The organism is Streptomyces sp. NPDC050534 (genome assembly GCF_044457745.1).
GTDB lineage: Bacteria > Actinomycetota > Actinomycetes > Streptomycetales > Streptomycetaceae > Streptomyces.
Genome location: NZ_JBITHF010000003.1, coordinates 539,010 through 596,680 on the forward strand (window position 1 = coordinate 539,010; position 57,671 = coordinate 596,680).

Genomic DNA, 57,671 nt, shown 5'->3' on the forward strand with positions numbered 1-57,671 from the left:
CCCTGCGCGCCGGACGGCGGGGTTGGCCACCGACCTCGGGGTCGACGACGGAGGGTGGTCGGCGGGGTGGATCGGTGCCGAGGGGGCCGCTGCGCGCTGGACGACGGGGTTCGCCGCCGACGCCGAGGTGGACGAAGCGGGCTGGGCGGCGCGGGGAGCCGATTCGGTGGGGCCTGCGGTGCGCTGGACTGCGGGGGTGGCTACCGGCGGTGGCGTCGACGACGCGGGGAGGGCCGCGGTGGAGGGGGCCGCGGTGCGCTGGACGGCGGGGGTGGTTGCCGACGGTGGAGTGGAGGACGCGGGGTGCTCGGCGGGGAGTGCCGGTGTGGGAGGGGCCACCGCGCGTTGCATGGCGGGGTTGGCCGCCGACGGCGGGGTGGACGAAGCGCCTTCGTCGGCAGGAAGTGCCGGGGCCGCGCCGGACGCGGTGCGCTGGACAACCGGGGGCGTCGAGGCCGCGGAGGGGGATGGTGGCGTGCTCGTCGAGCCCGAACGTGCCGGTGAACTCGGGTGGCTAGGCGTGAGGCTGGGGCCGGCCGGCGGGGGCTGCGAGGCTGCGCCTGAGGCTCGCTCTGAGGGCGAACCGGGCTGCGGAGAAGCCGCGCTCGGCTTGATGACCGGCTGAGGCTGAGGTTGCGGGCCGCTGGACGTGGTGGCCCCGGCCGCCGAACTCCGCTGTACAGCACCGGCGTTCGGTGGGACCGACGGGCTCGCGGAGGTGCCAGAAGGGGCGGGTGTCGAGGCGATCGGTGCGCCGAGGCCGGGGCGCCGCTTCGAAGCGGCCGCCGCGCTTCGCTGGACCACCGGCGGTGTCGCGGTGGACAAAGTCGACGCCGGGCGGGGGGCGTTGGCCTGTTGCGGAGTAATCGGCTGAGCGGAGTCGGTCGAGGCAGTGCTCGGAGCGGGACCGTCCGAAGACGCCGACGCCACTTCCGAGGAAGCGGACTGCCGCTGGACATGTACGGGCGCGGTGCTCTCGGATGCGGCGGCGCTGGGAGAAGGCGTCGAGGCGGTGCCCGAAGGTGCCGTACCGCTCGGCGCGACCTGCCTCGCCGGTACGGCCGCGCTCGACGGCACCGTTCCCTGCGCTGCAGGTGAGGCCTTGGCCGCACCGTCACTCTTCCCTGCGGCCGTAGTTCCGCCGCCCGCTCGAACTCCTGCATCATCTACGTCAGTTGAAGCCGACACCGACGCAGCTGCCACCGTCGTCCCGCCCGTGGACGGGGAAACCCGCGGAGTGACCGGCAGCGTCCGCCGCTGCACCGCCGCAGGACCAGTGCGCGCCCTGGTGAGGGACGCCCCCGGTCGAGGCGACGGCGAACCGGCCGGAACAGGTGTCACCCTGACCCCGGCAGCGGGTGCCACCGACACCGCGGGAGCCTCTACCGGCGCCGTGACAGCAGGAACCGGCGCCGAGCCGACCGCCCGCTGCACCGAAGGCGCGCTCGCGCGGGGTGCTGGGGCAGCCGGAGCCGGAGCCGGAGCACCGGACGCCACCGGGATGCCCGCTGCCGGTCCACTCCGCACCACCGGAACTCCCGCCGCCCCGGCCTCCCGAGGCGGCAGCATCCGCAACGGAACCGCCGGCGCACGCTGCACCACCGGCTCAGGGCCCGCCAACGGCAACGCTCCGGAGGGGCATTCGAGACCCGGCACGGGACGCGCCGTCCCACGACCCACCGCATCCCCGAGCAGCGCACTCGACTGCCCGTCCAGGACCGAGTGGGACGCCGTCCCCATGAACGACGGGTTCTGCCACGTCGGCAGTCGCCCGCCGAACGCGGAGTCCGCGACCCCGCCCCGCCCAGGACCCAGCGTCCGCTGGATCGGCGGCAGCGCGGGCCAGGAGGCCGCGACGACCGGACGCGCAGCCGCCGTATCCGACGACGGCGCAGGCGAAGGCGAAGGTGCGGCAGCGCTCTCGCCACCCCTGGAAACGGACTCTCCCCGCCCCCGCAACCGGTCCAGAAAACCCACCGCTCAGCCCTCCGTTCCGGCGGCCCGCGTCACCAAGGACGCGATCTCCTGCGTGAACCGCCGGCGGTCGCTGTGTTCCAGGTCGAGGATCTCGTCCATGCTCCAGTGGAAGTGGTAGGCGACGTACGCGATCTCCTCGTGCAGCCGGTCGGTCGCGTACGTCACGATTCCCCCAGGCGGCTCCCGCCGAGTTCCACCTCGAACGGCTCGGCGCAGTGCGGGCACTGCACGGCGGCGCGGGTGTGGCCCTCCGCGTTGATCTGGCGGTAGAAGTCCTGCAGGAACGCCAGGTCGGAGGCGAACATGTTCTCCACGATCCCGTCGTGGACCATCGGGAGCGTGCCGAGGCGGGTGATGACCCGGCCCAGCAGCACGACCGACAGGTACGCCGGGTTCTCCTGCACGCGCACGTCCCGCAGCGGCACCAGTTCGTCCCGGGCCGTCGACAGGCGCATCACACCGTCCCGGTGGACGGTGCCCGACTCGTCGACGTAGCCGCGCGGCAGCTGGAAGGGGAACTCCGTGCGCAGGGCCTGCTGTTGCGGGACCGGGGCGGGAGCCGCCGGGGCCGGTGTCGCCTCCGGCCCCGGCAGCCCGGCCTCGGACTCCGGCGCGTCCGCGCCGGAGTACGCCACGGCGGCGCCGGCCCTGGCAGCCGTACGCCGCATTACTCGATGACCAGTTCTTCGAACGTGATGGTCACGGTCTCGGTCAGCGCGGCCGCCTCGCCCGCCTTCACCGTGCTCGCGTCGATCTTGCTGCACCAGGCGTTGCGCAGGTGGTAGCGCTTCACCGGGTTGTTCTGGAAGTCCATCATGATGATCGACGCGTTCTTGCGGGCCGTCGTCATCTGGCCGGTGATGGACTGGTTGATCCACTGCGTGAACGACGCCGACTGCGTCATACCGCGGACCACGGTGCAGGTGCCGTTCTTCTTCACGCCCGGCAGGTTCTTGACCACGTTCTGGCCGTTCGGGCTGTTCTGCTGGTACGTGATGACGTCCTGCTCGATGCTCAGGCCGCTGACCTCGGCGAGGTACTCGACCATCACACCGTCGATCTGCAGGCCGAAATTATGTGAGGTGAGGGCGTCACCCGGCTGGAGACTCATGCGTTCGCTGTCCTTCTAAGCGTGTTGAAAACGACGTCGGGGGCGAGCCGGGCGGCCTACTCCTCCAGCTCCCCGTTGCCGCTGGAGAACTGGGCCAGCCGGAAGATCACGAACTCGGCGGGCTTGACCGGGGCGATGCCGATCTCGCAGACGACGCGGCCGACGTCCACCGACTCCGGCGGGTTGGTCTCCTCGTCGCACTTGACGTAGAACGCCTCCTCGGGCCGCTGGCCGAACAGGGCGCCGTTGCGCCACTCGTTGACCAGGAACGCCGAGATGTTGCGCCGGATCCGGGCCCACAGGGCGTGGTCGTTCGGCTCGAACACCACCCACTGGGTGCCGATCAGGATCGACTCCTCCAGGTAGTTGAAGTACCGGCGGATGTTCAGGTAGCGCCACGCCGGGTCCGAGGCCAGCGTCCGCGCGCCCCACACCCTGATGCCCCGGCCGGGGAAGGCGCGGATGCAGTTGACGCCGATCGGGTTGAGCAGGTCCTGCTCACCGCGGGTGATCTGGGTCTCCAGGTCGACCGCGCCGCGTACGACCTCGTTGGCGGGCGCCTTGTGCACGCCGCGCTCGGAGTCGTTGCGGGCCCAGATGCCGGCCACGTGACCGCTCGGCGGGATCAGCCGGGTCTGGCCGCTCGCAGGGTCGAAGCTCTTGATCCAGGGGTAGTACAGGGCCGCGTACTTGGAGTCGTAGCCGGCCGTCTCCTGCCGCCACACGCGGATCTGACGGGCGTTCAGGCTCGGTGGCGGGTCGATGACCGCGACGCGGTCGCCCATCAGCTCGCAGTGCGCGATCAGACCGAGCTGGACGGCCTTGACGGACTCCAGGTCGATCGCGCCGCGCTGGTAGGCGGCCATCAGGTCGGGCACCGAGACCATGGAGATCTCGTCGACGGCCTCCAGGCCGCCGAAGCCGGTGCGGTCGGCGGAGTCGCCGAGGTACTGGGCCGGGCCGGGGTGCGAGCCCTGGGCCACCTTGTCCGGTACGGCCGGTGCGGGCGCCGGAGCGACCAGTGTCACCGTCTGGTTGTCGGGGCGTACCAGCTGCGCGGCCGGCGCGGCCTCGGTCACGGTGATGAGCTTCGAGCGCTCCTTCACCTGCGTGACGACGTAGTTGCGGCCGCCCTTCTTGGCGGTCACGTCGAAGGTCTCGACGGCCTTGTCGCCGTCCTTGACGATCAGCTTGAACCGCTCGGCCGGGCCCTCGCCCTCCGGGTCGGCGACCTCGACGCTCAGTGAGCCGTTGCCGCCGGAGGCGATCGACGCCACCTTGAACGTGCCGAGCTGCGTGGGCTCGGCGGCGGGCAGTTCGCGCCTGGCGGCGGAGCCGGTCACGGCGGCGGGCGCGGCGGCGCCGGCGGCGGCGTCCTCGGCGGAGCCGCCCACACGGACGACGTACGCGGCGCTGCCACCGTTCTGGAAGAAGCCGTAGACGGAGTGCGCCAGGTAGTACCCGTCGGTGAACTCACCGAAGCTCGCCACGTACTGGGTCCAGTTGGTCACCAGCGTCGGCTCGTTCAGCGGGCCGGTCGGGGCGAGGCCCACGAAGGCCGCGACCGACGTGCCCACACCCTCGATGGGGCGCGAGCCGCTGGCCACCTCCTCGACGTAGACGCCGGGCGACAGGTAGGACGGCATGCTCTGCTCTCCTCGGGGTACGAGACAGGAACGCCCACCAGGCTCACGCGCGCGCAACGCAGGGGAAACGGCCTGCGGTGCCGGAGTGGGGGCAATGTCGTTGCCCCCAAGGGCAGTTCGCTCGGCCGTACCCCGCGGGCCTGCCCCCATGTCTGCCCCTGAGGACCTTCTCCCGCCCGGGACGCCTCGATAACGCTGGACAGTCAGCCGTCCAGGACGAGGGGAGCGTCGTGCGCGCACAGGGGACACGGGGCCGCGAGGGCAACGACGAGCAGCGGTCCCGCGCCGTCCCGGCGCCGGGTACGACCGCGCAGGGCCTGTTGAACCTGCAGCGCCTGGCCGGCAACGCGGCGGTGACCCAGGCCATCGCCGAGGAGCGGCACGAGCACGACGCGGGCTGCGGGCACACGCCCTCCGTGCAGCGCCGCGCCCTCGTGCACGACGTGCTGCGCTCTCCCGGGCAGTCCATGGACTCCTCGCTGCGCACGGAGATGGAGGCCCGCTTCGGCGGCGCCGACTTCAGCGGCGTGCGCGTGCACACGGGCGCCCAGGCCCGGGAATCCGCCGTGCAGTTGCAGGCGAAGGCGTACACCTCCGGTCCCAACGTGGTCGTCGGCGACACGATGACCAAGGAGGACTGGGCCCACGAACTCACCCACTACCAGGACCAGATGGAAGGCCCGGTCCCCGGCACCGACAACGGCTCCGGCGTGCGGGTCTCCAACGAGAACGACTCGGGCGAGCGCCACGCGGTGGACAACGCCCGCCGGGTGATGAACGGTCCGGCACCGGCCGTGCAGCGCATGCCCGCACCGGCCGCCCCCGCCCCCGCGCGGACCGGCGTCGTGCAGCGGGTCACCAAACTCGCCGTGCAGCAGGGGCCGTCCTGCTGGCTCTACGTCCTGGAGGCCATCGCCGAGCATCACGGGCTGCCCATCCAGGCGCTCTCCGTCGCCATGCGGGCCTACCCGACTACGGAGGCGCGCGACGAGCGGCTGAAGGAGGAGCGCGGCAAGGGCAACAGGATCGAGGGCCGTCAGCTCGCGGTCAAGATGATGGCCGAGTCCCTGCAAGGCATGGTGCAACGGCTCGACAACTGGCGAGCGCACCACCAGACCGACACGGACATCACCCGCGACGAGGTCGCCGCCTTCGCCCGCCGCTCCATCGGCGGGGACGCCTCGCTCGACAAGCTGGAGTTCCAGGACGGCCGGGCGCAGTTCGACTCCATCCGCGAGGTCTACGACAAGGCCCACGACCGCGCCGAGCTGCTGCTGCACAAGGTCGGTGCGGCGGGCGACGAGGTCAGCAAGCTCCTCGACACCGCCCCCGTCCAGATCGACGCGAACCAGAGCCTGGACGACGTACGCCTGACCATCGAGAACCAGAGCCTGCCCAGCTACGCGGGCATCAGGCGGCGGTTCAAGCTGGCCAGGGGCGACGAGGGCCCGGTGGTCGACTTCACCGGGCGGCCGGCGAGTTCGATGGAGAGCACGGTCCACGCCGTCCTCATCGACTCCTACGACCGGTCGAGCCGCGTCGTGACCTACAAGGACCCCAACTACGGGGACATCGAACTCAAGGTCACCCTGGCGCAGTTCAGGCAGATGGCCGGCAACAGCCAGCAGAACATGACGATGCGGCCCTACTCCACCGGGCCCCGCGCCAAGCCGGGACTCGACGATCTCAAGGACTGACGGCACCACTCTGCCCGGCCGGTCACGGAGTGTGCCCCAAAGCCTCCTGACCGGCACCGTTCCGACCCCTAGCGTGACGACGTGAGCCTGTGGACTTCCCTGGAACCCGCCTCCGCCACCGTGGACCCGGGTGGCAGCACCCGTGTCCGGCTGCGGCTGCGCAATACCGGCGACATCGTGGACGAGTACCGCTTCGAACCAGTGGGCCCCATCGCCCCCTGGACGACGGTGGAGCCGCAGACCCTGCGGCTGTATCCGGGGACGACCGGGACGGTGGAGCTGACCTTCTCACCGCCGCGCACCCCTGACGCCACCGCCGGTCCCAATCCGTACGCGGTGCGGATCACACCTACCGAGCACCCCGAGGCGACGACCGTCCCCGAGGGCAACCTCACCATCACCCCCTTCACGGAGGTGCGGGCCGAGCTGGTGCCGCCCACCGTGAAGGGGCGGTTCCGGGGACGGCCGAAGCTCGCCGTCGACAACCTGGGCAACACCAAGCTCACCGCCTCGGTCAGCGGCAACGACAACGGCGATCAGCTGTCGTACGAGATCTTCCCGAGCAATGTGCAGATCGAGCCGGGCCGCGCGGCGTTCGTGAAGACCACGCTCAAGCCGCGCCGCATCATCTGGTTCGGGCCGAAGGAGCAACGGCCGTACACGCTGAACGTGCTGCGCTCGGGCGTCAACCCCCTGCCCGTGGAGGGGACTTACGTCCAGCGCGGCTTCCTGCCCCGCTGGCTCGCCACCTTCTTCGGCATCTTCATCGGGCTGGCGATCACCTTCGTGATGCTGTGGATCGCCTACAAGCCCGGCGTGAGCAGCGGCGCCACCGAGAAGACCGCCGAAGCCGGCGCCACCCTCGCCCCCAGCCCCTCGGCGAGCGCGTCACCGGCCCTGCCGCCCGCCCCGGCGCCGACCACCACGCCGTCGCCCGCCGGTGACGGTGGCGCGGGCGGCTCAGGCGGCGGCGGGGGTGGCGGCGGCAAGCCCTCGGCCACGGCGAAGCCCAAGGCGGACACCGCGGCGACCGCCGTGAACCGCCTGGCCGCCAGCGACCCCGGCGGCCGGCACGTCTGCTACCGCGCCTTCGTCCAGGGCGAGGGCTGGCAGAAGCCGGTGTGCGACGGCACCGTCGGCGGCACGGTCGGACAGGCCAGGGCGATCAAGGCCCTCAACGTGGCGGTCTACGGCGTCCAGGGCTCCGCCGGCAGCGCCATGGTGCACGACGACCAGTCGACCAACGGCCAGGGCAGGTGGCTGCCGAACTGGACCGCCATCAAGGCGGACGGCAAGGACAACTACATCGGCAGCACCAAGAACGACGCCCCGTTCCTGGTGACCTTCGTCTGGAACGTCGGCTCCGGTCAGGCCTGCAACGTGGTCAAGGTCCGTGACCAGGACTGGCGCGACCAGTCCTGCAACAACGCCCGCCCCGACCTCAACACCGCCGGCGCCTTCGACAACTCGCGCTGGATCGAAGCCATCAAGCTGACGGTGTGACCGTATGACTCTCTGGACCTCCCTGGAACCCGCCTCCGCGACGGTGGATCCGGGTGGCAGCACCCGCGTGCGGCTGCGGTTGCGCAACACCGGTGACGTCGTGGACGAGTACCGCTTCGAGCCGGTCGGGCCCGTCGCGCCGTGGACCACCGTGGAACCGCAGACCCTGCGGCTGTACCCGGGCACCACCGGGACGGTGGACCTGACGTTCGCCCCGCCCCGCACCCCCGACGCCGCGGCCGGTCCCAATCCGTACGCGATCCGCATCACGCCGACCGAGCACCCGGAAGCCACGACCGTCCCGGAGGGAAACCTCACCATCACCCCCTTCACTGAGGTGCGGGCCGAGTTGGTGCCGCCCACCGTCAAGGGACGTTTTCGAGGACGGCCGAGGCTCGCCGTGGACAACCTGGGCAACACCAAGCTCACCGCCTCGATCGGCGGCAACGACAACGGCGATCAGCTGTCGTACGAGATCGTCCCGAGCAATGTGCAGATCGAGCCGGGCCGCGCCGCCTTCGTGAAGACCACGCTCAAGCCGCGCCGCATCATCTGGTTCGGCGGCAAGGAACAGCGGCCGTACACGCTGAATGTCGTGCGCTCGGGCGCCAACCCGCTCCCCGTGGAGGGCACTTACATCCAGCGTGGCCTTCTGCCTCGCTGGCTCGCCACCTTCTTCGGCGTCGTCACGGCTCTCGCGATCACGTTCGTGATGCTGTGGATCGCCTACAAGCCCGCGGTGAGCACGGGCGCCACCGAGAAGCCCGTCGAGGCGGGCAACACGCTGGCGCCCACCCCGACGCCCACCCCGGTGCTGTCCGCCGCCCCGGCCCCTTCCCCGACTCCCACGGCCGACAACGGCGGTGGCGACACCGGCACCGGAGGATCGGGAGGCAGCGGTGGTGGGGGCGGCGCCCCGTCCCGGCCCAAGAAGAAGACGCCCAAGCCCGTCGTGCCCGCGACCGACGTCCTGCTGCGCAACACCACCACGAAGAAGTGCGCGGACGTCCCGGGCTACGACAAGGGCAAGTCCGACGGTCCGGTGCGCGAGTACACCTGCGACGGCACCAGCGGCGACAACCAGCTGTGGAACCTCGAGGTGAAGTACCCCAAGGGCGGTCCCGGCGGCCGTCCCCTCTTCCAGATCCGCAACGTGAAGGACCAGCTGTGCATGGATCTGCCCAACTACGGGGCGGAGCCGGTCCGTTCGCCGATCACGGAATACCCGTGCAACGGCACGACCGCCGACAACCAGCTGTGGTGGATCCAGAAGCAGCAGAGCGGCGCCTACTGGATCCGCAACTTCGCGAGCGACAACAAGTGCCTGGACGTGGCCGGTTACAGCACCGGCGGCAACGACACCGACCTCACCCTGTTCGACTGCTCCAACACCGACGACCAGGAGTGGCTCGTCGTGCACCCCTCGGAAGGCTGACGTGACCGGTCTGTGGACCTCCCTGGAACCCGCCTCCGCGACGGTGGATCCGGGTGGCAGCACCCGCGTGCGGCTGCGGTTGCGCAACACCGGTGACGTCGTGGACGAGTACCGCTTCGAGCCGGTCGGGCCCATCGCGCCGTGGACCACCGTGGAACCGCAGACCCTGCGGCTGTACCCGGGCACCACCGGGACGGTGGAGCTGACGTTCGCCCCGCCGCGCACCCCCGACGCCGCGGCCGGTCCCAATCCGTATGCGATCCGCATCACGCCGACCGAGCATCCGGAAGCCACGACCGTCCCGGAGGGAAACCTGACGATCACCCCCTTCACTGAGGTGCGGGCCGAGTTGGTGCCGCCGACCGTGAAGGGGCGGTTCCGGGGGCGACCTCGACTCGCCGTGGACAACCTGGGCAACACCAAGCTCACGGCGTCGGTCAGCGGCAACGACAACGGCGATCAGCTGTCGTACGAGATCTTCCCGAGCAATGTGCAGATCGAGCCGGGCCGCGCGGCGTTCGTGAAGACCACGCTCAAGCCGCGCCGCATCATCTGGTTCGGCGGCAAGGAACAGCGGCCGTACACGCTGAATGTCGTGCGCTCGGGCGCCAACCCGCTCCCCGTGGAGGGCACTTACATCCAGCGTGGCCTTCTGCCCCGCTGGCTCGCCACCTTCTTCGGCGTCGTCACGGCTCTCGCGATCACGTTCGTGATGTTGTGGATCGCCTACAAGCCCGCGGTGAGCACGGGCGCCACCGAGAAGCCCGTCGAGGCGGGCAACACGCTGGCGCCCACCCCGACGCCCACACCGGCCCTCACACCCGCCGCACCGGAACCGTCCACCCCGGTGCCGGGCGGCGACGAGAAGGGCGGCACGTCCGGCGGCTCGGGGGGTTCGGGTGGCGGCTCGGGGTCCTCGTCCTCCGGAGGCGGCGGGGAGAAGAGCGGCGGCGGACCGAAGCCCACCCCGAAGAAGTCCGCCGCGCCCGCGCCGGGCCGGCTCATCATCGGGCAGGCGTCCGACCGTTGCATCGACGTCACCGACGCCCAGAACGGCGTGGGCAAGGACGGCAAGCAGCTCCAGATCTGGGACTGCGCCGGCTCGGCCAACCAGAAGTGGGACTTCCGCGGCGACGGCACCGTGCGCTCGCTCGGCATGTGCATGGACGTCGCCTGGGGCTCCAAGGACGACGGGGCGCACATCCAGCTGGCCCGGTGCAGCGGCAACCCCGCCCAGCAGTTCGTGCTGAGCCAGCAGGGCGACCTGGTGAACCCGCAGGCCGACAAGTGCGTGGACGTCGTGGACAACAAGACCGGCAACGGCGCCAAGCTCCAGCTGTGGACCTGCGCCGGTACGCCCAACCAGAAGTGGCGGGTCGAGGGCTAGGGCCGGCAGCCCGGAAGCGACCGGGCAGCGCAGGAGCTACCAGGAACCCTCGCCCGGCACCAGCCGTCCCGCCTTGCGGTACTCGCGGCGGGCGCCCTCCAGGAGGTCGGCCCCGGTCACGAGGTCGTCCCGTCCGGCGGCGAGATACGCGGCGGTCACCACGGCGCTGCGGATCGAGCCGCCGGCGAGCTCGAAGTCGTCGGTCACCGTGTCGAGTTGGACGTCCTCCACGCACGGAACGTGGGACAGGCTGTGCCGCCACAACGCCAGCCGCTGCTCGCGGTCCGGGAACGGGAAGTCCACCACCAGGTCGAGGCGCCGGGTGAACGCCTCGTCGATGTTGGCCCGCAGGTTGGTGGTGAGCAGCGCGATCCCGTCGAAGGACTCCAGCCGCTGGAGCAGATAGGCGCTCTCCATGTTGGCGTAGCGGTCGTGCGAGTCCTTCACCTCGGACCGCTTGCCGAAGACGGCGTCGGCCTCGTCGAAGAGGAGCACGGCGTCGGTCCGGTCGGCCTCGGTGAAGATGCGCTCGAGGTTCTTCTCGGTCTCGCCGACGTACTTGTCGACCACCGAGGACAGCTGAACCACATAGAGATCCAGGCCCAGTTCGGCCGCCACGACCTCCGCGGACAGGGTCTTTCCGGTACCCGACTCGCCCGCGAACAGCCCGAGCACGCCCCGGCCACGTCCGCCGCCCGCGCTGAGCCGCCAGTCGCCGAGCACGCGGTCGCGGTGGCGGGCGCGCAGGGCGAGTTCGCGCAGCTGGGTGAGCGGGCGGTCGGGCAGGACCAGGTCGGTCCAGCCGACGGCCGGGCGGATCCGGCGGGCGTGCTGTTCGAGGCCCGAGGCGGACTGCTGACGGGCGGCGAGGCGCAGATGGGCGGGGGAGAGCGGGGTGCCGTCGAACCGGGCCAGGCTCCGGGCCGCGAGCGCGGCGCGGGCGATGCGGTCGCCGGGCAGGTGGTACGGGGCGACGGTGGCGGCCAGGTCGAAGCCCGGCTCCTCGCCCAGCGCCGCCGACCAGGCGCGCAGCGCGCCCGCGTGCTGCGGGGGCACGTCCAGCGCGAGGGGGTCCTCGTCGCACCACTGGGGGTCGTACGGGCGCGGGCCGGCGATCAGCACGGGCACGTCCGTCGCCGCCGACAATTGCCGTATCAGCGAAGCCGGTTGATCGGGCAGGCCCGTCACCACGACGACGAGACCGCCCAGCCGGGCCTCCCGCAGCAGGTCGGACACGCGGTCCTCGGGGCCGGAGAAGCGCAGCGCCGGGACACCCGCGAGGTCCAGCGCCGCGGCCGCGCAGGCGACTCCGTCGCCCTCGCGGCGCTCGCGGAGGTAGGCGGTGAGCGGGGGGCCGGCGGTGAGGCGGGCGGCCAGCCGGTGCACGAGACGGCCGAACTCGTCGTCCACGGACGGCTCTTGAACGTCCGGCTCTTGAACGTCGTACGACTGCGGCTGCGCGGTCAGCGGGTGCAGGTGCCCTGCGAGCGCGGCATCCGGGGTGTCGTCGCCGAGCAGGTGGGCCACGAGCCGGTCCGGAACACGCAACGAGCGGCTCGGGAAGGGCCGTTCGGGCTCCTCCACGGTCAGCAGCCCGAGCCCGGACAGCGGAGCCGTGGGGAGGAGCCGGGCCCGTGCGCTCGGCGAGTGGAGCGGGGCGCCGAGCAGGTCGAGGGCGAGCGAGACGGTGGCCCGGCGACGGCTGACGTCGTCGTTGAGGTAGCCGTACAGCGGCTCGAAGGTGCGGTCCAGGTCCGGGGCGACGGCGATGAGCAGCAGCGCGGCGTCCAGCTCGGTCAGGCCCAGACGCGCTGACAACTCGGCCAGCCGGTCGTCCGGTTGCCCGGCCACGGCGACCGGAGCGGGGCGCACCGGCTCCACCGGCCGCAGCAGATGCCGTACCGCGTCCTCCGACAGGTACAGCCCGCGCAGCGGATCACCGGCGGTCGGATCGTCGGCGGACCGCTGCTCCACGAGCAGCGCGACGCGCTCCCGCAGGGCGTGCAGCCGGGCGACGAGGGCGGTGGCGGGGTCGGAGTCCGTCGTCTCGTACGGCGTCGCCGATGTCTGCGTGGTCACGTGACCGGTCCCGTCCCGCGCTCGCGCCGGGTGATGCGGCGGGCGTTCCTGGCCGCGGCCACCTGCGCGGGTCGGTGGGCGCGTTCCTCCGTGACCGCCGCGCTGTCGTCCATGGTGCGGACACGGACCGCGGCGCCCTCGGTGACCGGCGGGCCGGCGTCGTACTCGGGGTAGGCCGGGAAGGGCGCGGTGATCACCAGGTCGAGGGACGGCTTGAGCTCGCCGCCGAGGGCGGACCAGATCTCCGCCATGGAACGGGCCTCCGTCTGGATGCCGGCCACCGACACCGGCACCGTCAGACCCAACTCGCCGAGTGCGCCCGGCAGTTCCGAGGGGGCCAGCAGCTCGCGCGGGATCAGGGTGGCCAGTACGGCGGACAGCAGACGGTGTTCGTCCTGGGGCTGCTTCGTCCACGCCGTCAGCAGGTACGACAGCCGGAACCAGCGCGGCGGCTGGCGCCGCTTGACCACCACGTCCCGCTCGTCGTGCACCGGGACATGCCCGCGCTGACGGCGGTTGACGTCCTCACGGATGTCGTACAAGTAGGCGTTGATGGTGGGGGAGTTGCGCCGGGCGGCCCAGTCGCGGGTCGGGGCGTCGAAGGCGACGTCGATGCCGGAGCCCGCCAGCGCACCGCCGCCGAGGAGGCTCTTGAGGACCTCGTCCACCTCGTGGATCACCGTGTTGCTCCCGCCCCGCGGTGCCGGTCACCGCACGAAACATGCCGCCGTACTCGATCCTGCCTGCGCCCGTGCCGTCCGCGCAGGCACGCAAGGGACGGCTCAGGGGCGGGATCAGCTGCCCAAGGGGGCGGTGCGAACTGCCCTTTCGATCAGATGTAGCCTTCCCGAAGGGCATACGCGACCGCGTGCGCCCGGTTGCGAAGGTGCAGTCGGGTGGTCAGCCCGTGGATCACGTTCTTGACCGTGCGTTCGGAGTAGGACAGCTTGCCGGCGATCTCTCCGGTGTCGAGGCCCTCGGCGACCAGACGCAGCACGTCCACCTCGCGCGGGGTCAGCCCCGAGGACGGCACGCCGGTCCGCCCCGAGGCGCCCCGGTGCAGCGCACCCACCTGGCTGATCAGCCGGCCCAGCAGGTCGGCGGGCAGATCCCCGTCGCCGCGAGCGGCCGCGAGCACGGCCTGCACCAGTCGGGTCGCGGTCGCCTCGTGCCGCCACACGATGGCGCCGACGCCGCACTCGATGACCTCGAGCAGTTCGCTCTCCCTGAGCGAGCTCACCACCAGCACCGCCCGCGCCCCCTCGCTGCGCACCAGACGGCGCAGCCGGGTCAGGGCGGCCTCGTCCAGTACGTCGTCGACGAGCAGCGCGACCGTGCCGGGGCCCGAGGCGCTCTCCTCCCGGAGTTCGACCTCCGGGTACCGGCGCAGCTGGCCGATCGCGCCCTCGCGCAGGATCGGGTCCATTGCGTGCACCGCCACGGGTATCCGTTCCGGCACCTCGGCCGTCCCGGAACGTCCGGTCCGCGATGAGCTGAGCAAGCGTTTCCCCCATGTCCACGTGCCGGCCACCTCGGTGGGGTCGGCGGCCAGCGTGCTCTCGTCACACTCGTGTGGCGGGTGGGGCGGCAGCAATCGTGGAGCACCACGAGCAGCACCACGAGATCGGCGGTACGGCTACCACGACGGTGCCGCGGCCTCCGGTTCCCCGACGGCGGATTCCGGCCGTAGTGGGACTTGTCACGCCACCGCCCGGCAGCCGGGTCCGTCCTCGACTGCGGTACACGTCACGTCCGACCAAGGAGGCAGGGATGTCCGAAGCGTCGCCTGAGCGGCCCCGCGAACACCGGGAAGCCGCCGCGCTGTTGGCGGCCGCGGCCGCGCGCGCCCGGGCCGGCGCGGGCGGCGTGGTACTGCTGCGCGGGGCCACCGGCACCGGCCGCACCACGGTCCTGGAGGCCGCCGCGGAGTCCGCCGCCGCGCACGGCATGCGGGTCCTGCGCGCCCGCTGCGCCCCGGGCGACGCCGCGGTGCCCTTCGCGGCCGTACTCCAACTCCTGAGTCGATTACCGGGGTTGGAGCAAGCCGATGAGGTGCTGCACGGCGGTGAGCGCGAGACGGGCGCGGAACTGCGGCAGTTGCTGCGCGGATACGCCGACGAGGCACCTCTCCTGCTCGCCGTGGACGACGTCCACCTCGCCGACGCCCCCTCCTGCCGCTGGCTGGTGGAGACCGCCCGGCACGTGGATCTCCTCGCCATGCCCGTTCTGCTGGCCGTCACCGAACGCAGCCAGTACGACATCGACCCGCCCGCCCCCGGATTCAGCCACACCCTCGCGCCCGCCCTCGTCCACACCCACACCCTCACCCCGCTCACCACGGGTTCGGCGACCGCGCTGGTGCGCGCCGAGTTCCCGCACTCCTCCGGCCCCTGGGTCGCCGACTGCGTACGGGCCGGCGCGGGAAGTCCCCTGCTCCTGCGCGCCCTCCTGGGCGACCTGGGCGGCTCCGCCCCGCGCCAGGCCGTGCCGGAGACGTCCGCCGCCCTGTACCCGGGCGAGTACCCGGCAGCCGTCTCGTGGTGGCTGGACAGCGCCGGCCCCGGCACGGCGGAGGTGGCCCGCGCCCTCGCCGCGCTCGACGAGGGCTGGGAGCGCCGCGGCGCTCTCCACGACCCGACCGCCGAGCATCTCGGCGCACTGCTCGCCGAGTTGGCGGGCGCCGACCCCGCCCGGGTGGCGGGCTGGCTCACCGCCATGACCGGCCTCGGCCTGCTGCGGCCCGACCCGGACGGCCGCCCGCGCTACGCCCACCCGCTGCTGCGCGACGCGGTGCTCACCGGCGTGCCCGTGGCCCGGCGGCGTGCCGCGTACCGGGCCGCCGCGAAGGCGATGCTGCACCGCGGCGCACCCACCGAGACCGTGGCCCGGCACCTGCTGCTGTCCGACCCGGCGGACGGCCCGTGGGCGCCGTCGGTCCTCCAGGACGCCGCCTCCCTCGCCCTGCGTGAGGGCCGCAACGACGACGCCGTCGCCTATCTGCGCCGTGCCCTGGACGAACCCCTGCCCGGCGAACGCCGCCAGCGGCTGCTGACCGAGCTGGGCTCCCTGGAGGTCACGGGCCGCAGATCCTCGGCCGGCATCCCGCGCCTCACCGAGGCGCTGCGGCTGCCGGGCACCCCGCAGGACCGGGTGCGCGCCGCGATGGCGCTGGGCACCGCCCTCGCCGGTCGCGGCCGGCCCCGCGCGGCGATCGAGGTGTTGCGCACGGTGGACGAGGAACTCGCCGGCCGCACCGACCCCGGCGACCGCCTCGACCTCGCCGGCACCCTGCAGAGCGCCTCCGCCCTCCTGTCCGACCAGGACCAGACGGTGCGGCAGGAGGTGTACCGCCGGATCTCCGACACCGCCGGGCACGCGCCGGAACTGGTCGGCCCGGCCACCCGCGCCCTGCTCGTGCGCTACGCCGCCTCCGCCGGGCTGACGTCGGCGGACGAGGCCATGCAGCAGGTACGCACGCTGCTGGCCGAGCCGGCCGACGCGCTGACCGAGCCGTTCCTGGTCGGCACGGCCGCCGCGGTCGCCCAGTGGGCCGACGAACTCGACGAGGCCGAACGGCTCGTGGAGCGCGGGCTGGCCGGCCAGCGCCCGGGCCTGCTGCACCCCATGCACCAGGCCCTGCTCAACACCCGCGCCGACATCGCGGCGGCCCGCGGCGAGTACGGGCGGCTCCCCGCCGAACCGCCGCTGCTGCCCGAAACCGGGCCGTCCAACGAGCACGCCCACACCCTGATCGCCCTCGTGGAGAGCGGCCGTACGGCCGAGGCACGGCGCCTCGCCGACGGCTTCGACCTCCACGAGGCGCCCGACAACTGGGAGTTGAACCGGTTCCTGTTCGCACGGGGGGTACAGCGAGCCGCCGACGGCGACCCGGCCGGGGCGCTGCACGACTTCCTGGAGTGCGGCCGCCGCCAGTCGGCCCGCGACGTGGTCAGCCCGGTCGTCACACCCTGGCGCACGGCCGCCGCCGAATGCCGCCTGGCCCTGGGCGACCCGCACCAGGCGCTCGCGCTCGCCGAGGAAGAACTGCGGTTGGCCCGCGTGTGGGGCACGCCCCGTCTGGTGGGCCGCGCCCTGCGCACCCTCGGCACCGTCACGGGCGGCCGCCGCGGTCTCGAACTGGCCGAGGAGTCCGTACGACTGCTGCGGGACGCACCCGCCGTGACCGAACCGGAGCTGGTGGCCGCCCTGATCGCGCAGGGCCGTCAGCTGACCTCGGCGGGCGAGGGCGGGCGGGCCCGGGAGTGCCTGCGCGAGGCGGCCGAACGAGCGGAGCGGCTGGGCACGTTGCGGCTGCGCACGCTCGCCGAGGACGCCCTGCGCGAAGGCGGCGCCCGCCGCCCCGCCCTCGTCCGCACCGGCTCCGGCTCCCTCACCGGCAGCGAACTCCGCATCGCCCAGCTCGCCGCCGACGGCCGCACGAACACCGAGATCGCCGGCCTTCTGCACCTGGCCCGCCGCACCGTGGAGACCCATCTCACCAGCGCATACAAGAAGTTGGGGATACGGCGGCGGGGAGAGCTGCGGGAGGCGCTGGAGGTCGGCTAGTGCTGTGACCGGAAAGGTTTGCCGGAAGGCTCGCGGCGTCCGGTGCGGTGCATCGCAAGGCGGAGCATCGCCCGCGTACTGGATGTACTCGGGTGATGCGACAACGCGGCGAGGTGCCGTGCCGGGCGTCGCGAGCCGGTGAACCTTTCCGGTCACAGCACTAGCTGCCGGGTGGCGGCGGAGGCGGGGCCACGGCCGTCGTGGTGCCGAGGTGGTGGTCGGGGTCCCGGAGTTCGGCGCCCTGCGTGGCCAGCATGCGGCGGACCACCGGCTCCGGCATCCGGATCACCACCGGCCTGCTGAGCGTCGTCTCACGCTCCGCGATGCCGGTAAGGCCGCTGCGCACCCGGTTGGTCACCCGGGCCACCGCCTTCACGTCCAGCGTGAACTGGACCAGGACCGACTTCATCTTCGGCTTGTGCAGCGGCGTCGAGCCCGAGGAGTTCGCCGTGGCGTCGGCCGTGCCGCCCGAGCCGCCCGCGTTGGCCATCAGCTGGTTGAGCCGGAACTCGTCCGCGTTGAGCAGCCCCGCGCCCGCCAGCCCCCGCGCCTGCCTGCCGTGGTCGGCCGAGCTCTGGCCGTCCGTCTGAGTGGGGCGCGGCGCGTCCAGACGGCTCTGGCTCACCGTCTCGAACGTCATCTTGTCGCCGACGCCCAGCACCCGCCCCGCACGCAGCCGGGCGTGCAGCGAAGCGTGCAGGTCCTGTCTCTCCGCACCGGAGGCGTGCACCGGCGGCAGGTCGGCCCCGGCGGAGGTGAGCAGGGGCAGTGAGGCGATCAGCCACTCGGTCGAGATCGCCTCGCCCAGCGCGTACGCGGCGGCCTGCCCCTTGTCGCGGAAACGGTCGCCGCCACCTGCCTGCCGTACGGCGGCAGTCATCAACTCTCTTACCTGCGGTGCGCCTTGGAACCCGTTGACCTGGGCCTCCATCGGCAGCCGCACCCCGGCCGCGCGCCAGGCGCCGAGCCCGGCGGGCGCCGCACCCCGGCCGGCTCTCGGCGCGGCTGCCGGCGTCGGCGCCACCACCCGGTTCAGCGCCGCCAGGTCTTTCTTCAGGACGCGATGCGTCAGCGCGAGGCGCCTGTCGTTCATCAGGGCGAGTCCCAACCGCCGCCCGCCCCGCAACAGTTCCAGGCTCGCCGAGATCGGCATGCGCATCCTCGCCGACGGCGCCGCGCTCGCCTCCGCGACCGTCTTCATGCCGAGCTGGCCCCGGCTCGCGGTGCCGGTGCGCCGCGAGTCGCCGGACGCGTAGCCGAGGCCCGCCGCACCGCCGGTGCTCTTCAACTGGCCCGCCCCGCTTTCGGGTTTGCCCGATCCGGCGAAGACGCCCTCGACCCCGGTCACCGTGCCCTGGTCGTGGGAGGCAGCGCTCTGGGAGACGGCGGAGGTGATGTACTCCATGTCCCGGCCGTCGTTCGCGTCGCCCTCGTACGTGCCCGCCCCCCGGCGGGTGATCTTGAACACCGCCCAGCAGGGCGTGTTGCGGCCGTCGAGCAGTTCGACGGTGACCCCGCCGTCCATCGCGCCGGACAGCAGCCCGGCGGAGCCGTCCCGGTCCAGGACCCGCAGCAGCCGCTGCACGTTGTCGTTGCGGTCCTTGAGCTGCTGCCGGGGCAGCAGGTCGTCGGCGACACCCTGCCCGCCCTGCCGCACGAGGTCCGAGCGCAGCCGGCCGAGCAGCGGGACGAAGTCCGGCAGGTCCTCGATCATGCCGAAGCCGAGAGCCGTGCCCGCACCGAGGGAGGGGGCGGTGGTGGGCGCCGGGGCCGACCGGGACGTGGCGGTCGTGGCGGTCGTGTCCCTGGCGGCGCGTTCCTGGGCCGTCTGCGAGCTCTCCGCCCGGCTCTCGCCCTGCGGCCGCGCCGACGACGTGGCGGCCGCCGCCGTGTCCTCGTCCAGCCCCAACTGCCGCCGGATGCGGGCCGGCAGCTGCGCCTCCGTCAGCCACACGCCCGCCGCGGCCGGCAGGGTCCGGGCGCCCTTGGCCACGTAGGGGCCGCCGCCGGTGACCTTGACCTCCGCGACCATGTTCACCAGCACGTCGCACTGGACCAGGTACAGCGGCGCCTTCTTCGGTGTGTGGGCGTTGCGCTCGACGGTGCCGGACAGCGCGGCCGTCCGGCCGTCCCCCTTGCCGCTCGTACGGAACGTCGACAGGCCCTGACCGGTGCGCCACTCGGGGCCGTTCTCCGACACGGTGGCGCCGAACTGCACCGTACTGGAGGTGCCCTGGCCACTCTGCCCGGCGGACTGGTGGCCGCCCAGCACGAAGGTCTCCGTGCCCGGCCCCGTGCCGCGGTGCAGGAACTTCGGGTTGGCGAGGGCGAGCCGGGTGCCGACCGCGCCGTTGAGAGCCGACAGGCGGCGCGGGTAGCGGAGGTTCTTCACCACCCAGCCCGAGGACGCGGCCTGCCGCAGCGCCCCCTGGATCGCCCGCTCGCCGAACCGCTCCTCCAGCGCCTGCCGCGGCGCGAGCCCCTCCGCCTCCAGCGCGGTGTCCCGGCCAAGACCCTTGTTGCGGGCGGCGGCCCGCGCCAGCAGCTCGTGGGCGAGGGCGCGCACGGGCTCCCCGTCGAGGGTCTCCACCAGCTGCCAGTCCTTGAGCAGGCGCCCGGCGGACGGCCTCGGGGTGAGCGTGGCCAGGTCGCCGATGCCCTCGGCGGCGAAGTCGTGGTCGGGTGCCGCGGGCGCGGCCCGGCGGGCACCGGCCACCGCGTCGAGCCGGTCCTTGCCCTCCTCGTCCAGCGTGAACTCGGTGGGCGTGAGCAGCCGTACGTCCTGTTCCGGCAGGTGCAGCCCGCCCAGCAGGGTGGACCGCGGCGCGTCCTGCCCCGGGGAGCCGAGGGTGAGGCCGCGGGCCGGCTTGCGCTGCCGGGACGTCATGGTGAGGTTCACGTCCAGCCGCAACGGCGCCGAGAAGGCGGCGGCCGACTCGGAGCCGTTGGCCACGATGTCCGAACGGCCGGTGGGCCCGGCCTGGTTGCGCCGGGTGCCGGTGCTGTGCCGCTCGTAGCGGGCCGAGCCGGTCAGGGCACCGGGGACCAGCCGGGCCTGGCCGAGCACCAGACCGCCGATCGAGCGCGAACTGCTGCGCCCGCTCGAGGAGTTGCTCGTGACGCCGGAGTGGGCGCGCACCAGCCAGTCCTTGATGTCGCCCTGGTAGTCGGCGTCGCCCAGCTCGCCCCTGACCCGCAGCTGTACGTCGTGGGAGTGCATGGCGGTCTTGCGGCGCAGCCGGACCGTGATGCCCGTGGACAGCAACTGGTCCTTGTTGACCCGGAGGTTGGTCTCCGACAGGGCGGTCATCAGCTCGCGGTGGTTGCGCCGCTGGGCCTCGGCCTCCTCCCGGCTGGTGTGGGCGCCCGGCGGGGTCGTACCGAAGCCCGGCAGGTAGCCCGCGAGCCGCGGGTCGGTGGCGAACAGCTCGCTGACGGCACGCACCATCGGGCCGGTGTCCAGCCGGCTGAGGACGACGTTCGACCCCTTGCCGCCGTAGGCGAGACGACGCTCCACGTCCACCTCGTCGCCGTTCTCGTCGGTCCGCTTCGGCTTCTTGGCGAATTCCCCGGCCGCCATCCCCTGCGGCAACGGCAGCCCGAGGCTCTGCGCCTCGTCGGCCCGCAGGCTCATCCACACCTTCATCGTGTGCGTGGCGACCCGGCGACCGGGGTTCAGGATCATCTCGGCCGAGCGCGGGCCCGTGCCCTCCGCAGTGAACTGCACCGTCCCGTAGTACAGCGCCTTCTCGCCCCGGACCTCGGCGCCCTGCCGGCTGGAGACGGTCTGCTCCGTCGCACTGAAGCGCGCCTTGCGGGCGGCCGCGACCGGCATCGCCGTGCCGCGTACGACGGCCGCGTTGCCGGCCACGCCGACACCGATCGCGGGACCCGCGCCCGCCGTGACCGCCCGGCCCTTGCCGGCGCTCTCCGTGACCGAGGTCTGGGTCTGCTGATGGGTGCGCAGCTGCGTGTTGCCGGTGCCCCAGGCGGGGGTGAGGCCGGTGAGCGCGGCGTGCAGGCGGTAACTGCCCGCCGTCTTCCCGTCCTTGGACGTCAGGTCCTCGCCGACGACGCCGTCCCGCAGCAGCCGGGGCATGTCCTCCAGGACGGTCGCCGTGGAGGTCGCCTCGTACAGCCGGGCCAGCCCCGGCGCGCCGGGCGCGGTGAGGGAGGGGTGCAGCACGGAGCGGACCGCATCGAACAGGCCGCGGCCGCCCTGGTGCGGGGCGGCGGTGTCGGTCACGGCGAGGGGCGCCAGCGAGTCGGCGAGCGAGACGCGGCGGGGAATGGGGTCGGCGGCGGCGAAGGGAGCCGGCGTGGGCGGCGTCCCGGTGCCGGCCGGCACCAGGTGCTCGGTCGGCACGCGCTGGGTGAGCGAGCCGGAGGCGCGCAGCAGCTCCTCGTGCTCGGCGCCGTGCTTCTTGATCCGTACGAGGTAGCGCACCTTGCGGGCCACCTCGGCCGAGCCCTTGTCGCTGCGCAGCACACGCGGCTCGGCCACGTTGCGCTGGCTGCGGGACTCCCGCGAGGACTGCCAGGGCTGCGCGCTGCCGGTGGCCGCCCCGCCCAGCCACAGCCCCGGCACCACCGGCGCAAGCCCGAAGGCCAGACCGCCCGCGCCCTTGCTCGAGGAGGCGCCGGCCGTGGTGCTCGTGGCGGCGGCGGTGTTGTGCTGGACGTCGACCTTGGTGTCCTTGCCCTCGGCGTCGTCGTCCAGGCCGACCTTGGGAGCGCCGTACGGGTCGGCCGGCGCCTCCTCCAGCAGCTCGTTCGGATGGAAGACGGGCGGCCGGTCGTCGGGCGCCGGGGCGATGGAGACGGTGACGTCCCACCGGTCCTTGCCCTTGGTGCCCACGACCGCGAAGGCACGGCCCTGCCCGAAGAACGTCTCCGGCCGCCCGGCCAGCTCGCCCGCGATGTCGGCGACGGTGCCGCCACCGTGCCCGACGACCGCGGCCACCGCGTTCTTCACGAATTCGTGCCCGGTCAGCCCGTACGCCGTCGACAGCCCGCCCGCCGCCAGATCCATCAGATACGGCGGCAGCACCAGCCCCGGAATCCGCTCGTCGACATCGGGCAACGGCGCGAACGGACGTGCCCCGCCCGCCCGTTGACCACCGCGCCCCAGCGCCTTCGCCGTGGCCGCGTTCCCCGCGGAGTGCCGGAAGGCGAGCAGGGGATGGGCGGGACCCGCGGCGGCGGGCAGCCGGGGCGCCGCCTGCGAGTCCCCACCCCTGCCGTCCCCTGACCGCTTCTGTGTCCGCACGGCATCAACGTAACCAGCGGCGACGCGGCCGGAAGTCCCTCCTTCAACTCCCGCCACTTTTGCCGTCGTTGATCCATCAGGGAGTCAACTCCGGTACACCTGACGGCCATGTGTGGCCCCGGGGGCGGTAGGGGCAGCCGAACCCTGTGAGCTACCTGAGGTAACGCTTCGAACTTGTGGACGCACCACGCCGGTTGGTGCACCGTGGACTCCGCCGTGGTGAGGCGACGACCAGTGGAGGTACGTGCGTGAGCGAGTTACGGGGGTCCGCCTACGCGCGGGAGTTCACCGACCTGCTGCAGAAGCTGAAGAGCCGGGCGGACTGCAGCTATGAGGCCCTGGCCCGCCGGTCGGGGGTGAGCGGTTCCGCCCTGCACCGCTACTGCTCGGGCGCCGGCGTCCCCGGCGACTTCGATCCCGTCGCCCGGTTCGGCAAGGCCTGCGGGGCCGACCCGCGCGAGCTCCTGGAGCTGCACCGGCTGTGGGTGCTGGTCGACGCCGGGCGAAGACGCGGGGCGCCCCGGGCCGAAGGGGCCCAGGGTGCCCTCGCGGCCGAGGAGCCGGCTGACGCCGCGACCAGGGCCGTGGCCGACGTCGAGGTGGCGGAGCCGCCCGCCGGCCCGCCCGGCATCGGCTCCGTGCCGCCATCCGTGCCGTACCGTTCCCGGCTGCGGCACCTGCGCAGGTGGCCGGTCCTCCTCGGGGCCCTGCTCGTCGTCGGCGCGACCGTGGTGGGCGCCGTCCTCCTCACCGGCGGCCGCCCGGCAGGCGCCGACGACTCGCCGAACCGCCCCCTCCTGAGTGCCAAGTGCCGGTTCGTGGCCATGGGACACCAGGACGCCTGCGTCCGTGAGCTCCAACTCCGGCTCAAACAGGCCGGACTCGACCTCGAAGTCGACGGCGCCTTCGGCCCCATCACCCAGATGCGCGTCGTCGTCTTCCAGCTCCTCGCCGGGCTGGAGCCCAACGGATCGGTCGACGACACCACCAAACGCGCCCTCTACTCCGGCCGCGTCAAGGCGCATCCGTGGCCGCCCGCACAGGTCGACCGGCGGGTCCGCGAGGTCTTCACCGAGGACGCGGACCGCGCCAGCGGCATCGCCAAGTGCGCCTCGAACCTGGACCCGCTCTACAGCCTGGGCAACACCAACGGCACCCGTAACTGGGGGGTGTTCCAGCTGTACGACGGCACCCTGCGCGAGCTGGGCGGCACGCCCCGCAAGGCCCTCGACCCGGAGTGGAACATCCAGGCCGCCCACCGCCTGTGGGGCCGCACCCACGACTTCCGCGCCTGGCCGTCGTGCGACAAGGCATACCAGGCGGGAGCGTCGAAGTCGGGCACGCCGAAGAAACCGAAGGGGCGGCCGAAGTCCTGACCGCATCCCATCCACCGTCCCAGGCCGTCACATCGCCGCAGGTGGAAAGGGGTGAGACAGCCCGCTGTCCCGATGCGCCGCAGATCGTTGGCCGCGCTGCCCGGAACTGCCATCGTCCTGTCCGCCGCCCGCCGCGGGCGGCTCGGACGAGACGAAAGGGCGTACGCCGGTGGGCAGTTCACGGCGTTCCGGCAGGTGGCCCCACGGCCGGCCCGGCCGGCGGTCGGTGCTCCTGGGCGGCGCGGCCGTGCTGGGCACGGGGCTCTCGGCGGCGGCCGCGCTCCACGCCGTGCCGGCGCGGGCCGCGGTCCGGCCGCCGATCGCCGGCTGCGACGAGTGGGGTGCCCGGCCGCCCACGCTGCCCGTCACGGTGTACGCCGCGCGCCCGCACAAAGTGATCGTGCACCACACGGCGAGCCCCAACTCGGAGGACGACTCGCAGGCGCACGCCTACGCGCTCGCCCGGTCGATCCAGGACGCGCACCTGGGCCGGGGCTGGATCGACTCCGGCCAGCACTTCACGATCAGCCGGTACGGACAGGTCATGGAGGGCCGCCACCGCAGCCTGGAGACGCTGTTTGGCGGTGCAGCCATGGTCGAGAGCGCGCACACCACCGCACAGAACACGGTCGCCATCGGCATCGAGAACGAGGGAACCTACGACACCGCCCAGCCGCCCTCCGAGCTGTACGCGTCGCTCGTCGAACTGTGCGTCGCCGTCTGCACCCGCTACGGCCTGCGGGCGTACCAGATCTACGGGCACCGGGATTTCACCGACACCGACTGCCCGGGCGACCAGCTCCACGACCGCCTGCCGAGGCTGCGCGCCGACGTGGCCTCCCGTATCGGCGGCAGCCCGGTGGCCCCCGCCTGGCCGACGCTGACCGCCGGCGCCCGCGGCGAGCGGGTGCGCAGCGTGCAGTTCCTGCTGCGGCAGCACGGATCCGCGCTCACCGTTACCGGGACCTACGACACCGCCACCGCGCAGGCCGTCCACTCCTTCCAGGGCGCGGTCAAGGCGCGGGTGGACGGGGTCGCCGGGCAGCAGACCTGGAACCAGCTCGTCGCGCCGCTAGCGCTGGGCGGTTCCGGGGAGGCCGTGCGCGCCGTACAGAGCCAACTGGCCGCGTACGGCTCCGACGTGCGGGTGGACGGTGCCTTCGGGCCCGCGACCCGCTCCGCGGTGGCCTCCTTCCAGGCCGGCGCGTCGCTGCCGTCGGACGGGGTCGTGGACGCCCGCACCTGGGCCGCTCTCGTCACCTGACACTCCATCAATCAACAAAGGAGAAAAGAAACTTGAACACGAAGACCAAGCTCGGCGCCGCCCTGGGCGGAACGGTGCTCGCCGTCGCGCTCGCCACCGGCGGCACTGCCTGGGCCGCGCCCGCCGCGTCGACGGCCGCCGCCTCCCCGGCCGCCGTGACCAAACTGAGCCAGGCGGACGCCGCCAACAGGCTCCGGAACGCGGGGATCACCTGGTCGTCCAGCGGCAACTGCACCAACCGCAACAACGCCCACTGCACGTCCTTCGAGCAGATCAACCTCGCGACCGTGCAGGGCGCCATCACGCTGAAGAACGCCAGCCGCTGCGCGCTCACCATCACCGGAGGCACGGAGACGGGGCACGCCTCCGGGACGTACAGCCACTGGAACGGCTACAAGCTCGACTTCAACCCGACCACGTGCCTGAGCAACTACATCACCGGCACCTTCACCTACATCGGCCCGCGGGCGGGCGACGGCGCCCCGCAGTACCGGGCCGGCTCCGGAAACATCTACGCCCGCGAGAGCAGCCACTGGGACGTCCTCTTCTACTCCTGCGGCTGCTGAGCACCGCGCTCGCGAAGACCGGACCGACGCACCACGACGTCACCCCCCACTCCAACGACCAAGGACGTTCCGCATGTTCGGCAACCGCAGTATCCCCGGCCACCGCGCCGCCACCCGTCCGCGAAGAAGCCCGCGCCGCGCGGCCCTGAGCACGGCCGCCGTCGTTCTGCTGGCCGCGGCAGGTGCCGCGGCCCTGCCCGCCGCGCAGGCTTCCGCGGCGACGTCGGCGCTGTGCTCGACCACGCTCAGCCCGGGCGCGAGCGGGTCGTGCGTGTCCGCGCTGCAGTCCAGGCTCGACCAGCTCGGTGCCCACCTCACGGTGGACGGCTCCTTCGGCCCGGCCACCCGCAACGCCGTCGAGGCGTTCCAGGGCCGTGCCGACCTGGCCGTGGACGGCATCGTGGGCCCGGCCACCCGGGGCCGCCTCGACAGCCCCGGATCGGTGAACCTGAACACCCGGTCCACCGCCCAGATCGAGACGATGATCCGCCAGACCTTCCCCGACAACCTGGAGGACAAGGCGATCCGGGTCGCCCGCTGCGAGTCCGGCCTCAACGAGATAGCCGTCGGCCGCAACACCAACGGCTCGCGCGACTTCGGCGTGTTCCAGTTCAACAACGGCGGCACGCTGGAGTCCTACCTCGGCACCACCTCACGCGCCCTGGACGCCCCCCAGAACATCGCCGCCGCCTACCGCCTCTACCAGGCCCGCGGCTGGCAGCCCTGGACCTGCCGCAACGCCTGACCCGACCGGCCGCCGCCTCGTCCGCACCGGGCTCCCCTCCCTGGACGGCCCACGACCGCGGCCCCGCGCCGCCCGCCGAACCCCGGCGGGCGGCGCTCGTCGTGCCCCGGCGGTGTGGTGAGCCCTCCGGCATCTATGTAAGATTCAATCTACGTAAGATGTCATCTGCCTTTCTTCCTTCGAGGGAGTCCGCCGATGGAGTTCAAAGGCAGAACGGCCGACCTGGAGCTCCTGGGACGGCTGCTCGAGCTGGTGCGTGAGGGCGGGGGGGCCACCCGGGGGCAGGCCGTGATCATGACCGGGCGCCGCCGGGTGGGGAAGTCGCGCCTGGTCCAGGAGTTCTGCGACCGGTCCGCGGCCCCCTATGTGGTCTTCCAGGCGACCAGAGGCCGTAACGCGGTCGCCGAGCGGGCGGATTTCGCCGGGGCGCTCGCGCAGTCCGGCATGCCGGGAGCGGAGCTGGTGGCCGGACTGCAGGCCACGGACTGGAATCAGGCGCTGCGCTCGCTGGCTGTCGCCCTTCCCGACGACGTTCCGAGCATCGCGGTGATCGACGAGGTGCCGTGGCTGGTGGAACAGGACGCCGAGTTCGAAGGGGCCCTGCAGACGGTCTGGGACCGTCATCTGTCGGCCAAGCCGGTGCTCCTGATCCTGGTCGGCAGTGACATGTCGGTGATGGAGGCCCTGCAGTCGTACGGCCGTCCGTTCTTCGGGCGGGCGACGAAGATGACCGTGCAGCCGCTGCACCTCGCGGATGTCCGGGCGATGACAGGGCTGGCCGCGGCGGATGCGGTGGACGCGTTGCTGATCACGGGGGGCTTTCCGGAGATCGTCCAGTCGTGGCGACCCGGAATGAGCCGGAAGGACTTCCTTCGCGAGGCCATGGCGAACCCGCTGGCACCGCTGCTCGTGGCGGGCGAGCTGTCGCTGCTGGGGGAGTTCCCCGAGGCGTCGCACTCACGGGCCGTGCTGGAGGCGGTCGGCACCGGCGAGCGGACCTTCTCCGCCATCGCCGCCCAGGCCGGTGGTGCGGGCGCGCTGCCGTCGGGCACGCTGTCACCGCTGCTGAACAGGCTGCAGGCCAAACGCGTCGTGGCGGCGGACCTGCCGCTGTCAGCGAAGGCCGACACCAAGAACAAGCGTTACCGCATCGCCGATCCGTACCTCCGGTTCTGGCTGGCCTTCCTGCAGCGGGGGATGCCGCTCATCGAACGCGGCCGGGGCGACCTGGCCCTGGAACGCATCGAGCGCTCGTGGACGACCTGGCGCGGACGTGCCGTGGAGCCCGTCGTCCGCGAGTCGCTGCTGCGGCTGCTGCCCGACGAGCGCTGGCCGGAGACCGAGGCGGTCGGCGGCTGGTGGAACCGGCAGAACAACCCCGAGATCGACCTGATCGGCGCCGACCGCGAACCGGTGGCGGGCGCGGTGCACTTCGTCGGTTCCGTCAAGTGGCTGGAGTCCCAGCCCTTCGGCAGGCGGGAGTACGACGCCCTCGCGCGGGACGTGCTCGCGGTGCCCGGCACCGGGCCGGACACCCCGCTGGTCGCGGTCTCGCGCAGCGGGGTGGCCGGCGATCTGCCGCTGGCGGCCCACTGGGGTCCGGAGGATCTGGTCCGTGCCTGGGAGTAGGCCCGGCCAGGGGGACGGTGCCATACCCGTCCGTCAGGCGAGCGTCACCTCCACCGGCAGCTTCTTGATGCCGTTGACGAAGTTGGAGCGGACGCGGGGGACGTCGCCGGTCAGGCGGATGTCGGCGAGGCGTGGGATGAGCTCCTCGAACATGATGCGGATCTCGGTGCGGGCCAGCAGGTTGCCCAGGCACAGGTGCGGGCTGCCCTTACCGAAGGTGACGTGGTCGTTGTTCTCGCGGGCGACGTCGAAGTCGTAGGGGTTGCCGAAGACCTGCTCGTCGCGGTTGCCGGAGGCGTACCACATGACGACCTTGTCGCCCTCCCGGACCTGCTTGCCGCCGAGTTCGGCGTCGCGGGTGGCGGTGCGGCGGAAGTGGTAGACGGGGGAGGCCCAGCGCAGGAACTCCTCGACCGCCGTGGGGATCAGGGACGGGTCGTCCTTGAGGCGGGCCAGCTGCTCGGGGTGCTGGAGCAGGGCCAGCATGGAGTGGGTGATGGTGTGGCGGGTGGTCTCGTTGCCGGCCACCACCAGGAGCAGGAAGTAGTTGTCGAAGTCCTGCGCGGACAGCGGGACCCCGTCGCGCGGCATGGTGTTGACCAGCTTCGAGACCAGGTCCGTGCCCTCGCCGCCGCGGCGCTGCCGCGCCAGCTCGCGGCCGTACTCGAAGACCTCGATCGACGCCGGGGAGCGGAAGGGCAGGTCGCGGTACTTCTCGCTCTCCTCGCTGTGCAGCAGCACGTCCGCGTAGTCGGGGTCGGTGTTGCCGATGATGCGGTTGCCCCAGTCGATGAGCTGCTGGTTGTCCTCCGGCGGCACGTCCAGCAGGCGGGCCAGCACGTTGATGGGGAAGTCCGCGGAGACGTCGGCGACGAAGTCGAAGCTCCCCTTCGCCAGCGCCGCGTCCAGCGTCTTCGCGGTCAGGCCGCGCAGGAAGTCGCCGTAGCTGTTGATGACGCTCGCGCCGAACTGCCGCTGGATCACGCTGCGCAGGGCGCGGTGGCGGACGCCGTCCATCTCCAGGATGGAGGCACGTTTCTTGATCTGGTCCTCGTCGACCTCCTCGAGGTTGACGAACCGCGTCGAGGTGAAGGTCGCCGGGTCGCGGTCGACGGCGGCGATGTCCGCGTGCCGGGTGACCGCCCAGAAGCCGGAGTTGGGCGCCTCCTCGGGCTGCCAGTGCACCGGGTCCTCGTGGCGCAGCGTGTGGAACATCCGCCAGGGCGTGATGCCGTCGGCGAAGTTGTCGAGGTTCGCGAGGTCCACCTGCTCGATCGCCAGCGGCTCGGCGAGGGCGGCGCGCAGTTCGGCGCGGGTGGCGGGAACGGCCGGAACAGTGGGGCTGGTCATGGCGGTTGGTCTCCTGAACGAGGGCGTCGGCGGGCCTACGGGTGCGGCGGGATCACGGGCGCGGCGGGATCACAGGTGGTACGCGTACTCGGTGAACTCCCAGTCCGTGACGTGCCGGCCGAAGCGTGCGAGTTCGTCGCGCTTGTAGGTGAGGAAGGAGGTGGTGAACGCCTTGCCGAGCACCTCGGTCAGGGCGGTGTCCGCCTCCAGCGCGTCGAGCGCGGCGGACAGGGACTGCGGGAGCAGGGCGGCACGGGTGGTGTCGTAGCCGTAGCCCTCCAGCGGGGACGGCGGCTCCTCGCCCGCCCGCACGCCCAGCAGCGCGGCCGCGATCGTGCCCGCGATCAGCAGGAACGGGTTGGCGCTGGCGTCGCCGAGGCGGAGCTCGAGCCGGGCCCCGCTGCCGCGCTCCGGCGGGATGCGGACCATGGCGCTGCGGTTGTCGAGCCCCCAGTCGATCAGCCAGGGCGCGAGCGTGTCGGGGCCGAAGCGCTTGTACGAGTTCACGGTCGGGTTGGCCAGCGCCGCGAGCGCGGGGGCGTGCGCGACGATGCCGGCGACGGCGTGCCGGGCGGTGGCGGACAGGCCGTAGGAGCCCGCCGGGTCGTCGAAGACGTTGCGGCCCTCCTCGTCGTCGCAGGACAGGTGGAGGTGGAAGCCGGAGCCGCCCGCGTCGCCGAAGGGCTTGGCCATGAAGGTGGCCAAGTTGCCTTCCTGGCGCGCGAGTTCCTTCACCGCGGCCTTGAAGCGGAAGGCGCGGTCGGCGGCGTCGAGCGCGGCGGAGTGGGTCAGGTTGATCTCGTACTGGCCGCCGTCGAACTCGTGGTTGCCGGTGACGACGCCGAGCCCCAGGTCACGCAGCTGCCGCAGGGTGCGCAGCAGGTGGTTGCCGGGGTCGGCGCGCAGGCCGGCGGTGTAGACGGCGCCGGTGGTCTCCGGTGAGCGGCGCCAGCCGGTGGGGGTGCCGGCGGCGGGCTCCAGCAGGAAGTACTCCAGCTCGGGGCCGACCACGGGGCGCAGCCCCTGCTCGGCCGCCCGGGCCAGGACGGCGCGCAGCAGGTCGCGGGGCGACTCGGGGGCCGGGGCGCCGGTCGCCGGGTCGGTGACCTCGCCGAGACAGGCGGCGACGCCGGGCTCCCAGGGCAGGACGGCCAGCGTGGACAGGTCGGGGCGCACGGTCACGTCCGGCAGCCCCGCGTCCAGACCGCCCGCGACCGCGGCCACGTCGCCCTGCGGGCTGGTGTGGTAGACGGCGCGGCAGAAGGCGAGGCCGTGGTCGCAGGCCGACGGCAGGTGGTCCAGCAGCACGTCGCGGGCGCGGTCGGTGCCGATCAGGTCGGGGTAGACCACCCGGACGACGTCGACGCCCTCGGCTGCCAGCCGTTCCATGTGCCGGCGGATGTCTGGAGTGTCGGATGCGCTCACCGGTGTCTCCTTGGCGGAAGGGTGGGGGACTCCCAGGCGTACTCCGGACCTGCGGGCACGTCACGGAGTTATTCGTTTGAACCCGAACGGTATGGAGGGAGTTGACGACTCGCAAGGGGGTCGCGGAAAAAACTTATCCATCTGGACAGGTATTGACCAGGGCTCGCCAGGTTCCTATGTTGTTTGAAGCCAAACGAGTCAGGTCGGCGGTTTCCGCGGAATCCGTCCCCTGTGGCCGAGGGGCCCGTCCCACCCGGGTCGGGCCCCCCTTTACCCTCCGGCGCCCCGACGCCCTCACTCTCAGGAGGACCGCCAATGAAGGTCGTCGTCGACATGAACAAATGCCAGGACCACGGCCAGTGCGTCTTCGCGGCCCCCGACGTCTTCTCCATGGACGAGGCCGGCCACCTGGCGTACGTGGCCGACCCGGACGACGCGCTGCGCGACGAGGTCGAAGAGGCCGCGGACGTCTGCCCGCTCCAGGCCATCCGGATCGAGGTCTGACATGAGCGGCCGTATCGTCGTCGCCGGCGCATCGATGGGCGGCCTGCGCGCCGCCGAGCAGCTGCGCGCCGCCGGCTGGACCGGGGCGATCACGGTCGTCGGCGACGAGCCCCACATGCCCTACAACCGGCCTCCGCTGTCCAAGGAGGTCCTGGCCGGCAAGGCGCCCTTCGAGTCGCTCGCCTTCACCCCGAAGCCGGCCGCCGCCGACGTCGAGTGGCTGCTCGGCACGAAGGTCGCCGAAGCCCGCCTCGACGAGCGCACGATCGTCCTCGACGACGGCTCGCGGCTCTCCTACGACGGACTGGTCGTCGCCACCGGCATGCGGCCCCGGCGGCTGCGCTGCCCGGGCCCGCTCACCGGCCGGCACACCGTGCGCACCCTCGCCGACGCGCAGGGCCTGCGCGGCGAGCTGATCCGCCCCGGCGCCCGCGTCGTCGTGGTCGGCGCCGGATTCATCGGCTGCGAGGTCGCGGCCACCGCCGTGGTACTCGGCGTCCGCGAGGTCACCGTCGTCGACCCGCTGCCCCTGCCCATGGTCGGGCCGCTCGGCGAACTCCTCGGCCGCGCCCTGCGAAAGCGGCACGAGGAGCGCGGGGTGCGCTTCCGGCTCGGGGCGTCGGTCGCCGGGTTCGAGGGCGCGGACCGCGTCACCGGCGTCGTCCTCGGCGACGGCACGGTGCTCCCCGCCGACGTGGTCGTGGAGTCGGTCGGCTCCGTCGCCAACACCGAGTGGCTCCGGGGCAACGGCCTCGACCTCACCGACGGCGTGCTCACCTGCGAGCAACTGCGCGTCGGCGGACGGCCCGAGATCGTCGCGGTCGGCGACGTCGCCCGCTTCCCCAACGCCCGCTACGACGGCGTACCCCGCCGCGTCGAGCACTGGTCGATCCCCACGGACACGGCCAAGCACGCCGCGAAGGCGCTCGTCGCCCATCTCACCGGTGAGGAAAGGGAGTTGGCACCCTTCGCGCCGCTGCCCACCTTCTGGAGCGACCAGCACGAGTTCCGGCTCCAGTCCTTCGGGGCGCCGGTCCTCGGCAAGGACGACGTGCGCGTCCTGGACGGCGACCCCGACGGGGACTTCCTCGTCGGCTACCACACCGGCGGCCGGCTCGTCGGCGTCGTCGCGCTCGGCGGCCAGGCGACCGCCATGGGGGCGGCCCGCTACCGCGCCCAGCTCCTGAAGCAGCCCGCCCTCACCGCGTCCCTCACCGCGTAAGGAACTCATCGTCATGTCTGCTGTCCGTGGTTACTTCCCTCCCAAGACGGCGACGGGCGCCTCGTCGCTGATCCCGTCCCCGCCGTGGCGCTACTCGGGCGACCTGCTCACCGTCGAGTACCGCACCGACCCCGCGCGGGTGCGCGAACTGCTGCCCGAGCCACTGGAGCTGGCCGAAGAGGACCCGGGCGCGGTCGCGCTGATCTGGGCCGACTGGCAGTCCTGCTCCGCCTCCGGCGACGAGCTCCTCGACCCGGTGCTCGCCCAGTACAAGGAGGCCTTCGCGGTCGTCCGCTGCACGTACAGGGGGCAGACCTACACCCGCTGCGTGTACATCTGGGTCGACAAGGACTTCGCGATCGCACGCGGGCTGCACCAGGGCTATCCGAAGAAGCTCGGCTCCATCCACCAGACGCGTCCGCACCCCTACGGGCCCGCTCCGCGGATCGAGGCCGGCGCCCGTTTCGGCGCGACCCTCGCCGCCGCCGACCGTCGCCTCGCCCAGGCTGTGGTGACCCTGCGGGAGCCGTCGCGGACCAACGGCTTCGTCAACGGCCACCCCATGGCCCACCACCGCTGGCTGCCCTCGATCGAGAAGGGCAAGGGGCTGGCGCTGGACGAGCTGATCGAGTCCGGGGCTGCTGCTTTCGAGGGCGGGCAGCCGTGGGTCGGCGACGCGGAGCTGGAGCTGTTCGAGGCGCCCACCGAGGAGCTGGCGCGGCTGGAGATCCGTGAGCCGATCGCCGCGTACTACCGGCAGGTCGGGGTGGTGTGGGACGGCGGCCGGCTGCTGGAGTCCAACACCTCGGCAGCCGAGTAACTCCCTTACACAGCAACGGACCTGGAGACCGGACATGACCGAGCACACCCTCACGGTGGCCGGTGTCGCCGTCGACACCCGGCACTGGATCGGCGGCGAGCGTGTCGCCTCCGCGGGCACATTCACCGACGTCTCGCCCATCGACGGCAGCGTGATCGGTGAGATCGCCCGCGGGACCGGGACGGAGGCCGCGGCCGCCGTCGCCGCCGCGAAGGCCGCCTTCCCAGGCTGGGCCGCCACCCCACGCGCCGAGCGCGCCCGCCTGCTGCACGCGATCGCCGACGGCGTCGAGAAGCGCATCGAGGAGCTCGCCGTCGTCGAGACCACCGACAACGGCGCCCTGCTGCGCTCGCACCGCCGGGGCGTCATGCCGCGCGTCGCGCACAACTTCCGCTTCTTCGCCGACTGGTTGCTCACGCTGGAGCACGAGGACTTCGACACCCGTCCATCAGGCGGCTCCGCCGCCGGGCGCGGGCACACCAACCACGTCAGCTGGGACCCGGCAGGACCCAGCGTGCTGATCACCCCGTGGAACGCCCCGCTGATGCTGTCCACCTGGAAGGTCGCCCCGGCCCTCGCGGCCGGCAACACCGTGGTCCTCAAGCCCGCCGAGTGGACCCCGCTGACCGCCTCGCTGCTCGCGGACATCGCCGCCGAGGCCGGACTGCCCGCCGGCGTGCTCAACGTCGTCCAGGGCTACGGCTCCGAGATCGGCGACGCCCTCACCTCGCACCCGGACGTGCGCCGCATCAGCTTCACGGGATCGGTCCCCACGGCCCAGCGGATCAGCGCATCGGCGGCCGCCAACCTCACCCCGCTCAGCCTCGAACTCGGCGGCAAGTCCCCGCTGCTGGTCTTCGCCGACGCCGACCTGGACCTCGCCGTCGACCTCGCGGTGGAGCAGTACGACAACGCCGGACAGGTGTGCCTCGCCGCCACCCGCATCCTGGTCGAGGAGCCGATCGCCGAGGAGTTCACCCGGCGCTTCGCCGCCAAGGCGTCCGCCATCGTGCAGGGCGACCCCCGCGACGAGGCCACCGACATCGGCCCCAACATCCACCCCCGCCAGCTGGAGAAGATCGACGGCTTCGTGCAGCGGGCGCTCGCGGCCGGCGCCCGCGCGGTGATCGGCGGGCACCGCAAGGACGGCCAGTACTACGCGCCGACCCTGCTCACCGACGTCGCGCAGGACAGCGAGATCGTCCAGGAGGAGGTCTTCGGCCCCGTCCTGACCCTGCAGACCTTCCGCACCGAGGACGAGGCCGTACGGCTCGCCAACGACACCCGCTTCGGGCTCGCCGCCACCGTCGCCACCGGCGACAAGCAGCGCGCCGGGCGCGTCACCGCACAGCTGGTCGCCGGCACCGTCTGGGTCAACTGCTTCTTCGTACGCGACCTCCAGGCGCCCTTCGGCGGCTCCCGCCACTCCGGCGTCGGGCGCGAGGGCGGCACCTGGAGCTTCGACTTCTACTGCGACCTGAAGAACACCGTCACCGCCCCGAAGGGATGGAAGGACCATGGGTGAGATCGTCGGGGCGGGCCTGCTCGCCCACGTCCCCACCATCGTGCTGCCCGAGGCCGACCGGCTGGAGCTGAACGAGGGCCAGGAGATCACCCTCGTCACCGGCCTTGAGCAGCTGCGCAAGGAGGTCTTCGAGCGGGACGACTACGACACCGTCGTGGTCCTGGACTCCCACTGGGCGACCACCGTCGAGTTCGTCGTCACCGCACAGCGGCGCCGGGCCGGGCTCTTCACCTCCGAGGAGCTGCCGCGCGGCATGTGCCGGATGCCGTACGACTTCCCGGGCGATCCCGAACTCGCGCGGAACATCGAGAAGTTCGCGGACAAGCACGGCACCTGGATCACCGCGATCGAGGACGACCACCTGCCGATCTACTACGCCACCATCAACCTCTGGAAGTTCCTCGGCGAGGGCCTTCCAGACAAGCGGTGGGTGACCATCGGCGTCTGCCAGACCGGCGACATGGAGGACCATCTGCGGCTCGGGCGGGCGCTCGCCGACGGCATCGCCGCCACCCCCGGCCGCCGCGTCCTGCTCATCGCCTCCGGCGCCCTCTCGCACACCTTCTGGCCGCTGCGCGAACTGCGCGACCACGAGTCCAGCGACACCGCCCACATCTTCACGCCCGAGGCGCGCGAGGCCGACCGCGAGCGGATCGCCTGGTTCAAGGAGGGCCGCCACGACAAGGTCCTCGACACCATGGACGAGTTCTGGAAGTACAGGCCCGAGGCGAAATTCTTCCACTACCTGATGATGGCCGGCGCCCTCGGCGAGCAGGCCTGCACCGCCCGCGCCCGGCAGTACGGCGAGTACGAGAACTCCATCGGCACCGGCCAGGTCCACCTGTGGTTCGACCGCCCGGCCGACGGCTGGACCGGCGCCGGACTGCCCACGCCCACCGCACCGCGCACCCCGCACAGCCGCATTTAGGAGTCCGGAACATGCCCGAATACCGCCGCATCCTGCTCGACGGCGCCGCCGTCCAGGTCACCGTCGACGGGGACGAACTCGTCGCCGGGGACGGCCGCCGCGTCAAGACCGAGGAGGCGCAGCACCTGCCGCCGGTCGTGCCCTCCAAGGTGATCGCCGTCCACCTCAACCACCGCAGCCGCGTGGACGAGTTCCGGATCGACCTGCCGGACACCCCGACCTACTTCCACAAGCCGACCTCGGCCCTCAACTCCCACCAGGGCGCCGTCGTGCGCCCCGAGGGCTGCAAGTGGCTCAACTACGAGGGCGAGGTCGCCATCGTCATCGGCAGGACCGCGCGGAACATCTCCCCGGCCGAGGCGGGGGAGTACATCGCGGGCTACACCGTCGCCAACGACTACGGCCTGCACGACTTCCGCGACACCGACGCCGGCTCCATGCTCCGCGTGAAGGGCTCCGACACCCTCTGCCCGCTCGGCCCGGGCCTGGTCACCGACTGGGACTTCCACGGCAAGAGCCTGCGCACGTACGTCAACGGCGAGGTGGTGCAGGACGGTTCGACCGACGAGATGAAGTGGGACATGCACTACCTCGTCGCCGACATCGCCCGCACCATCACCCTCTACCCCGGCGACGTGCTGCTTTCCGGTACGCCGGCCAACTCCCGCCCGGTGCGGCCCGGCGACGTCGTCGAGGTCGAGGTCGAGGGCCTGGGCAGGCTGACGAACCACATCGTCACCGGCCCCACAGCCATCCGCACGGACGTCGGCGCGCAGCCCACCGAGTCCGAGGAGGTGCTGTCCACCGCGCTCGGCGGCGACTGGGAGTTCCGCGGCATCCGCCCGCCCAAGCGGTGATGCCGGCTCCGGGACGGCTCCGCACCGGACCCGCGGCCGGCCCGCCCGGCGGGAGGGTCCACGCCGGTAGGGTCGCTCGCATGACCGACTCCGCCGACGCACCCAAGAGCCGGAAGCCGCGCAAGCGCCTGCACTACGGCGAGGGCCGCGAGGCCCTGCTGAAGGCGGCGGTGCGCGTGGTGGCGCGCGGCGGCCTGCGCAGGCTCACCTACCGGGCGGTCGCGGAGGAGGCCGGTGTCACCCACGGTCTCGTCGTCCACCACTTCGGCTCCCGCGACGCGCTCATCGAGGCGACCCTCGAGCACACGATCCGCACCTCGCTGAGCACCAGCGCCCTCGAACCGGGCACCGGCAAGGTCGCGGACTTCGCTGCCGGGGTGCCCGAGATGGTCACGGCGGATCCGGACCTCCAGGCGTTCCAGTACGAGCTGCTGCTGGAGTCGCGCCGCCGTCCCGAGCTGCTGCCGCCGCTGCGCGAGCTGTACGACGAGTACTTCGACGCCACGCAGCGGGAGCTGAGCCGCATGCTGCCGGCGGGCGCCGACAAGGGGCTGGCCCGGCTGGTCTTCGCCGCGCTCGACGGCCTCGTCCTGCACCAGCTCGTCCTCGGCGAGCCCGAGGTCACCGTCGCCGCGCTGGACGAACTGCGCTCCCTGCTGCGCAAGCTCGACGCCAACGGCGACTGACCTGCGTCCCCGCACGGCCCCGGACCTTCCGCGTCCGGGGCCGTCGCCCGTTCCGGCGCACGTTTCGACACGGAAAAATCACCGCCTGCCCCCCTTGTCATCTGGATAGTTCCGGCCCACTATGGGGCAACTCGTTTGGCTCTAAACAATCCCCTTTCCCTCCCCAGGCAGGTGATCCGTGTGGACAGTCAAACCGTCCCGAGGAGTCAGACGACACAGGACGACTCCACGGCAGGCCGGCTCAAACCCAACTCCCTCGGGGTGCTGGGCATCCTCTTCTTCGTCCTGTCCGCGCAGGCGCCGCTGACCGGCATCGCCGGGGCCGTGCCCATCGCCGTCGCCATCGGCAACGGCGCCGGAGTGCCCGCCGCGTACGTCGTGGCCGGCCTCGTCGTCCTGCTGTTCTCCGTCGGCTTCGTCGCCATGGGCCGCCATGTCGTGGACGCCGGCGCGTTCTACACGTACATCGGCAAGGGCCTTGGCCGGCCCGTCGGCTCCGGCAGCGCCGGTGTCGCCCTCTTCGCCTACTGCGCGATCCAGGCCGCGATGTACGGGCTCTACGGCAACATCGTCAGCGGCCTGGTCCAGCACTACGCGCACGTGCACATCGCGTGGTGGGTCTTCGTCCTGGCCACCATGGCGATCGTGCAGTTCCTCGGCGCGGCCGGGATCGAGATGGGCGCCAAGGTGCTGGCCGTGTTCGTGCTGGCCGAGTTCAGCATCCTGTTCGTCTTCTCCCTGGTCACCTTCTTCAAGGGCGGCGGCCCCCAGGGCCTGGACTTCTCCGGCAGCTTCTCGCCCGGCGCGGCGCTCCAGGGCGCTCCCGGAGTGGCGCTGATGTTCGCCGTGGCGTCCATGTTCGGCTTCGAGGCGACCGCCATCTACGGCGAGGAGGCGCGCGAGCCCCGCAGGACGGTGCCCCGGGCCACGTATCTCTCCGTCGTCGCCATCAGCCTCTTCTTCGCCTTCACCTCGTGGATGCTGGTCTCCGCCCACGGCGCCTCCCACGCCACCGCCGACGCCGGCAAGGCGCTGGCGGGCGGCGACGCCTCGGGCTGGGTCTTCGCGCCGATCACCGCGCTGTTCGGCGGCTGGGCGGGCGACGTCCTGCCGGTCCTCCTCGCGACCTCCCTCTTCGCCGGCATCCTCGCCTTCCACAACTCCGCCAACCGCTACCTGTTCTCCCTCGGCCGCGACGGGCTGCTGCCCCGCGGGCTCTGCAAGCTCAACAAGCGCCACTCCCCGTGGACGGCCGGTGTCGTGCAGACCGTGGTCGCCGTCCTGCTGGTCATGCCCTTCGCCCTGCTGGGCAAGGACCCGGTGCTGACCCTGTTCTCCTGGTTCAGCGGCGTTGCCGTACTGGCGATCATGCTCCTGTACTTCCTGACCTCGGTCTCGGTGGTCGTCTTCTTCCGCCGCGAACGCCTGGACACCCGCCCCTGGAACACCCTGATCGCCCCCGTCCTCGGCGCCCTGGGCATCGCCGGCGCGATCTGGCTGATCCTCGCCAACTTCACCACCCTCATCGGCGGCAGCTCGGCCACCGCGACCTGGCTGGGCCTGGCGGTCCCGGCGGTCCTGATCCTGGGCGTGGCCGCCGACCGCGTCACCCGCGACAGGCCGGCGACCGAGGCCGTCCCGGCCGCCGAGGCGGCCTGAGCACGCGGCTCCCGCCCCGCAACGCCCCGGGGGGTGCACCGATGTACCGGTGCACCCCCCCCCGAACCGTCAGCCCTCCGCCCCCGCCACCTGCTCAAGGAACGCGTCGACCAGCCGGTAGGCGTTCTCCCCGGCCACCGTCTCCAGCTCCCGCGTACGGGCGAGCAGCGCAGCCGGGTCCACCCCGTTCTCCAGGCACTGCTCCGTGCCCCCGTTCTCGAGATACAGCCCCACCGTCGCCGCGGTGATCTCCGGATGGAACTGCACCCCCAGACTGCGCCCGACCCGGAACGCCTGCGGGCACACCGCGTTGCGGGCCAGTTCCTTCGCGCCGGGCGGCAGGATGCAGCGGTCGTAGTGCCACTGGAACCAGGGACCGGGACCGATCAGCGAGGGATCGTCGGTGTCGACCTCGGCCCAGCCGATCTCCGCACTCGGCGACGCCTCGACCGAACCGCCGAGCGCGGTGGTCAGCGCCTGGGCGCCGAAGCAGACGCCGAGGACCGGGACGCCGAGGTGGTGGGCCTTGCGCAGCAGGGCCAGTTCGCCGGGCAGCCACGGGCCGACGGCCCTCTCGTCGTACACCGACCAGGGCGCGCCGAGCGAGACGACCAGGTCCCAGCGGTCGGCCGCGGGGAAGTCGAAGGTCACGTCCGGAGCGTGGTGGCGGTCCTCGGGCACGACGGTCACGACGGTGAGGTCGTAGCCGCGTTCCACGAGCCGGGCCCCGACCGGACCGGGGTCGGTCACGTGGTCGTGCTGGATGACGAGTGCGCGCACGGGCGGGCTCCTTCCCGGGGTTCGCGGACGGCCGCAGCGGTCCGTGAACTCTTGTGATGGCTGCCCTCGCATCATATCGTTTGGGATCAAATAAATGAGAGCGATCGACGACTGCCGGAGGACCCCATGCTGGACATCACCCACGAGGAGTGGCTGCGCCGAGCCAAGGCACTGGAGCTGTCCGGCGTGCATCACATCGACGGCGCCGACGAGGGCGGCGGAGGTGCGGCCTTCGCCGCCGTCTCGCCCCGCGACAGCCAGGTGCTGACCCAGGTCGCCGACGGAGGCGCGGCAGAGATCGACGCGGCCGTCGCCGCCGCCCGCCGCGCCTTCGACTCCGGACCCTGGCCCCGCCTCGCCCCCGCCGACCGCGGCCGCCTCCTGCTGCGCGTCGCCGACCTGCTCGAAGAGCGGCGCGCCGAGCTCGCGTTGACGATCAGCCTGGAGATGGGCAAGCCGGTCACGGACGCGTACGCCATCGAACTGCGAGCCGTCATCAACACGTTCCGCTGGTACGGCCAGCTCGCCGACAAGCTGACCGACGAGTCGCCGCACACCGCCCCGGACGCCCTCGCGCTGGTCACCCGGGAGCCGGCGGGCGTCGTCGGCGCGGTCGTACCGTGGAACTTCCCTCTGACGCTGGCCGGTTGGAAGGTCGCCCCCGCCCTCGCCGCGGGCTGCACCGTCGTCCTGAAGCCCTCGGAGAACTCCCCGCTGTCCGCCCTGCTGCTCGGCCGGATCGCCACCGAGGCAGGGCTGCCGCCGGGCGTGCTCAACGTGGTGAACGGCGACGGCCCGGTGGCCGGCCGCGCCCTCGGTCTCCACCCCGGCGTGGACGTCCTGGCCTTCACCGGCTCCACCGCCGTCGGCCGGCACTTCCTGCACTACGCGGCCGACTCCAACCTCAAGCGGGTCTGGCTCGAACTCGGCGGCAAGTCGCCCAACATCATCCTCCCGGACGCCCCGGACCTGGAGAAGGCCGCCGCCACCGCCGCCTGGGGCATCTTCTTCAACCAGGGCGAGATGTGCACCGCCCCCTCCCGGCTGCTCGTGCACTCCTCGGTCGCCGACCGCGTCACCGACGCGATCGTGGCGCGGGCCGGGGAGCTGCGGGTCGGCGACCCGCTCGACCCGGCGACCGAGATGGGCGCCATGGCCGGCGAACGCCACCTGGAACGCGTCCTGGGCCACATCGGCACCGGCGTCGAACAGGGCGCACGGCTGCGCGCCGGCGGCGGGCGCACGGACACCGGAACCGGCGGCAGCTTCCTCCAGCCCACCGTCTTCGACCGGGTGGACCCGGGCATGCGGCTGGCCCGCGAGGAGATCTTCGGCCCGGTGCTGTCCGTCCTCGCCTTCGACGACCTGGAGGAGGCGGTACGGCTGGCCAACGCCACCGACTACGGACTCGCCGCCGGCCTGTGGACCTCCGACCTGTCCACCGCCCACCGGGTCTCCCGCGCCCTGAAGGCCGGCACGGTCTGGGTCAACTGCTACGAGGAGGGCGACCTGACCGTCCCCTTCGGCGGCATGAAGCATTCCGGCAACGGCCGCGACAAGTCCGCCCACGCCATCGAGAAGTACACCGAACTGAAGACCACCTGGATCCAGCTGTGAGCCGTACGAGCACGTCCGCGCGCCCCCTGATCGCAATCCCCGCCCGCTTCGCCGCCACCACCTCCGCGCTGCGCTACGCCGCCGAGGTCAACGCCCGCGCCCTGATCGAGGCCGTCTGGCGGGCCGGCGGAGAACCGGCGAGCATCCACCCCGCCCCCGGCGACGTGGCCGGCCGGCTCGCCCGTTTCGACGGCGTGCTGCTCCCCGGCGGCGGCGACCTCGCCCCGCACCGCTACGGCGCCACCGACACCCACGACAGCGTCTACGACGTAGACGACGTCCAGGACGACTTCGACCTCGAACTCGCCCGTCACACACTGCACCTGGGCCTGCCCCTGCTGGCGGTCTGCCGCGGCCTCCAGGTCGTCGACGTCGCCCTCGGCGGCACCCTGGAGCAGGACATGGGCGGCCCGGAGGGCGAGCACCGGCACGTCGTGCACCCGGTGGCGATCCAGCACGGCACCCTGCTGGCACAGGCGACGGGGCAGGAGAAGGTGGAGGCGTCCTGCTACCACCACCAGCGGATCAGCCGCACAGGCGCCGGACTCACGGTCACCGCACGCGCCGCCGACGGCACCGTGGAGGGCCTCGAACTGCCGGGCTCCGCCGGGTGGTTCACCGCCGTCCAGTGGCACCCGGAGGACACCGCCCACGAGGACCCCGCCCAGCAGGGCCTCTTCGACGCGCTGGTACGGGCCGCCGGCGACCGGGGCTGACCCCGGCCCCTCTCAGCTCTCAGCCCTGCGCGCGGCGCCCGCTGCGGCGCGGGGCGGGCGGCGCCCCGTCGAGGAGGGCGAGCCGGCGCTCCTCGCCCTCCTCCTCGACCTGGAGCACCACCTGCCGCAGCCCCTGCGCGATGCCGCGGCACTCCTCGTCGCTGAGCCGCGAGGCGACGAACGCCTCCTCCTCGTTGAACGCGGGGAAGAGCCGCCGCATCAGCTCCTCGCCCTCGTCGGTGAGGCTGAGCAGCACCAGCCTGCCGTCGGTGGGGTGACCGGCCCGCCGCACGAGGCCGCGCTTCTCCAGGGTGCGCGCGACCCCGGTGAGCGTGCCCTTGGAGATCCCCGCCTCCTCCGCCACGTGCCGGGTCTCCGACTCGCCCCAGACCCAGACCACCCACAGCACGACGAACGCCGTCCAGGTCAGGTCCGCACCGCGCAGCACGGAGTTCTCCAGGTGCTGGCGGACCGCGGACGCGGCACGGTAGATGTTCGCGACGACGGCCATCTGCTCATGACGGATGGAAAAACCGCCGAGCTTGGCCTCCGCCAGCTTCTCGGCTTGCGTGATGGATCGTTGGCCGGGCACGGGCACACTCCTCGGTGTCGTTCGGATCCAAATTGTACGGAACCGTGGATTTCCGTGACGACAGCGGGCCGGAGCGGTTCCGGGTGGTACCCGGGCTCAGCAGCCCTCCTGAAGCCGCCCCGCCACGTACTCCTTCCGCAGCACGTTCTTGCGGATCTTGCCCGAGCCGGTCAGCGGGAAGGCCTCGACGAAGACCCAGGACCGGGGGGTCTTGTGCGGGGCGAGATGGGCGCGGACGTGGTCGAAGAGCTCCTTGTCGGCCGCTGTGCGGCCCGGGGCGAGGCGGATGAAAGCGGCGACGCGTTCGCCCCAGACCGGGTCGGGCACGCCCACGACGGCGACCTCGGCGACGGCGGGGTGCTCGGTCAGGACCTGCTCGATCTCGCGCGGGTAGATGTTCTCGCCACCGCGGATGATCATGTCCTTCAGGCGGCCGTCGATACGGCAGTAGCCGCGCTCGTCCATCGAGGCGAGGTCGCCGGTGTGCAGCCAGCCGTCCGTGTCGACGGCGGCGGCGGTCTCGGCCGGGGCGTCGAGGTAGCCGGTCATGACGTGGTAGCCGCGGGTGCACAGCTCGCCGGTGACACCCGGCGCCACGACCGTGCCCGCCGCGTCCACGATCTTCACCTCGGTCAGCGGCAGCGGCCTGCCGACCGTGTGGGCGCGGTCCTCGGGGGTGTCGTCGAGCCGGGTGATGGTGATGCCCGGGGACGCCTCGGTCTGGGCGTAGATGACGCACATCGGCACTCCGAAGGCGTCCTCGACCCGGCGGACCAGCTCGGGCGGGACGGAGGCGCCGCCGGAGAGCATGTAGCGCAGGGAGGAGAGATCGGTGCGGGGGAGCGCCGGGTGTTCGAGCATGGCGAGGAGCATCGTCGGCACCCCGCCCATGACCGCGCAGCGCTCGGACTCGGTGAGTTCGAGCATCAGGCCCGGGTCGAAGTGCGGGGGCAGGACCTGGGTGCCGAGGCTGCTGATCGCGGCGAGGGTGGCCAGCACGCAGCCCGCCGTGTGGAACAGCGGCATCGGGTTGAGCTGGGCCTCGCCCGGCCGCAGTCCGAAGGTGCGGACGTAGGCCAGGCGCGCGTTGTTGGTGATGCCGCGGTGGTGCAGGACCACGCCCTTGGGCAGGCCGGTCGTGCCCGAGGTGTACTGGATCTGGGCCGGTGACAGCGGGCCGGCCGCGGGCAGTTCACGGTCGCCGGAGCCCTCGGCGCAGAACTCCGCCCAGTCCTCGAACAGCACGCTCGTGTGCAGGCCGGGCAGGTCCGTGCGGATGTCGGCCAGGGTCCGCGCCATAAGATTGCCGCGGTACTCGCGGAGCAGGAAGACGCCGGCCGCCCGGGAGTGGCCGAGCACGTGCCGCAACTCCGCCGCGCGCAGTGCCGGGTTCACCGTGACGAGCGTGATGTCCGCGAGCGCGGCGGCGAGTTCGAGGATCACCCACTCCGGGATGTTGTTCGCCCACACCGCGACCCGCTCTCCCGGCGAGAAGCGACCGAGCAGGGCGCGGGCCGCGCGCTCGGCCTCGGCGAGCAGTTCGGCGTACGTCCACCGGCGCCGCTCGGCGGGATCGGCCACCCCCTCGACCAGGGCGACCGTGTCCGGTGCGCGCCGGGCGGCGCCGCGCAGCAGCGATCCGACGGTGTCGTCCAGCAGTTCCTCGTCGCCGGGCTCGCCCGGCCAGTACGACGTCGACACCATGTCAGCCCCCCGGGGTCCCGCGTGCCGTGGTCGGTCGGCCACGGCGTCAGTATCCAGGACCCGGGCCCGCGGCCCAGTCCCCGTGGGCTGAAGGTCAGTTGCCGGCGGCGGACGGTCCGAGGGAGCGTGCGGTGACCTTCGCCAGGTGGCGCGTGAACACCTCGCGGGCCTCAGGGGTGAGCGTGCGCAGCGCGACCAGTGCGGTGATCACCACGTCGCAGAGCTCCCCCTGGACGTCCTCCCACGTGTGCGTGACCCCCTTGCGCGGGTTCTGCCCCGTCGCCCCGATCACCGCCTGCGCGACCTCACCGACCTCCTCCGACAGCTTGAGCACGCGCAGGAGGAGACCCTCGTCGCCGCCGTGGGCGCGGTTGGCGTCCAGCCACTCCCACAGTTCGTCGATGGCGGGCCAGATGCCGGGAGAAGGAGGAGAAGGAGGAGAAGGAGGAGAAGGAGGAGGAGAAGAAGAAGAAGGAGGAGAAGAAGGAGAAGAAGGAGAAGGGGGCTGATCGGTCATGCGCCCAGCCTGCCCACCCGCCTCACTCCTGCTCGTCCCGCTTCCCCTTCTGCAGCCTTCTGTTCCGGGCGCCCACGACCAGAGCGGTGGCGGCGGCCGTCGCGCCGAGGGCGGCCGGGACCATCCAGCCGCGGTCCACGACATGGCCGAGGGCGTGATCGAGGGAGAGGCGGCCGGGACCCGTGACCGCGAGGCCGGTGGCGGCGAGGGCCAGGGAAGCGGCGTACTCGTAGCCGCCCTCCATGGCGAAGAAGCCGTTGGGGGCGTGCACCGCCGACGCGCCCACCATCGCGCCGGCCGCCGCCGCGCCCGCCGCCGGGGTCGCGAGGCCCACCGCCAGCAGCGCGCCGCCGCCGGTCTCCGCGAGTCCCGCCGCCGTCGCGCTCGCCCGGCCCGGCGCATAGCCGACGGACTCCATGTACTGTCCGGTCCCCTCCAGCCCGTGCCCGCCGAACCAGCCGAACAGCTTCTGCGCGCCGTGCGCCACCAGCACGCCGCCGGTACTCAGCCGGAGCAGCAGCAGCCCCAGATCACGCCGGTCGTAACAGCTCATGGTTTCTCCCGGAACAGGCAGCAGGAACAGTTCCCTCCGCGTTCTCCACCGTCGCATCTCCGACACCCCCGCACCTGCCCGCGCGCCGCCGTTCGGGTGGCGGCCCAGAGCGTGCGGTGTGAGTCTGACTGGCATGACGATTCAGCCAGCCAAACTCAGCGATCCGGTCGTCCGCGCCTTCGTCACAGCCGTCAACGCCCACGACCGCGACGGCTTCCTGTCCCTCCTCTCGGAGGACGCGACCATGTCGGACGACGGCTCCGACCGCGAACTCACCGAGTGGATCGACCGGGAGATCTTCTCCTCCAACGGTCACCTGGACGTCGACAACGAGTCCCAGGGCGGGCGCGCCCTCCTCGCCCACTACCGCAACGACACCTGGGGTGAGATGCGCACCCGGTGGAGCTTCACGGTCGGCGACGACGGCCGGATCTCCCGCTTCGAGACCGGGCAGGCGTAGCTATTTTTTCAGAAGCGTCCCTACGAGGGCTTGTCCTGGTGTGCGCTCCAACTCCTAGCGTCTGTGGGCATGGAGACGAACAGAACCCTCGGACGCAGCGGTATCGACGTCAGCCCGCTCGGCTTCGGCTGCTGGGCGATCGGCGGTGAGTGGTCCGACCGGGACGGGCAGCCTCTCGGCTGGGGCAAGGTCGACGACGAGGAGTCCGTGCGGGCGATCCACCGCGCCCTGGACCTCGGCGTGACCTTCTTCGACACCGCCGACACCTACGGCGCCGGGCACAGCGAGCGCGTGCTGGGCCGGGCGCTCGGCAAGCGGCGCGCGGACGTCGTCGTCGCCACCAAGTGGGGCAACGTCTTCGACGAGGAGACCCGCACCCTGACCGGCAGCGATGACACCCCGGGCTACGCCCGCCGCGCGCTGACCGCGTCGCTGCGGCGGCTGGGCACGGACCACGTCGACCTCTACCAGCTGCACCTGTCCGACGCCGATCCCGCGCGGGCCGCCGAACTCCGGGACCAGTGCGAGGAGTTCGTACGGGAGGGGCTCATCCGCGCCTACGCGTGGAGCACCGACGACCCCGCCCGCGCCGCCGTGTTCGCGCAAGGGGAGCACTGCGCCGCCGTGCAGCACGCGCTGAACGTGCTGGACGACGCGCCCGGCATGCTCGCGCTGTGCGAGGAGCGGGGACTGGCGAGCATCAACCGCAGCCCGCTGGCCATGGGTTTGCTGGCGGGCAAGCGCCAAGGGGCCCTGGAGGCGGGCGACATCCGCAGCAGGCCGCCGGCGTGGCTGCAGGGCTTCAGCGAGGGCTCCGGAGCGGACGCGGACTGGGTCGCCCGGATCGACGCGCTCCGGGAGATCCTCACCAGCGGCGGCCGTACGCTCGCCCAGGGCGCCCTGGCCTGGCTGTGGGCCCGCAGCCCGCGCACCGTGCCGATCCCGGGCTTCCGCTCGGTCGACCAGGCCGAACAGAACGCGGGTGCGATCGCGAAGGGACCGCTCACCGCCGGGCAGTTGGCCGAGGTCGACCGGATACTCGGCAGGTGAGCGGTCCGCCGGGGCGCGGTCAGCGGACGGCGTGACCGTCGTACTGCTCGGTCAGCGTCAGCCGCCCCGCCTCGATGGTCGCCAGGCGCGGGGCGCGGCGGGCGATGGACGAGTCGTGGGTGACCATGACGAAGGTCAGCCGGTACTCGTGCCACAGGCCCTCCAGCAGGCCCATGATGTCGTCCCGGGTGCCCTCGTCGAGGTTGCCGGTGGGCTCGTCGGCGAGCAGCACCTTCGGCTTCTTGACCAGCGCGCGGGCGATCGCGACGCGCTGCTGCTGGCCGCCGGAGAGCTCGGAGGGCGCGTGACCGAGGCGCTCGCCGAGACCGACGGAGCGCAGGGCCTCGGCCGCGCGCTCCCGGCGCTCGGCCGGCTTCACCCCGAGGGGGACGAGCGCCGTCTCGACGTTCTCCTGGGCGGTCAGCGTCGGGATGAGGTTGAACGACTGGAAGATGATGCCGATCTTCTCGGCACGCAGCCGGGTCAGCTTCGCCTCGCCGATGCGGGCGAGGTCCACCCCGTCCAGCTCGACGGCGCCCTCGGTCGGCCGGTCCAGACCGCCGATCATCTGCAGCAGGGTGGACTTGCCGCCACCCGTGGGGCCCTGGATGACGAGCTGGTCGCCGTCCTCGATGGTGAGGTCGACGCCGTGCAGCGCCTCCACCGTCTCCTTGCCGCGCGTGTAGCGCTTGGTGACGCCGGTGAGTCTGTACATGGGTTTCTCCGTGAGGGAAGCAGGCGTGAGGGAAGCAGGGGTGGGGGCGCCGCGTCCCGGGGGGAGTGGAGGCGGCGCCCCGGATCGGGGGCGGGTGTTACGAGACGCTGCGCAGCGCGTCCGCCGGGCGCATGCGGGAGGCGCGCCAGCCGCCCATCGCGCCGGCGATCAGACCGCCGGTGACCGCCAGGGCCACCGCGAGCGCGATGGTGGTGAAGGAGACCGGGGCGGTCAGGGCGATCTGCATGGTGCCGGAGGCGGACTGCCCGCCGGGACCGCCGCCCGGGCCGCTGCCACCGGGACCGCCCATGCCGCCACCGCCGCCGGTGCTGCCGAGCTGCGCGGTCAGCTTCGGGCTGATCGCGGTGACCGCGTAGGCGGCCGCGAGGCCCAGCGCGATGCCGAGGGCGCCGCCGATCAGGCCGTTGACCATGGACTCGCCGACGACCTGCCGGGTCACCTTGCGGCTCGGCCAGCCGAGCGCCTTCAGGGTGCCGAACTCGCGCACCCGCCGGGAGACGGCGGAGGAGGTGAGCAGCGCGGCCACCAGGAAGGCGGCGGCCAGCACCGCGATCGACAGCCACTTGCCCACGCCGGCCGCCAGGTTCGAGGCCGTCGACAGCGAGCCGGAGACCGTGGAGGCGAGGTCGGCGGAGGTGGTGACCGTCGTACCGGAGATGTTCTTCTGGATCGTCTTCTTGACGGCGGCGATCTGCTTCGAGTCGGTGGCCTTGACGTAGATCGTGGTGACCTTGTTCTTCGAGCCGGCCAGGGTCTGCGCCTGCTTCAGCGGCAGGAACACGTCGGTGGTGGACTCGCTGCTGTCGGGCGTCGCGATGCCGATGACCGTGTACGTGGTGCCGGAGACCTTGAAGGTCGAACCGACCTTGTACTTCTTCGACTTGGCGTACGACGAGCTGACCACCGCGACCTTGGCGTTCGTCTGCGCGGCCGTGAACGTCCTGCCCGAGGTGATCTTCGACGTGGCCAGCGGGCCGAGGCCCTGGTCGGTGACGTCGACGCCGGCCACCGAGTAGGAGTTGACGTTGAAGGACGCGCCGCCGCCCTGGACCTGCGGCTGACCGCTTCCGCCGCCGCTGCCGGAGCCGCCGGGGCCGCCCTGCTGAGCGGAGCCGGAGGTGGACGTCTTCGCCTTGCCCTGGGTGAAGGAGCCGTCGACCTTGGTGACGTTCAGGGCGATCGCGCCGACCGCGGCGGACACGCCCTGCTGCGCGGCGACCTTGCCGACCAGCGAGGACGACAGGGCCTGACCGCCCTGCGTCATGACGCGGTCGGAGCTCTGCTTGCTGCTGCCGCTCGCCTTCGCCCCGAACTTGAAGTTCGGGCCCTGCGAGCTGCCCGCCTGGGGAGCCGACTGCGCCTTGGTCACCGTCATGTCGGTGCCGAGGCCGTAGAGCGACTTGAGGACCTTGTCCTGCGCCTGAGTCATGCCGGCCGACACCGAGTTGACGGTGATGACCAGAGCGATACCGAGCGCCAGACCCAGTGCGATGACCAGAGCCGCCTTCTTTCTCCGGCCCAGTTCGCGCTTGAGATAGATGCCAAACATCCCGTTCCTCGAAGGTTCTTGGCGCCCTCTGTGGGCGCTGCCACAAGCTAGGGAGAAACCTTTGAGCGGGACTGAGTAGAAGGTGTGTCAGAGCTGAGAAAGCCGGGTTCCTGGTCAGAATTCCGTAAGACAGGCAATTCTTATGCTCCCGACGGCCTACTGCCAGGAAGCTCCTGTTGGGTGCGGTGTACGGTCCCGGGATGCACGATTTCTCTCCGCCGACCCGGCGTGCCGCTCTAGGGCTGGCCGCTGCCGCCGTTCCGCTCGCCGCGGCGGCCCCTGCTTCCGCCGCGAGCGCCGTCGTCGGCGGTGGGCGACTTGCCCGCGCGGGAATTCAGGTGAGCGATGTCACAGGTCTGCCGGAGAAACTCACCGCAAGCTCCTGGATCGTCGCCGACGGCGACAGCGGAGAGGTGCTCGCCTCCTTCGGCGCGCACCGGCGCCTGGCCCCCGCCTCCACGCTGAAGATGCTGTTCGCCGACACGGTGCTGAACAAGTTCCACCGCACCGACCGGCACAAGGTGACCGCGGCCGACCTGGCCGACATCCCCTCGGGCTCCAGCCTGGTCGGGATCAGGCCCGGGATCACCTACACCGTCGAGGAGTTGTGGCAGGGCGTCTTCCTGCGTTCCGGCAACGACGCCGTGCACGTGCTCGCCCACATGAACGGCGGGGTGGCGAAGACGGTCGCCGAGATGCAGGCCAAGGCCGAGGACCTGCAGGCGCTGGACACCCATGTCGTCAGCCCCGACGGCTTCGACCACAAGGGCCAGCTGTCCTCGGCCTACGACCTCACCCTGTTCGCCCGGCACGGGCTGAAGAACGCCGACTTCCGCGCCTACTGCCACACCAGGACCGCCGACTTCCCGGCGGGCGGCAGGAAGAGCTTCCAGATCCAGAACACCGACCGCCTGCTCACGGGCGCCTGGGGCCTGAAGACGTACGACGGGCTGATCGGGGTCAAGAACGGGTTCACCAGCAACGCGGGCAACACCTTCACCGGCGCCGCCACCCGCGGCGGCCGGACCCTGCTGGTCACCGTGATGCATCCCAAGAGCGGCTACAACGCCGTCTACGAGGAGACGGCCGCGCTGCTCGACTGGGGCTTCGGGAAAGGGAGTTCGGCCAAGGCGGTGGGCACGCTGGTGGAGCCGGTCAGCGAGGGCGGGGCGCTGGCGACCCCCACGCGCACGAACGCCCGGGCGGCTGCCGGAGCGCCGGGCACGCCGTCCGGCAGCCCGTCCGCCTGGCGGCTGCTGGAGGGCGCGGGCAGCACGGTCGTCCTGCTCGCGGGCGGCGTGTGGGCGCTGCGCAGGCGGATGCGGGGCAGCGGCGGCCGGCACGCGGGCTGAACATGCGGCAGCCGTTCCATCCACCGGTGCTTCTCTCGCGGTCCCACGCGAGATCCACCCCCACCCGGTGCGGTGGAACGGCTGCCGTCTCCCCCCTCGGTCAGGTCTTCGGAACGAGGGTCCTCCAAGTGTGAAGCTCCTGTGGAGGTGATTCGAGCATAAGCGCCCGACCGGCCGCTATGGCCCGGACGTTCATATTCCGTTTGTGCAAGTTGATGAGTTGAGTACCGGCGGGCGAACGTCAGCCCCGCCCGACGTAGGGCATCGCGGTGGCCAGGACGGTCGCGAACTGCACGTTCGCCTCCCGCGGCAGCTCGGCCATGTGCCGCACCGTGCGCGCCACGTCGGCGACGTCCATCACCGGCTCGGGCGCGATCTCGCCGTTGGCCTGCAGCGCTCCGGTCTGCATCCGGGAGGTCATGTCGGTCGCCGCGTTGCCGATGTCGATCTGCCCGACCGCGATGCCGTACGGCCGCCCGTCCAGGGACAGTGCCTTGGTCAGCCCCGTCAGCGCGTGCTTGGTCGCCGTGTAGGCCACGGAACGCGGCCGGGGCGTGTGCGCCGAGATGGAGCCGTTGTTGATGATCCGCCCGCCCTGCGGGTCCTGCTCCTTCATCTGCCGGTAGGCCGCCTGCGCGCACAGGAACGCCCCGTTGAGGTTGGTGTCCACCACATGCCGCCAGGCGTCGTACGGCAGCTCCTCGACCGGCACCCCGCCGGGGCCGAACGTCCCCGCGTTGTTGAACAGCAGGTCCAGCCGGCCGAACCGCTCGACGGTGGCGGCGAACAGCGCGTCCACCTCCTCCGGCCGCGAGACGTCCGTCCGTACCGTGAGTGACGCCGCGCCGGGCACGAGTGCCGCCGTCTCCTCCAGGGTCGCCGGGCGCCGTCCCGCGAGCGCCACCGACCAGCCCGCGCGCAGCAGCTCCACGGCGACCGCCCGTCCGATGCCGGAGCCGGCTCCGGTCACGACCGCGGTCTTCGGCTGCTCTTCCGTGTGCATGGCATTCATGGCCCCGCAGCGTAGGCGAGCGTCCGGCATGCGGGACGAGGACGTCCGCCATACGAGGTCGTCCGCCATGCGAGGGCGTCCGCCGTACGAGGGCTCAGGCCGGCGTGACGGCCTCGCCCGGGTAGCGGACGCCGATGCGGTCCCGGATCGCGTCCAGCGTCCGCATCACCGCGAGCGTGCCGTCGAGCGGCACCAGCGGGGACTCGGTCTCGCCGGCCCGCAGGGCGCGCATCACCTCCCGCGCCTCGTGCTTGAGGCTGTTGCGCGGGCCGTCGGCCGGGGCGGCCGCGAACTCCTCGGGGTCCCGGCCGTCGCGGTGCAGCACGAAACGGTCCGGGAAGAAGAAGCCGTACGGAACGTCGATCCGGCCCTTGGAGCCCGTGACCGACGCCGAGGTGGCCGTACCGCCGACGATCGAGCAGTGCACCGAGGCGATCGCGCCGCCGCCGAAGCCGAGCAGGGCGCCCGTCTGGAGGTCGACGCCCTCCTCGGAGAGCACCGCCCGCGCCGCCACGTCCGTCGGCTCACCGAGCAGCAGCTGCGCGAACGACACCGGGTAGACGCCGAGGTCGAGCAGCGAGCCGCCGCCCTGCCCGGGGTCGCGCAGCCGGTGGGTGGGCGGCAGCATCCCATTCCTCGCCTCCGGCAAGAGGTGCCCCGCCAGCCCGAAGTCGGCCTGCACGCTGCGCACTTCACCGATCGCGCCGTCGTCGACCAGCTCCTTCAGGCGCCGTACGAGGGGATTGCAGTACATCCACATCGCCTCCATCAGGAAGCTCCCGCGGCCGCGCGCCAGCGCCACCAGCTCCTCCGCCTCGGGGGCGTTGAGGGTGAACGCCTTCTCGCAGAGCACGTTGCGCCCGGCCTCCAGGCACAGGGCCGCGGCCTCGCGGTGCGCCGAGTGCGGGGTGGCGACGTACACGACATCGATGTCCGTGTCCTCGGCGAGCGAGGCCCAGTCGCCGTACGCCCGCTCGATCCCGAACCGCTCGGCGAACGTCTTCGCCGACGCCTCGGTCCGCGAGGCCACCGCGACGACCTCCGCGTCCGGCAGGTCGATCAGATCCGCCGTGAACGCGGCGGCGATCCCGCCGGTCGCGAGGATCCCCCACCGCAGTCTCTCCGCCGTCATCCCGGACCCCGCCCTCGTCATGGCACTCGTATGGCATTCGGCACTGTGTGCGAGCTGAGAGCATAGGTCGCGGACGACACGGAGAGGGAGGGGCGCATGGCCGAGCAGGGGGCCTCGACGGCACACATACAGCGGGCGGCCGGAGCGGAACACGAACCGGCCGCTCCCGCCGTCCGCCGCACCGGACTGCTCGTCACCCTGATCCTCGGCGGTCTCACCGCCACGCCCCCGCTGGCGATGGACATGTACCTCCCCTCGCTCCCGGAGGTCACCGGCTCCCTGCACGCGCCCGCGGCCACCGTCCAGCTCACCCTCACCGCCTGCCTGCTCGGCATGGCGCTCGGACAGTTGGTGGCCGGCCCGATGAGCGACCGGTGGGGCCGCCGCCGCCCACTGCTGACCGGCCTCGTCGCCTACGTCGTCTCGACCGTCCTGTGCGCCTTCGCGCCGACCGTCGAGGTACTGGTCGCCTTCCGGCTCGCGCAGGGACTGGCGGGCGCGGCGGGCATCGTCATCGCGCGGGCCGTGGTCCGCGACCTCTACGACGGCGTACTGATGGCCCGCTTCTTCTCCACCCTCATGCTGATCAGCGGGGTCGCCCCGATCGTCGCGCCGCTGATCGGCGGGCAGATCCTGCGGGTGACGGACTGGCGGGGCGTCTTCGTGGTGCTCACGGTCGTCGGCGCGGCGCTGACCGCGCTGGTGTGGGCGAAGCTGCCCGAGACCCTGCCCGAGCGGGATCGACACGGCGGGGGCGTGCGCGAGGCCCTGCACACCATGCGCGGCCTCCTCGCCGACCTCCCCTTCACCGGCTTCATGCTCACGGGCGGCTTCGCCTTCGCCTCCCTGTTCGCCTACATCGCGGCCTCGCCCTTCGTGATCCAGGAGATCTACGGCGCCTCCCCGCAGACGTTCAGCCTGCTCTTCGGCCTGAACTCGGTCGGGCTGGTCGCCGTCGGCCAGATCAACGGCAAGGTGCTGGTCGGCAGGGTCCGCCTGGAGCGGGTGCTGGGCCTCGGACTGGCCGTCGTCATCGCCGCCTCGACGGCCCTGCTGCTGATGTCCACCGGCGTCCTCGGCGCCGTCGGCCTCGGGCCCGTCGCCGCCGCCCTGTTCGTCCTGATGTCCGCGATGGGGATGACGCTGCCGAACGCCCAGGCCCTCGCCCTGATGCGTACCAGGCACGCCGCCGGCTCCGCGTCCGCACTGCTCGGCACGTCCTCGTTCCTCATCGGCGCCGTCGCCTCCCCGCTCGTCGGGATCGCCGGGGAGCACACCGCCGTCCCGATGGCCGTCGTCCAACTGGCCGCAGCACTGGTGGCGCTGGCCTGCTTCGTGGGAATGTGCCGTACTTGGAACGGGCGTGCGAACGCGGAGGGAGCAGAGAGCTGAGCGCACCGAGACTGCGCAGGGACAGCCCCGAGCGGGCGGGCCTCGACCGCGGTGAACTCCGCCACCTCGTCCAGGAGGTCCACGACCTCACCACCGGTGAGCGGCCCTGGGCCGCGGGCACCGTCGTGGTCGCCGGACGCGGCCCGGTGATCGCCGTCGAGGAGGCGGCGGGCTGGGCCGTGCGGTACACCGCCTACGACGCCGAGCGGGACCGCGGGGTCGAACTGCCCGCCGGGGCACGGGTCCCCATGACCGTCGACACCCCCTTCGACCTGGCCTCCCTCACCAAGCTGTTCACCGCGGTCGCCGCCGTGCAGCAGATCGAGCGCGGCACCCTCGGCATCGACGCCCGGGTCGGCGCGTACCTGCCGGAGTTCGTCGCGGCCTCCCGGCACGGCATCACCGTGCGCCAGCTGCTCACCCACACCTCTGGGCTGCGCCCCGAACTCCCGCTCTACGACTGCGCGGACGACAACGAGCGGCTCGCGGTGCTACGCGCGGAGACACCGGTCGGCGTGCCCGGCACGTACACCTACTCCGACCTCAACTTCCTGCTGCTGCAGTTCGTCCTGGAGCGCAGCACCGGCCGCACCCTGGACGTCCTGATCCACGACGGGATCACCCGGCCGCTGGGCATGCTGTCCACCGACTTCGGGCCCTGCCCCGGCGCGGCCGCGACCGAGGACCAGCGCCGGCCGTGGGCCAAGACCGACCGGGGGATGGTGCGAGGCGTCGTCCACGACGAGAACGCGTGGGCGCTCGGCGGGATCGCGGGCCACGCGGGCATCTTCTCGACCGGCGCGGACCTCGCCGTCTTCTGCCGCACGCTGCTCGCCGGCGGCTCCTACGGCCCTGCCCGCATCCTCGGCGCGGACTTCGTGGAGCTGCTGCTGACCCCTCCGGGGCTGGGCTTCGCGATCGACCAGCCGTGGTTCATGGGCGAGTTGGCGGGGCGCGGGGCCGCGGGGCACACCGGGTTCACGGGAACGTCGATGGTCCTGGACCCGGAGACGGGGACGTTTCTGGTGCTCCTCGCGAACGCGGTGCATCCCGTTCGGCGGCGGAGTGACAGCCGGCCTCGGGCCGCGGCGGCGACGCGGATGGCTCGGGCCGTTCGACCTGTGTAGCGCCGTTGCCGGGGGCGGAAACACGCTGACCGGCACCGGGAAGACGAGCCCCTTTAGAATCGCCCGGTGAACGCCCCCGTATCCCCGGCCGAGACCCTGCGAAGCGCCCTCGCCACCCTGCTCGACGGACTTCCGCCCAAGCGGGCCGCGCAGGCCGTCGAGCGGCTCATCGCCCACTACCGGGGGGCCACCCCCACCGATGCGCCGATCCTGCGCGACCGTGCGGACGTGGCCGCCTATGCCGCGTACCGGATGCCGGCGACGTTCGAGGCGGTGCGGGCCGCGCTGGGGGCGTTCGCCGACGCGGTGCCGGGCTGGGTGCCGAAGAGCCATGTCGATGTCGGCGGGGGGACGGGCGCCGCGACCTGGGCCGTCAGCGCCACCTGGTCCGGCGGGCGCAGTGTCACCGTGCTGGACTGGGCCGAACCCGCGCTCGCCCTCGGCCGGGAGATCGCGGCCGCCAACCCGGCGCTGCAGCGGGCCGGTTGGCGGCGGGCGCGGATCGGCAAGGACCTCGGTCTCGACGACACCGACCTCGTGACCGTGTCCTACGTGCTGAACGAGCTGACCGAGGCCGACCGCGCCGCGCTCGTGGACGCCGCCGCCTCCGCCGCCCGGGCCGTCGTGATCGTCGAGGCCGGTACCCCCGGTGGCTACGCCCGCATCATCGAGGCCCGCGACCGGCTGATCGCGGCCGGCTTCCACATCGCCGCGCCCTGTCCGCACAGCGCGGCCTGCCCGATCGTGCCCGGCGAGGACTGGTGCCACTTCTCGGCCCGGGTCAGCCGCTCCTCCCTGCACCGGCGGGTCAAGAGCGGCTCCCTGGCGTACGAGGACGAGAAGTTCAGCTATGTCGCCGCCACCCGCCTCCCGGTCGCGCCCGCGGCCTCCCGCGTCGTCCGGCGGCCGCAGATCCGCAAGGGGCAGGTCCTGATGGAGCTGTGCGAGCCGGATGAGCGGCTGAGCCGTACGACGGTGACCAAGCGCCACGGCGACCTGTACAAGGCGGCGCGGGACGCGGACTGGGGAGACGCCTGGCCGCCGCACGCGCAGGAGCCGTAGGCCGCGGAACGATACCGTCGGACCATGGTCAAGAAGCCCAGCCCCGACGCCACCCGCCGCAGCGCGAGGTCCCGTCGCGCGATCTACGACGCGGCCCTCGAGCTGGTCGGCGAGATCGGCTACCCGAAGACGACCATCGAGGGCATCGCCGCACGGGCCGGCGTCGGCAAGCAGACCATCTACCGGTGGTGGGGGTCCAAGGCGGACGTCCTGCTGGAGGCGTTCCTCGACCTCAGCGCGCAGGCGGCGCGGGAGGCTGGCCAGGAGCCGTACGCCATCCCCGACACGGGCGATCTCGCGGCCGACCTCAAGGCCGTGCTGCGGGTCACCGTCGACCAGCTCAAGGACCCCAGGTTCGAGGTGCCCTCCCGGGCGCTGGCCGCCGAGGGCCTGGTCAACGAGCGGCTCGGCCGGGAGTCCGTGGCCAAGCTCCTCGAACCCTCGCTCCAGCTGTACGCCGCCCGGCTGCGCTCCGCACAGCAGGCCGGCCAGGTCCGCCCCGAGGTCGACCCGCGCATCGCCCTGGAACTCTTCGTCTCCCCCCTGGCCCAGCGCTGGCTCCAGCACACGGGACCGATCTCCTACGAGTACACCGACACCCTCGTCGAGTACGCCCTGCACGGTCTTGCCCCCCGTACCCGGGATGTCCCTTCTGGCACCCCGGAGCGCGGTCCGGTGGGACCATAGGGCATGCTGGTCCGCACGACGGCAAGGCGAGGAGATTGATGAGCGCGGAGTTCGGCGGCCGAACCGGCCGGCAGGGCAAGCTCTCCCAGTGGCTGCGCGGACGCCGCCCGAAGGAGGACGGCGCCGACGACGGCGACCGTGAGGCCTTGCTGGTTGCCGCCGCCGGAGCGGGCCTGCCGCTCGCCCCCGCCGCCCATCCCGCCCCCGGCTACGGATGCTCCTGCGACCGCGTGGGCTGTCCCACCCCGGCCCGGCACCCGGTGTCGTTCGCCTGGCAGACGCAGTCCACCACCGACCGCGCGCAGATCGAGCGCTGGGCCCGGCACCAGCCGCTGGCCAACTTCATCACCGCGACCGGCATGGTGCACGACGTGCTGGACGTACCCGTGGAGGCGGGCCTGCAGGCC

Annotated in this window: 47 protein-coding genes and 1 pseudogene (1 of these 48 only partly in view); 29 read left to right on the forward strand and 19 right to left on the reverse strand. The window is 72.4% G+C overall.

The genetic code is table 11. From position 1 onward, the window contains the following. Positions 1-625: pseudogene (locus ACIBN2_RS13470) on the forward strand (hypothetical protein); the annotation flags it as partial. Between the two features lie 1,355 nt (positions 626-1,980). Here the strand turns inward: ACIBN2_RS13470 and ACIBN2_RS13475 are convergent. Genes ACIBN2_RS13475 through ACIBN2_RS13490 form a run of 4 tightly spaced genes read right to left on the reverse strand, consistent with a single transcriptional unit; the run spans position 1,981 to position 4,734 of the window. Next, positions 1,981-2,142 carry a DUF6760 family protein gene (locus ACIBN2_RS13475; RefSeq protein WP_399134459.1) on the reverse strand — a complete coding sequence of 54 codons (162 nt, stop codon included), beginning with the start codon at positions 2,140-2,142 and terminating at the stop codon, positions 1,981-1,983. Next, positions 2,139-2,645 carry a hypothetical protein gene (locus ACIBN2_RS13480; RefSeq protein ID WP_399134460.1) on the reverse strand — a complete coding sequence of 169 codons (507 nt, stop codon included), beginning with the start codon at positions 2,643-2,645 and terminating at the stop codon, positions 2,139-2,141. Before ACIBN2_RS13480 ends, ACIBN2_RS13475 begins: the two co-directional genes overlap by 4 nt. Then, positions 2,645-3,088 carry a phage tail protein gene (locus ACIBN2_RS13485; protein ID WP_016435634.1) on the reverse strand — a complete coding sequence of 148 codons (444 nt, stop codon included), beginning with the start codon at positions 3,086-3,088 and terminating at the stop codon, positions 2,645-2,647. Before ACIBN2_RS13485 ends, ACIBN2_RS13480 begins: the two co-directional genes overlap by 1 nt. Before the next feature lie 56 nt (positions 3,089-3,144). Next, positions 3,145-4,734: a phage tail sheath subtilisin-like domain-containing protein gene (locus ACIBN2_RS13490; RefSeq protein ID WP_399134462.1), complete on the reverse strand. Its 1,590-nt coding sequence runs from the start codon at positions 4,732-4,734 to the stop codon at positions 3,145-3,147. A gap of 230 nt (positions 4,735-4,964) precedes the next feature. Here ACIBN2_RS13490 and ACIBN2_RS13495 point away from each other — a divergent pair, with 230 nt between their 5' ends. The 4 genes from ACIBN2_RS13495 to ACIBN2_RS13510 all read left to right on the forward strand — a co-directional run bounded on the left by ACIBN2_RS13495 (position 4,965) and on the right by ACIBN2_RS13510 (position 10,756). Beyond that, complete coding sequence (locus ACIBN2_RS13495; RefSeq protein ID WP_399134463.1) at positions 4,965-6,431, forward strand: DUF4157 domain-containing protein; 1,467 nt, start codon at positions 4,965-4,967, stop codon at positions 6,429-6,431. 81 nt (positions 6,432-6,512) lie between these two features. Then, positions 6,513-7,934: a hydrolase gene (locus ACIBN2_RS13500; RefSeq protein WP_399134464.1), complete on the forward strand. Its 1,422-nt coding sequence runs from the start codon at positions 6,513-6,515 to the stop codon at positions 7,932-7,934. Between the two features lie 4 nt (positions 7,935-7,938). Further along, complete coding sequence (locus ACIBN2_RS13505; protein ID WP_399134465.1) at positions 7,939-9,369, forward strand: RICIN domain-containing protein; 1,431 nt, start codon at positions 7,939-7,941, stop codon at positions 9,367-9,369. 43 nt (positions 9,370-9,412) lie between these two features. Continuing rightward, a complete protein-coding gene (locus tag ACIBN2_RS13510) occupies positions 9,413-10,756 on the forward strand; it encodes a ricin-type beta-trefoil lectin domain protein (protein WP_399134640.1) in 1,344 nt (447 codons plus the stop codon). A 36-nt stretch (positions 10,757-10,792) separates the two neighbouring features. On the opposite strand, the gene ACIBN2_RS13515 is transcribed toward ACIBN2_RS13510, so the two are convergent. The 3 genes from ACIBN2_RS13515 to ACIBN2_RS13525 form a co-directional block, all read right to left on the reverse strand. Then, positions 10,793-12,835: an ATP-binding protein gene (locus ACIBN2_RS13515; RefSeq protein WP_399134466.1), complete on the reverse strand. Its 2,043-nt coding sequence runs from the start codon at positions 12,833-12,835 to the stop codon at positions 10,793-10,795. Further along, positions 12,832-13,515 (reverse strand): DUF4255 domain-containing protein, encoded by a 684-nt coding sequence (locus ACIBN2_RS13520; RefSeq protein ID WP_399134467.1) that lies wholly within the window; start codon positions 13,513-13,515, stop codon positions 12,832-12,834. The genes ACIBN2_RS13515 and ACIBN2_RS13520 overlap by 4 nt, the downstream gene beginning before the upstream one ends. Positions 13,516-13,667: 152 nt before the next feature. Continuing rightward, the gene (locus ACIBN2_RS13525) at positions 13,668-14,336 is read right to left on the reverse strand and encodes a response regulator transcription factor (protein ID WP_399134468.1); all 669 of its coding nucleotides are present in this window, start codon (positions 14,334-14,336) and stop codon (positions 13,668-13,670) included. A gap of 269 nt (positions 14,337-14,605) precedes the next feature. Here ACIBN2_RS13525 and ACIBN2_RS13530 point away from each other — a divergent pair, with 269 nt between their 5' ends. Then, positions 14,606-17,401, forward strand: coding sequence for an AAA family ATPase (locus ACIBN2_RS13530; RefSeq protein ID WP_399134469.1), 2,796 nt, complete (start codon positions 14,606-14,608; stop codon positions 17,399-17,401). A gap of 160 nt (positions 17,402-17,561) precedes the next feature. On the opposite strand, the gene ACIBN2_RS13535 is transcribed toward ACIBN2_RS13530, so the two are convergent. Further along, entirely contained in the window at positions 17,562-22,670 is a 5,109-nt protein-coding gene (locus tag ACIBN2_RS13535) for a hypothetical protein (RefSeq protein ID WP_399134470.1), read from the reverse strand. A gap of 248 nt (positions 22,671-22,918) precedes the next feature. Here ACIBN2_RS13535 and ACIBN2_RS13540 point away from each other — a divergent pair, with 248 nt between their 5' ends. The 5 genes from ACIBN2_RS13540 to ACIBN2_RS13560 all read left to right on the forward strand — a co-directional run bounded on the left by ACIBN2_RS13540 (position 22,919) and on the right by ACIBN2_RS13560 (position 28,250). Beyond that, complete coding sequence (locus tag ACIBN2_RS13540) at positions 22,919-24,046, forward strand: peptidoglycan-binding protein (RefSeq protein WP_399134471.1); 1,128 nt, start codon at positions 22,919-22,921, stop codon at positions 24,044-24,046. Between the two features lie 169 nt (positions 24,047-24,215). Continuing rightward, positions 24,216-25,310, forward strand: a complete 1,095-nt coding sequence (locus tag ACIBN2_RS13545) for an N-acetylmuramoyl-L-alanine amidase (protein WP_399134472.1) — start codon at positions 24,216-24,218, stop codon at positions 25,308-25,310. 32 nt (positions 25,311-25,342) lie between these two features. Then, entirely contained in the window at positions 25,343-25,876 is a 534-nt protein-coding gene (locus tag ACIBN2_RS13550; RefSeq protein WP_399134473.1) for a hypothetical protein, read from the forward strand. A gap of 73 nt (positions 25,877-25,949) precedes the next feature. Next, positions 25,950-26,621, forward strand: a complete 672-nt coding sequence (locus tag ACIBN2_RS13555) for a peptidoglycan-binding protein (protein ID WP_399134474.1) — start codon at positions 25,950-25,952, stop codon at positions 26,619-26,621. A 195-nt stretch (positions 26,622-26,816) separates the two neighbouring features. Further along, on the forward strand, positions 26,817-28,250 hold the full coding sequence (locus tag ACIBN2_RS13560) for an ATP-binding protein (protein ID WP_399134475.1): 1,434 nt from the start codon (positions 26,817-26,819) through the stop codon (positions 28,248-28,250). 33 nt (positions 28,251-28,283) lie between these two features. Here ACIBN2_RS13560 and ACIBN2_RS13565 read toward each other — a convergent pair whose 3' ends face one another. Further along, the gene (locus ACIBN2_RS13565; protein ID WP_399134476.1) at positions 28,284-29,600 is read right to left on the reverse strand and encodes a cytochrome P450; all 1,317 of its coding nucleotides are present in this window, start codon (positions 29,598-29,600) and stop codon (positions 28,284-28,286) included. A gap of 69 nt (positions 29,601-29,669) precedes the next feature. After that, on the reverse strand, positions 29,670-31,025 hold the full coding sequence (locus tag ACIBN2_RS13570; protein WP_399134477.1) for a glutamine synthetase family protein: 1,356 nt from the start codon (positions 31,023-31,025) through the stop codon (positions 29,670-29,672). A 315-nt stretch (positions 31,026-31,340) separates the two neighbouring features. Here ACIBN2_RS13570 and ACIBN2_RS13575 point away from each other — a divergent pair, with 315 nt between their 5' ends. From ACIBN2_RS13575 to ACIBN2_RS13610, 8 genes are all read left to right on the forward strand, one after another. Further along, positions 31,341-31,529: a ferredoxin gene (locus tag ACIBN2_RS13575; RefSeq protein WP_399134478.1), complete on the forward strand. Its 189-nt coding sequence runs from the start codon at positions 31,341-31,343 to the stop codon at positions 31,527-31,529. 1 nt (position 31,530) lies between these two features. Beyond that, positions 31,531-32,751, forward strand: a complete 1,221-nt coding sequence (locus ACIBN2_RS13580; protein ID WP_399134479.1) for an NAD(P)/FAD-dependent oxidoreductase — start codon at positions 31,531-31,533, stop codon at positions 32,749-32,751. 13 nt (positions 32,752-32,764) lie between these two features. After that, positions 32,765-33,571, forward strand: coding sequence for an acetoacetate decarboxylase family protein (locus ACIBN2_RS13585; protein ID WP_399134480.1), 807 nt, complete (start codon positions 32,765-32,767; stop codon positions 33,569-33,571). Positions 33,572-33,605: 34 nt separating this feature from the next. Further along, entirely contained in the window at positions 33,606-35,096 is a 1,491-nt protein-coding gene (locus tag ACIBN2_RS13590; RefSeq protein WP_399134481.1) for an aldehyde dehydrogenase, read from the forward strand. Beyond that, positions 35,089-36,024: a 3,4-dihydroxyphenylacetate 2,3-dioxygenase gene (locus tag ACIBN2_RS13595; RefSeq protein ID WP_399134482.1), complete on the forward strand. Its 936-nt coding sequence runs from the start codon at positions 35,089-35,091 to the stop codon at positions 36,022-36,024. The genes ACIBN2_RS13590 and ACIBN2_RS13595 overlap by 8 nt, the downstream gene beginning before the upstream one ends. A gap of 11 nt (positions 36,025-36,035) precedes the next feature. After that, positions 36,036-36,881, forward strand: a complete 846-nt coding sequence (locus ACIBN2_RS13600) for a fumarylacetoacetate hydrolase family protein (RefSeq protein ID WP_399134483.1) — start codon at positions 36,036-36,038, stop codon at positions 36,879-36,881. Positions 36,882-36,961: 80 nt separating this feature from the next. After that, positions 36,962-37,567 (forward strand): TetR/AcrR family transcriptional regulator, encoded by a 606-nt coding sequence (locus ACIBN2_RS13605; protein WP_399134484.1) that lies wholly within the window; start codon positions 36,962-36,964, stop codon positions 37,565-37,567. A gap of 180 nt (positions 37,568-37,747) precedes the next feature. After that, positions 37,748-39,226: an APC family permease gene (locus ACIBN2_RS13610; RefSeq protein ID WP_399134485.1), complete on the forward strand. Its 1,479-nt coding sequence runs from the start codon at positions 37,748-37,750 to the stop codon at positions 39,224-39,226. Between the two features lie 69 nt (positions 39,227-39,295). Here the strand turns inward: ACIBN2_RS13610 and ACIBN2_RS13615 are convergent, their stop codons facing one another. Further along, a complete protein-coding gene (locus ACIBN2_RS13615; RefSeq protein ID WP_399134486.1) occupies positions 39,296-40,006 on the reverse strand; it encodes a type 1 glutamine amidotransferase in 711 nt (236 codons plus the stop codon). A 126-nt stretch (positions 40,007-40,132) separates the two neighbouring features. On the opposite strand from ACIBN2_RS13615, the gene ACIBN2_RS13620 reads away from it, so the two are divergent. Further along, a complete protein-coding gene (locus ACIBN2_RS13620; RefSeq protein ID WP_399134487.1) occupies positions 40,133-41,623 on the forward strand; it encodes an aldehyde dehydrogenase in 1,491 nt (496 codons plus the stop codon). Then, on the forward strand, positions 41,620-42,339 hold the full coding sequence (locus ACIBN2_RS13625; protein WP_399134488.1) for a gamma-glutamyl-gamma-aminobutyrate hydrolase family protein: 720 nt from the start codon (positions 41,620-41,622) through the stop codon (positions 42,337-42,339). The genes ACIBN2_RS13620 and ACIBN2_RS13625 overlap by 4 nt, the downstream gene beginning before the upstream one ends. 19 nt (positions 42,340-42,358) lie before the next feature. Here ACIBN2_RS13625 and ACIBN2_RS13630 read toward each other — a convergent pair whose 3' ends face one another. The 4 genes from ACIBN2_RS13630 to ACIBN2_RS13645 all read right to left on the reverse strand — a co-directional run bounded on the left by ACIBN2_RS13630 (position 42,359) and on the right by ACIBN2_RS13645 (position 45,705). After that, positions 42,359-42,931 carry a MarR family winged helix-turn-helix transcriptional regulator gene (locus ACIBN2_RS13630; RefSeq protein ID WP_399134489.1) on the reverse strand — a complete coding sequence of 191 codons (573 nt, stop codon included), beginning with the start codon at positions 42,929-42,931 and terminating at the stop codon, positions 42,359-42,361. Positions 42,932-43,027: 96 nt separating this feature from the next. Continuing rightward, complete coding sequence (locus ACIBN2_RS13635; RefSeq protein WP_399134490.1) at positions 43,028-44,635, reverse strand: AMP-binding protein; 1,608 nt, start codon at positions 44,633-44,635, stop codon at positions 43,028-43,030. Positions 44,636-44,729: 94 nt separating this feature from the next. Beyond that, positions 44,730-45,152 carry a MazG-like family protein gene (locus ACIBN2_RS13640; protein WP_399134491.1) on the reverse strand — a complete coding sequence of 141 codons (423 nt, stop codon included), beginning with the start codon at positions 45,150-45,152 and terminating at the stop codon, positions 44,730-44,732. A 22-nt stretch (positions 45,153-45,174) separates the two neighbouring features. Continuing rightward, positions 45,175-45,705 carry a DoxX family protein gene (locus ACIBN2_RS13645; protein WP_399134492.1) on the reverse strand — a complete coding sequence of 177 codons (531 nt, stop codon included), beginning with the start codon at positions 45,703-45,705 and terminating at the stop codon, positions 45,175-45,177. Positions 45,706-45,838: 133 nt separating this feature from the next. Here ACIBN2_RS13645 and ACIBN2_RS13650 point away from each other — a divergent pair, with 133 nt between their 5' ends. Together ACIBN2_RS13650 and ACIBN2_RS13655 are read left to right on the forward strand one after the other, a co-directional pair. Continuing rightward, complete coding sequence (locus ACIBN2_RS13650; RefSeq protein WP_399134494.1) at positions 45,839-46,165, forward strand: nuclear transport factor 2 family protein; 327 nt, start codon at positions 45,839-45,841, stop codon at positions 46,163-46,165. Between the two features lie 69 nt (positions 46,166-46,234). Next, on the forward strand, positions 46,235-47,215 hold the full coding sequence (locus tag ACIBN2_RS13655) for an aldo/keto reductase (RefSeq protein WP_399134495.1): 981 nt from the start codon (positions 46,235-46,237) through the stop codon (positions 47,213-47,215). Between the two features lie 19 nt (positions 47,216-47,234). Here ACIBN2_RS13655 and ACIBN2_RS13660 read toward each other — a convergent pair whose 3' ends face one another. Further along, positions 47,235-47,930 carry an ABC transporter ATP-binding protein gene (locus tag ACIBN2_RS13660; protein ID WP_399134496.1) on the reverse strand — a complete coding sequence of 232 codons (696 nt, stop codon included), beginning with the start codon at positions 47,928-47,930 and terminating at the stop codon, positions 47,235-47,237. Between the two features lie 97 nt (positions 47,931-48,027). Next, positions 48,028-49,500: an ABC transporter permease gene (locus ACIBN2_RS13665; protein WP_399134497.1), complete on the reverse strand. Its 1,473-nt coding sequence runs from the start codon at positions 49,498-49,500 to the stop codon at positions 48,028-48,030. Positions 49,501-49,700: 200 nt separating this feature from the next. On the opposite strand from ACIBN2_RS13665, the gene ACIBN2_RS13670 reads away from it, so the two are divergent. Next, the gene (locus ACIBN2_RS13670) at positions 49,701-50,852 is read left to right on the forward strand and encodes a D-alanyl-D-alanine carboxypeptidase family protein (protein ID WP_399134498.1); all 1,152 of its coding nucleotides are present in this window, start codon (positions 49,701-49,703) and stop codon (positions 50,850-50,852) included. A 241-nt stretch (positions 50,853-51,093) separates the two neighbouring features. Here the strand turns inward: ACIBN2_RS13670 and ACIBN2_RS13675 are convergent, their stop codons facing one another. Both ACIBN2_RS13675 and ACIBN2_RS13680 read right to left on the reverse strand, forming a co-directional pair. Further along, entirely contained in the window at positions 51,094-51,864 is a 771-nt protein-coding gene (locus tag ACIBN2_RS13675; protein WP_399134499.1) for an SDR family oxidoreductase, read from the reverse strand. Between the two features lie 94 nt (positions 51,865-51,958). Then, positions 51,959-52,996, reverse strand: coding sequence for a Gfo/Idh/MocA family protein (locus tag ACIBN2_RS13680; protein ID WP_399134500.1), 1,038 nt, complete (start codon positions 52,994-52,996; stop codon positions 51,959-51,961). A 96-nt stretch (positions 52,997-53,092) separates the two neighbouring features. On the opposite strand from ACIBN2_RS13680, the gene ACIBN2_RS13685 reads away from it, so the two are divergent. From ACIBN2_RS13685 to ACIBN2_RS13705, 5 genes are all read left to right on the forward strand, one after another. After that, positions 53,093-54,388 (forward strand): multidrug effflux MFS transporter, encoded by a 1,296-nt coding sequence (locus tag ACIBN2_RS13685; RefSeq protein ID WP_399134501.1) that lies wholly within the window; start codon positions 53,093-53,095, stop codon positions 54,386-54,388. Then, positions 54,340-55,515, forward strand: coding sequence for a serine hydrolase domain-containing protein (locus ACIBN2_RS13690; RefSeq protein ID WP_399134502.1), 1,176 nt, complete (start codon positions 54,340-54,342; stop codon positions 55,513-55,515). The genes ACIBN2_RS13685 and ACIBN2_RS13690 overlap by 49 nt, the downstream gene beginning before the upstream one ends. 66 nt (positions 55,516-55,581) lie before the next feature. Next, positions 55,582-56,577: a small ribosomal subunit Rsm22 family protein gene (locus tag ACIBN2_RS13695; RefSeq protein ID WP_399134503.1), complete on the forward strand. Its 996-nt coding sequence runs from the start codon at positions 55,582-55,584 to the stop codon at positions 56,575-56,577. A 24-nt stretch (positions 56,578-56,601) separates the two neighbouring features. Then, positions 56,602-57,264, forward strand: coding sequence for a TetR/AcrR family transcriptional regulator (locus tag ACIBN2_RS13700; protein ID WP_399134504.1), 663 nt, complete (start codon positions 56,602-56,604; stop codon positions 57,262-57,264). A gap of 38 nt (positions 57,265-57,302) precedes the next feature. After that, a protein-coding gene (locus tag ACIBN2_RS13705) for a bifunctional DNA primase/polymerase (protein WP_399134505.1) crosses the window boundary here: on the forward strand, positions 57,303-57,671 show its beginning. 372 nt of this gene lie beyond the right edge of the window; 369 of the gene's 741 nt are visible here — the first part of the coding sequence; its start codon is at positions 57,303-57,305; the stop codon falls past the right edge of the window.

What these genes read in the sequence shown, in the direction of transcription:
- ACIBN2_RS13480 (WP_399134460.1), bottom strand. Translation starts at nt 2,645, where the DNA reads ATGCGGCGTACGGCTGCCAGGGCCGGCGCCGCCGTGGCGTACTCCGGC.
- ACIBN2_RS13485 (WP_016435634.1), bottom strand. Translation starts at nt 3,088, where the DNA reads ATGAGTCTCCAGCCGGGTGACGCCCTCACCTCACATAATTTCGGCCTG.
- ACIBN2_RS13490 (WP_399134462.1), bottom strand. Translation starts at nt 4,734, where the DNA reads ATGCCGTCCTACCTGTCGCCCGGCGTCTACGTCGAGGAGGTGGCCAGC.
- ACIBN2_RS13505 (WP_399134465.1), top strand. Translation starts at nt 7,939, where the DNA reads ATGACTCTCTGGACCTCCCTGGAACCCGCCTCCGCGACGGTGGATCCG.
- ACIBN2_RS13530 (WP_399134469.1), top strand. Translation starts at nt 14,606, where the DNA reads ATGTCCGAAGCGTCGCCTGAGCGGCCCCGCGAACACCGGGAAGCCGCC.
- ACIBN2_RS13555 (WP_399134474.1), top strand. Translation starts at nt 25,950, where the DNA reads ATGTTCGGCAACCGCAGTATCCCCGGCCACCGCGCCGCCACCCGTCCG.
- ACIBN2_RS13560 (WP_399134475.1), top strand. Translation starts at nt 26,817, where the DNA reads ATGGAGTTCAAAGGCAGAACGGCCGACCTGGAGCTCCTGGGACGGCTG.
- ACIBN2_RS13565 (WP_399134476.1), bottom strand. Translation starts at nt 29,600, where the DNA reads ATGACCAGCCCCACTGTTCCGGCCGTTCCCGCCACCCGCGCCGAACTG.
- ACIBN2_RS13575 (WP_399134478.1), top strand. Translation starts at nt 31,341, where the DNA reads ATGAAGGTCGTCGTCGACATGAACAAATGCCAGGACCACGGCCAGTGC.
- ACIBN2_RS13580 (WP_399134479.1), top strand. Translation starts at nt 31,531, where the DNA reads ATGAGCGGCCGTATCGTCGTCGCCGGCGCATCGATGGGCGGCCTGCGC.
- ACIBN2_RS13585 (WP_399134480.1), top strand. Translation starts at nt 32,765, where the DNA reads ATGTCTGCTGTCCGTGGTTACTTCCCTCCCAAGACGGCGACGGGCGCC.
- ACIBN2_RS13590 (WP_399134481.1), top strand. Translation starts at nt 33,606, where the DNA reads ATGACCGAGCACACCCTCACGGTGGCCGGTGTCGCCGTCGACACCCGG.
- ACIBN2_RS13595 (WP_399134482.1), top strand. Translation starts at nt 35,089, where the DNA reads ATGGGTGAGATCGTCGGGGCGGGCCTGCTCGCCCACGTCCCCACCATC.
- ACIBN2_RS13600 (WP_399134483.1), top strand. Translation starts at nt 36,036, where the DNA reads ATGCCCGAATACCGCCGCATCCTGCTCGACGGCGCCGCCGTCCAGGTC.
- ACIBN2_RS13605 (WP_399134484.1), top strand. Translation starts at nt 36,962, where the DNA reads ATGACCGACTCCGCCGACGCACCCAAGAGCCGGAAGCCGCGCAAGCGC.
- ACIBN2_RS13620 (WP_399134487.1), top strand. Translation starts at nt 40,133, where the DNA reads ATGCTGGACATCACCCACGAGGAGTGGCTGCGCCGAGCCAAGGCACTG.
- ACIBN2_RS13635 (WP_399134490.1), bottom strand. Translation starts at nt 44,635, where the DNA reads ATGGTGTCGACGTCGTACTGGCCGGGCGAGCCCGGCGACGAGGAACTG.
- ACIBN2_RS13640 (WP_399134491.1), bottom strand. Translation starts at nt 45,152, where the DNA reads ATGACCGATCAGCCCCCTTCTCCTTCTTCTCCTTCTTCTCCTCCTTCT.
- ACIBN2_RS13645 (WP_399134492.1), bottom strand. Translation starts at nt 45,705, where the DNA reads ATGAGCTGTTACGACCGGCGTGATCTGGGGCTGCTGCTGCTCCGGCTG.
- ACIBN2_RS13650 (WP_399134494.1), top strand. Translation starts at nt 45,839, where the DNA reads ATGACGATTCAGCCAGCCAAACTCAGCGATCCGGTCGTCCGCGCCTTC.
- ACIBN2_RS13655 (WP_399134495.1), top strand. Translation starts at nt 46,235, where the DNA reads ATGGAGACGAACAGAACCCTCGGACGCAGCGGTATCGACGTCAGCCCG.
- ACIBN2_RS13660 (WP_399134496.1), bottom strand. Translation starts at nt 47,930, where the DNA reads ATGTACAGACTCACCGGCGTCACCAAGCGCTACACGCGCGGCAAGGAG.
- ACIBN2_RS13665 (WP_399134497.1), bottom strand. Translation starts at nt 49,500, where the DNA reads ATGTTTGGCATCTATCTCAAGCGCGAACTGGGCCGGAGAAAGAAGGCG.
- ACIBN2_RS13670 (WP_399134498.1), top strand. Translation starts at nt 49,701, where the DNA reads ATGCACGATTTCTCTCCGCCGACCCGGCGTGCCGCTCTAGGGCTGGCC.
- ACIBN2_RS13675 (WP_399134499.1), bottom strand. Translation starts at nt 51,864, where the DNA reads ATGAATGCCATGCACACGGAAGAGCAGCCGAAGACCGCGGTCGTGACC.
- ACIBN2_RS13680 (WP_399134500.1), bottom strand. Translation starts at nt 52,996, where the DNA reads ATGACGGCGGAGAGACTGCGGTGGGGGATCCTCGCGACCGGCGGGATC.
- ACIBN2_RS13685 (WP_399134501.1), top strand. Translation starts at nt 53,093, where the DNA reads ATGGCCGAGCAGGGGGCCTCGACGGCACACATACAGCGGGCGGCCGGA.
- ACIBN2_RS13700 (WP_399134504.1), top strand. Translation starts at nt 56,602, where the DNA reads ATGGTCAAGAAGCCCAGCCCCGACGCCACCCGCCGCAGCGCGAGGTCC.